The 57,671-nt window shown below is 44.0% G+C and carries 50 protein-coding genes (2 of these 50 running past the window's edge); 15 read left to right on the top strand and 35 right to left on the bottom strand.

Features of this window, described 5'->3' with window-relative positions; genetic code table 11:
• The 3 genes from AC5O63_RS07900 to cueR all read left to right on the top strand — a co-directional run.
• On the top strand, nucleotides 1–625 hold the 3' portion of the coding sequence (locus AC5O63_RS07900; protein WP_494504545.1) for a helix-turn-helix domain-containing protein. The gene continues 419 nt to the left of window position 1, outside the view; only the last 625 of its 1,044 coding nucleotides appear in the window; its start codon lies off the left edge, out of view; the stop codon is at nucleotides 623–625.
• A 195-nt stretch (nucleotides 626–820) separates the two neighbouring features.
• Complete coding sequence (locus AC5O63_RS07895) at nucleotides 821–1,891, top strand: porin (protein WP_494504544.1); 1,071 nt, start codon at nucleotides 821–823, stop codon at nucleotides 1,889–1,891.
• A 158-nt stretch (nucleotides 1,892–2,049) separates the two neighbouring features.
• Nucleotides 2,050–2,442 carry a Cu(I)-responsive transcriptional regulator gene (gene cueR, locus AC5O63_RS07890; RefSeq protein ID WP_171323299.1) on the top strand — a complete coding sequence of 131 codons (393 nt, stop codon included), beginning with the start codon at nucleotides 2,050–2,052 and terminating at the stop codon, nucleotides 2,440–2,442.
• A 64-nt stretch (nucleotides 2,443–2,506) separates the two neighbouring features.
• Here the strand turns inward: cueR and vctC are convergent, their stop codons facing one another.
• From vctC to AC5O63_RS07865, 5 genes are all read right to left on the bottom strand, one after another.
• Nucleotides 2,507–3,262 (bottom strand): iron chelate ABC transporter ATP-binding protein VctC, encoded by a 756-nt coding sequence (gene vctC / locus AC5O63_RS07885; RefSeq protein ID WP_494504543.1) that lies wholly within the window; start codon nucleotides 3,260–3,262, stop codon nucleotides 2,507–2,509.
• 7 nt (nucleotides 3,263–3,269) lie between these two features.
• Nucleotides 3,270–4,220 (bottom strand): iron chelate uptake ABC transporter permease subunit VctG, encoded by a 951-nt coding sequence (vctG, locus tag AC5O63_RS07880; protein WP_494504542.1) that lies wholly within the window; start codon nucleotides 4,218–4,220, stop codon nucleotides 3,270–3,272.
• The gene (gene vctD, locus AC5O63_RS07875; protein ID WP_004749134.1) at nucleotides 4,213–5,148 is read right to left on the bottom strand and encodes an iron chelate uptake ABC transporter permease subunit VctD; all 936 of its coding nucleotides are present in this window, start codon (nucleotides 5,146–5,148) and stop codon (nucleotides 4,213–4,215) included. Before vctD ends, vctG begins: the two co-directional genes overlap by 8 nt.
• Before the next feature lie 74 nt (nucleotides 5,149–5,222).
• Nucleotides 5,223–6,134, bottom strand: coding sequence for a siderophore ABC transporter substrate-binding protein (locus AC5O63_RS07870; protein ID WP_494504541.1), 912 nt, complete (start codon nucleotides 6,132–6,134; stop codon nucleotides 5,223–5,225).
• A 167-nt stretch (nucleotides 6,135–6,301) separates the two neighbouring features.
• Nucleotides 6,302–6,724, bottom strand: coding sequence for an RNA-binding S4 domain-containing protein (locus AC5O63_RS07865; RefSeq protein WP_494504540.1), 423 nt, complete (start codon nucleotides 6,722–6,724; stop codon nucleotides 6,302–6,304).
• Nucleotides 6,725–6,880: 156 nt separating this feature from the next.
• On the opposite strand from AC5O63_RS07865, the gene AC5O63_RS07860 reads away from it, so the two are divergent.
• The gene (locus AC5O63_RS07860; RefSeq protein ID WP_494504590.1) at nucleotides 6,881–7,633 is read left to right on the top strand and encodes a substrate-binding periplasmic protein; all 753 of its coding nucleotides are present in this window, start codon (nucleotides 6,881–6,883) and stop codon (nucleotides 7,631–7,633) included.
• Between the two features lie 147 nt (nucleotides 7,634–7,780).
• Complete coding sequence (locus AC5O63_RS07855) at nucleotides 7,781–8,416, top strand: response regulator (protein WP_494504589.1); 636 nt, start codon at nucleotides 7,781–7,783, stop codon at nucleotides 8,414–8,416.
• Here AC5O63_RS07855 and AC5O63_RS07850 read toward each other — a convergent pair.
• The gene (locus AC5O63_RS07850; RefSeq protein WP_494504539.1) at nucleotides 8,397–9,287 is read right to left on the bottom strand and encodes a LysR family transcriptional regulator; all 891 of its coding nucleotides are present in this window, start codon (nucleotides 9,285–9,287) and stop codon (nucleotides 8,397–8,399) included. The genes AC5O63_RS07855 and AC5O63_RS07850 overlap by 20 nt on opposite strands.
• Nucleotides 9,288–9,674: 387 nt before the next feature.
• Between AC5O63_RS07850 and AC5O63_RS07845 the strand changes: the two genes are divergently transcribed.
• Together AC5O63_RS07845 and AC5O63_RS07840 are read left to right on the top strand one after the other, a co-directional pair.
• Nucleotides 9,675–11,450 carry an EAL domain-containing protein gene (locus AC5O63_RS07845; RefSeq protein ID WP_494504538.1) on the top strand — a complete coding sequence of 592 codons (1,776 nt, stop codon included), beginning with the start codon at nucleotides 9,675–9,677 and terminating at the stop codon, nucleotides 11,448–11,450.
• Nucleotides 11,451–11,698: 248 nt separating this feature from the next.
• Nucleotides 11,699–12,853, top strand: coding sequence for an insulinase family protein (locus tag AC5O63_RS07840; protein ID WP_494504537.1), 1,155 nt, complete (start codon nucleotides 11,699–11,701; stop codon nucleotides 12,851–12,853).
• 73 nt (nucleotides 12,854–12,926) lie between these two features.
• On the opposite strand, the gene AC5O63_RS07835 is transcribed toward AC5O63_RS07840, so the two are convergent.
• From AC5O63_RS07835 to AC5O63_RS07815, 5 genes are all read right to left on the bottom strand, one after another.
• On the bottom strand, nucleotides 12,927–14,519 hold the full coding sequence (locus AC5O63_RS07835; RefSeq protein WP_494504536.1) for an ABC transporter ATP-binding protein: 1,593 nt from the start codon (nucleotides 14,517–14,519) through the stop codon (nucleotides 12,927–12,929).
• 2 nt (nucleotides 14,520–14,521) lie between these two features.
• The gene (locus AC5O63_RS07830) at nucleotides 14,522–15,562 is read right to left on the bottom strand and encodes an ABC transporter permease (protein WP_004743356.1); all 1,041 of its coding nucleotides are present in this window, start codon (nucleotides 15,560–15,562) and stop codon (nucleotides 14,522–14,524) included.
• A complete protein-coding gene (locus AC5O63_RS07825) occupies nucleotides 15,562–16,650 on the bottom strand; it encodes a microcin C ABC transporter permease YejB (RefSeq protein WP_004743357.1) in 1,089 nt (362 codons plus the stop codon). The genes AC5O63_RS07830 and AC5O63_RS07825 overlap by 1 nt, the downstream gene beginning before the upstream one ends.
• An 11-nt stretch (nucleotides 16,651–16,661) precedes the next feature.
• Nucleotides 16,662–18,482: an extracellular solute-binding protein gene (locus AC5O63_RS07820; RefSeq protein ID WP_494504535.1), complete on the bottom strand. Its 1,821-nt coding sequence runs from the start codon at nucleotides 18,480–18,482 to the stop codon at nucleotides 16,662–16,664.
• Nucleotides 18,483–18,643: 161 nt separating this feature from the next.
• Nucleotides 18,644–20,206 carry a methyl-accepting chemotaxis protein gene (locus tag AC5O63_RS07815; RefSeq protein ID WP_494504534.1) on the bottom strand — a complete coding sequence of 521 codons (1,563 nt, stop codon included), beginning with the start codon at nucleotides 20,204–20,206 and terminating at the stop codon, nucleotides 18,644–18,646.
• A gap of 488 nt (nucleotides 20,207–20,694) precedes the next feature.
• On the opposite strand from AC5O63_RS07815, the gene AC5O63_RS07810 reads away from it, so the two are divergent.
• The gene (locus tag AC5O63_RS07810) at nucleotides 20,695–22,215 is read left to right on the top strand and encodes a sensor domain-containing diguanylate cyclase (RefSeq protein WP_494504533.1); all 1,521 of its coding nucleotides are present in this window, start codon (nucleotides 20,695–20,697) and stop codon (nucleotides 22,213–22,215) included.
• 51 nt (nucleotides 22,216–22,266) lie between these two features.
• Here AC5O63_RS07810 and AC5O63_RS07805 read toward each other — a convergent pair whose 3' ends face one another.
• From AC5O63_RS07805 to AC5O63_RS07770, 8 genes are all read right to left on the bottom strand, one after another.
• Entirely contained in the window at nucleotides 22,267–22,872 is a 606-nt protein-coding gene (locus tag AC5O63_RS07805; protein ID WP_494504532.1) for a TetR/AcrR family transcriptional regulator, read from the bottom strand.
• 114 nt (nucleotides 22,873–22,986) lie between these two features.
• Nucleotides 22,987–23,571, bottom strand: a complete 585-nt coding sequence (locus AC5O63_RS07800) for a hypothetical protein (protein ID WP_494504531.1) — start codon at nucleotides 23,569–23,571, stop codon at nucleotides 22,987–22,989.
• Nucleotides 23,572–23,637: 66 nt separating this feature from the next.
• The gene (locus AC5O63_RS07795; RefSeq protein ID WP_239824607.1) at nucleotides 23,638–23,913 is read right to left on the bottom strand and encodes a BMC domain-containing protein; all 276 of its coding nucleotides are present in this window, start codon (nucleotides 23,911–23,913) and stop codon (nucleotides 23,638–23,640) included.
• Between the two features lie 22 nt (nucleotides 23,914–23,935).
• A complete protein-coding gene (locus AC5O63_RS07790; RefSeq protein ID WP_239855916.1) occupies nucleotides 23,936–24,178 on the bottom strand; it encodes a EutN/CcmL family microcompartment protein in 243 nt (80 codons plus the stop codon).
• Nucleotides 24,175–24,432: a hypothetical protein gene (locus AC5O63_RS07785; RefSeq protein ID WP_239824609.1), complete on the bottom strand. Its 258-nt coding sequence runs from the start codon at nucleotides 24,430–24,432 to the stop codon at nucleotides 24,175–24,177. Before AC5O63_RS07785 ends, AC5O63_RS07790 begins: the two co-directional genes overlap by 4 nt.
• Nucleotides 24,420–25,013 (bottom strand): hypothetical protein, encoded by a 594-nt coding sequence (locus AC5O63_RS07780; protein WP_494504530.1) that lies wholly within the window; start codon nucleotides 25,011–25,013, stop codon nucleotides 24,420–24,422. The genes AC5O63_RS07785 and AC5O63_RS07780 overlap by 13 nt, the downstream gene beginning before the upstream one ends.
• Complete coding sequence (locus AC5O63_RS07775; RefSeq protein WP_494504529.1) at nucleotides 25,010–26,584, bottom strand: aldehyde dehydrogenase family protein; 1,575 nt, start codon at nucleotides 26,582–26,584, stop codon at nucleotides 25,010–25,012. Before AC5O63_RS07775 ends, AC5O63_RS07780 begins: the two co-directional genes overlap by 4 nt.
• Nucleotides 26,584–27,873 carry a class-III pyridoxal-phosphate-dependent aminotransferase gene (locus tag AC5O63_RS07770; RefSeq protein WP_494504528.1) on the bottom strand — a complete coding sequence of 430 codons (1,290 nt, stop codon included), beginning with the start codon at nucleotides 27,871–27,873 and terminating at the stop codon, nucleotides 26,584–26,586. The genes AC5O63_RS07775 and AC5O63_RS07770 overlap by 1 nt, the downstream gene beginning before the upstream one ends.
• Before the next feature lie 218 nt (nucleotides 27,874–28,091).
• Between AC5O63_RS07770 and AC5O63_RS07765 the strand changes: the two genes are divergently transcribed.
• Nucleotides 28,092–29,120, top strand: a complete 1,029-nt coding sequence (locus AC5O63_RS07765) for a phosphotransferase enzyme family protein (RefSeq protein WP_494504527.1) — start codon at nucleotides 28,092–28,094, stop codon at nucleotides 29,118–29,120.
• A gap of 65 nt (nucleotides 29,121–29,185) precedes the next feature.
• Here the strand turns inward: AC5O63_RS07765 and AC5O63_RS07760 are convergent, their stop codons facing one another.
• Both AC5O63_RS07760 and AC5O63_RS07755 read right to left on the bottom strand, forming a co-directional pair.
• Nucleotides 29,186–30,181, bottom strand: coding sequence for a linear amide C-N hydrolase (locus tag AC5O63_RS07760; RefSeq protein WP_494504526.1), 996 nt, complete (start codon nucleotides 30,179–30,181; stop codon nucleotides 29,186–29,188).
• A gap of 140 nt (nucleotides 30,182–30,321) precedes the next feature.
• On the bottom strand, nucleotides 30,322–31,095 hold the full coding sequence (locus AC5O63_RS07755) for a hypothetical protein (protein WP_494504525.1): 774 nt from the start codon (nucleotides 31,093–31,095) through the stop codon (nucleotides 30,322–30,324).
• A 282-nt stretch (nucleotides 31,096–31,377) separates the two neighbouring features.
• On the opposite strand from AC5O63_RS07755, the gene AC5O63_RS07750 reads away from it, so the two are divergent.
• Nucleotides 31,378–32,388, top strand: coding sequence for an AraC family transcriptional regulator (locus tag AC5O63_RS07750; protein WP_494504524.1), 1,011 nt, complete (start codon nucleotides 31,378–31,380; stop codon nucleotides 32,386–32,388).
• A gap of 61 nt (nucleotides 32,389–32,449) precedes the next feature.
• On the opposite strand, the gene fadA is transcribed toward AC5O63_RS07750, so the two are convergent.
• Genes fadA through AC5O63_RS07735 form a run of 3 tightly spaced genes read right to left on the bottom strand, consistent with a single transcriptional unit; the run spans nucleotide 32,450 to nucleotide 37,098 of the window.
• Nucleotides 32,450–33,610 carry an acetyl-CoA C-acyltransferase FadA gene (gene fadA, locus AC5O63_RS07745; RefSeq protein ID WP_494504523.1) on the bottom strand — a complete coding sequence of 387 codons (1,161 nt, stop codon included), beginning with the start codon at nucleotides 33,608–33,610 and terminating at the stop codon, nucleotides 32,450–32,452.
• A 15-nt stretch (nucleotides 33,611–33,625) separates the two neighbouring features.
• Nucleotides 33,626–35,779, bottom strand: a complete 2,154-nt coding sequence (gene fadB / locus AC5O63_RS07740; RefSeq protein ID WP_494504522.1) for a fatty acid oxidation complex subunit alpha FadB — start codon at nucleotides 35,777–35,779, stop codon at nucleotides 33,626–33,628.
• Nucleotides 35,780–35,790: 11 nt separating this feature from the next.
• Nucleotides 35,791–37,098, bottom strand: coding sequence for an acetyl-CoA hydrolase/transferase family protein (locus AC5O63_RS07735; protein ID WP_494504521.1), 1,308 nt, complete (start codon nucleotides 37,096–37,098; stop codon nucleotides 35,791–35,793).
• A 229-nt stretch (nucleotides 37,099–37,327) separates the two neighbouring features.
• Between AC5O63_RS07735 and AC5O63_RS07730 the strand changes: the two genes are divergently transcribed.
• The 3 genes from AC5O63_RS07730 (at nucleotide 37,328) to AC5O63_RS07720 (ending at nucleotide 42,079) form a co-directional block, all read left to right on the top strand.
• Nucleotides 37,328–38,371 carry a helix-turn-helix domain-containing protein gene (locus tag AC5O63_RS07730; protein ID WP_494504520.1) on the top strand — a complete coding sequence of 348 codons (1,044 nt, stop codon included), beginning with the start codon at nucleotides 37,328–37,330 and terminating at the stop codon, nucleotides 38,369–38,371.
• A gap of 120 nt (nucleotides 38,372–38,491) precedes the next feature.
• Nucleotides 38,492–40,513, top strand: coding sequence for an oxidoreductase (locus AC5O63_RS07725; protein WP_494504519.1), 2,022 nt, complete (start codon nucleotides 38,492–38,494; stop codon nucleotides 40,511–40,513).
• Between the two features lie 351 nt (nucleotides 40,514–40,864).
• The gene (locus AC5O63_RS07720) at nucleotides 40,865–42,079 is read left to right on the top strand and encodes a tyrosine-type recombinase/integrase (RefSeq protein WP_494504518.1); all 1,215 of its coding nucleotides are present in this window, start codon (nucleotides 40,865–40,867) and stop codon (nucleotides 42,077–42,079) included.
• Between the two features lie 58 nt (nucleotides 42,080–42,137).
• Here the strand turns inward: AC5O63_RS07720 and AC5O63_RS07715 are convergent, their stop codons facing one another.
• From AC5O63_RS07715 to AC5O63_RS07665, 11 genes are all read right to left on the bottom strand, one after another.
• Entirely contained in the window at nucleotides 42,138–45,386 is a 3,249-nt protein-coding gene (locus tag AC5O63_RS07715) for a type I restriction endonuclease subunit R (protein ID WP_494504588.1), read from the bottom strand.
• Nucleotides 45,387–45,489: 103 nt separating this feature from the next.
• The gene (locus AC5O63_RS07710; RefSeq protein WP_494504517.1) at nucleotides 45,490–45,984 is read right to left on the bottom strand and encodes a hypothetical protein; all 495 of its coding nucleotides are present in this window, start codon (nucleotides 45,982–45,984) and stop codon (nucleotides 45,490–45,492) included.
• Entirely contained in the window at nucleotides 45,981–46,583 is a 603-nt protein-coding gene (locus AC5O63_RS07705; RefSeq protein WP_494504516.1) for a hypothetical protein, read from the bottom strand. Before AC5O63_RS07705 ends, AC5O63_RS07710 begins: the two co-directional genes overlap by 4 nt.
• Nucleotides 46,584–48,431: a DUF262 domain-containing protein gene (locus AC5O63_RS07700; RefSeq protein ID WP_494504515.1), complete on the bottom strand. Its 1,848-nt coding sequence runs from the start codon at nucleotides 48,429–48,431 to the stop codon at nucleotides 46,584–46,586.
• Entirely contained in the window at nucleotides 48,428–49,732 is a 1,305-nt protein-coding gene (locus AC5O63_RS07695) for a restriction endonuclease subunit S (protein WP_494504514.1), read from the bottom strand. Before AC5O63_RS07695 ends, AC5O63_RS07700 begins: the two co-directional genes overlap by 4 nt.
• Nucleotides 49,732–51,774, bottom strand: a complete 2,043-nt coding sequence (locus tag AC5O63_RS07690) for a type I restriction-modification system subunit M (RefSeq protein WP_494504513.1) — start codon at nucleotides 51,772–51,774, stop codon at nucleotides 49,732–49,734. The genes AC5O63_RS07695 and AC5O63_RS07690 overlap by 1 nt, the downstream gene beginning before the upstream one ends.
• A gap of 109 nt (nucleotides 51,775–51,883) precedes the next feature.
• Entirely contained in the window at nucleotides 51,884–52,456 is a 573-nt protein-coding gene (locus tag AC5O63_RS07685; RefSeq protein WP_494504512.1) for a recombinase family protein, read from the bottom strand.
• Between the two features lie 167 nt (nucleotides 52,457–52,623).
• Entirely contained in the window at nucleotides 52,624–53,724 is a 1,101-nt protein-coding gene (locus tag AC5O63_RS07680; protein ID WP_494504511.1) for a tyrosine-type recombinase/integrase, read from the bottom strand.
• Nucleotides 53,725–53,737: 13 nt separating this feature from the next.
• Entirely contained in the window at nucleotides 53,738–54,154 is a 417-nt protein-coding gene (locus AC5O63_RS07675; RefSeq protein WP_494504587.1) for a helix-turn-helix domain-containing protein, read from the bottom strand.
• 54 nt (nucleotides 54,155–54,208) lie between these two features.
• Nucleotides 54,209–54,406, bottom strand: coding sequence for a helix-turn-helix transcriptional regulator (locus AC5O63_RS07670; protein WP_494504510.1), 198 nt, complete (start codon nucleotides 54,404–54,406; stop codon nucleotides 54,209–54,211).
• A gap of 105 nt (nucleotides 54,407–54,511) precedes the next feature.
• On the bottom strand, nucleotides 54,512–55,525 hold the full coding sequence (locus AC5O63_RS07665; RefSeq protein ID WP_494504509.1) for a hypothetical protein: 1,014 nt from the start codon (nucleotides 55,523–55,525) through the stop codon (nucleotides 54,512–54,514).
• A gap of 348 nt (nucleotides 55,526–55,873) precedes the next feature.
• On the opposite strand from AC5O63_RS07665, the gene ylqF reads away from it, so the two are divergent.
• Together ylqF and AC5O63_RS07655 are read left to right on the top strand one after the other, a co-directional pair.
• Nucleotides 55,874–56,818 (top strand): ribosome biogenesis GTPase YlqF, encoded by a 945-nt coding sequence (gene ylqF, locus AC5O63_RS07660; RefSeq protein ID WP_494504508.1) that lies wholly within the window; start codon nucleotides 55,874–55,876, stop codon nucleotides 56,816–56,818.
• 82 nt (nucleotides 56,819–56,900) lie between these two features.
• Nucleotides 56,901–57,671, top strand: the 5' portion of a protein-coding gene (locus tag AC5O63_RS07655) for a CobW family GTP-binding protein (protein ID WP_494504507.1). 210 nt of this gene lie beyond the right edge of the window; the window shows 771 of its 981 coding nt (coding positions 1–771); it begins with the start codon at nucleotides 56,901–56,903; its stop codon lies beyond the right edge, outside the window.

The following is a 57,671-nucleotide window of genomic DNA, read 5'->3' as shown; positions in this document are numbered from 1 at the left end:
GCGCACTGATGGCAATTGTCAGGTAAGCCAGTTCATTGCAAGCCATAAGAACTTCCTCCAATTTGATGTTACCCCCGAGATAGAAAGCTTAGTCACAAGCGCGATCAGTCTATATCAAGCAAGCTCATTCGAGGAAAAGATCGCACTAGAATCCATAGCATTTCAACTTATGGAGTCAGTGTTTGGCAAGTTGGCAACTGAGAGTTTCAACTCTAAGGAGACCGACAAAAGTGCCGGAGTACCATCTTCAGTTGAAGATATTATCTGTTATATAGAATCACATCTGGGCGATCCATTATCTGTTGATCTCGTCGCTGAGCATTTCTCCATGAGTAGCTCTAATCTACAACGCAAATTTAAACAGCAACTTGGAGTGACAGTCAGTGGTTTTATTCGCAGGCGTCGACTTGATGTGGCAAAGCAGCATTTGGAGCGTGGTTTAGTGACGATTACCGAAGCAGCCTATGAAGCAGGCTATAATCATCCCGCGAATTTTACCAACGCGTTTAAGAAAGAGTACGGCATTCCACCCATCTCAATTGCGACTCAAAACGAGAATCCCACTCAGATTCAATCAACCCAACAAAGACATCAGATATCAAATATTTACACTAGTTATAAGTAATAAACCGCACTTATAAAAAAACCTAATGTAACAAATCATTACAACCATAAGTGATTGTATTTACGAAACATTATTTCTCTTTTAACATTTTATTTTGTTTTGTGACTGTTTTGTGAACTTTCGTTTTAAAGTCTGCTCATCGTATAAACACGAGCAATGAAAGCCGAATTAAGGCTTAATAATATGGACTTTATCATGAAAAAAACGATTCTAGCGGTTGCTATCGCATCTGTTTCTGCTTCTTCTTTTGCTGTTGAACTTTACAACAACGACGGCACTACTTTTTCTATCGGCGGCCACGTTTCTGTAAACGTAAACGACTCTGAAAAAGGTGATGCTGACGTAGGTACTAACTCGCCACGTATCAACTTTAACGCGACTCAAGAGCTAGGTAATGGCTTTACTGCTGACGCTAAAGGTGAATGGGCACTGAACTACCTAAACGGTGGTGAGAATTCATTTACTACTCGTCTAGGTTACGTTGGTCTTTCACACGACTCTTACGGCCGCGCTGTAGTGGGTACTCAGTGGGCACCTTACTACGATGTAGCAGGCGTTGCTGATATGCCTATCGCTTTCGCGAACGACTTTATCTACGACAACCACGGTGCGCTAGGTACAGGTCGTGCAGATAAAATGGTGAGCTACCGCAACGGTTTCGATTTTGACCAAGCAGGTGAGCTATCTTTCGGCCTTGGTTGGCAGGGTAACAACGACGCTACTGAAATCGTAGAAAAAGTTGAAAACGGTAACACAGTTAAAGTTACTACAGGTTACAACTACGGTGATCGTGCGCAAGTAGCTCTATCTTACGCTATTGCTAATTTTAAACTAGGTTACACATACAACACTGGTGATTTCACTCAAGCTAATTCTAACAACAAAGAAAAAGCAAAATCTCACCTAGTGTCAGCTAAGTACGGTACTTACGGTAAAGGTATTTACGTTGCTGGTGTTTACGCGAACAACGAAAACATGAACAACAGCGGTACGACTCTTCTTGAAGAGAGCACAGCATACGAAGGTCTAGTATCTTACGCGTTTGAAAACAGCCTAAACCTAATCATGAACTATGAGAAAGTTGAAGGTAAAGAAACTAAGTCTTTATCAGACAAAGACACAGCGCGCGAAGACCTAGCTCTTCAAGCTGAGTACAACTTCACACCTAAGTTTATCGGATACACAGCTTACCAGTTCGATCTAAACGACAAGAACAAGCGTGAAACAGATAACAAGTGGCTAATCGGTGCTCGTTACTACCTATAAGCTCTAACAAGCTGTCCAAACTGCTGACCGATTTCAGCGCAGCCCACCTCTTGTAGGTGGGCTTTTTTACGTCTAGCGCTTTCAACTTGTGAATAAAAGTAGTAAAAAGATCGCACCTATTTGAAGTATTGCATTCGATTTTGTTTTAAGGAATGGCTATGAATATTGGTGTTGTCTCTAAACTGACGGGATTATCAAGCAAATCAATCCGCCTCTATGAAGATAAAGGGTTGATCACTGCCCCACTGCGCAGTGAATCTGGTTATCGGGAGTACTCCCAACAACACGTCAATCAACTGAACCTGATCTCTCGCGCCAAGAATGCGGGGTTTTCTCTGGTCGAGTGTAAAGAGTTTGTCCATTTAGCCTCTAACCCAAATCGTAAGAGCAGCGAAGTCAAAGCGAAAGCGAAAGAGAAGCTCAAAGAGGTCGAACTAAAAATTCGAGAGTTAAAAGAGATAGAAAAGCAGCTCAAGAGTTGGGTATCTGCCTGCCCTGGTGATTCTGGCAGTGACTGTCCAATTATCGAAGACTTAACGAAAAAAGAGTAGTCTATCTAGACTTTTAATAGCAAAAGACCTCCGATTTGGAGGTCTTTCAGTTATGGATTAAGCCTTAATAATAAGTACACATACGTTTACCATCCACTTCAATAATATTGAATGGCGTCTCATAGATGCTCTCTAAAATGTCGGACTGAATCACCTCTTCTACACTGCCCTGCGCCACGACCTTACCCTTCTTCAGCGCGATGATTTTGTCTGAGTAACAGGCCGCAAAGTTAATGTCATGAATCACAACCACCACCGCTTTCTTCATCTCATGTGCAAGCCTTCCAACATTGCGCATGATCTGTAAAGAATGCTTAATATCGAGATTGTTCAATGGTTCATCCAAAAATACGTAGTCAGTGTCCTGCGCCATAACCATGGCAATAAAAGACAGCTGTCTTTGACCACCACTTAACTCGTCGAGATATTTGTGTTGAATCTCGACCAAATCAAGGTACTCAATCGCCTTATTGATAACCGTCTGGTCTTCATCGGTTAGCTTTCCTTGTGAATAGGGAAATCGACCGAAGGCGATCATCTCTCTAACGGTAAAGCGCATGGTGATGTTATTGGCTTGGCGCAGTACCGCGAGTCTTTTTGCAAGCTCTTTGGTATCCCACTGGCTCAGCTCTTTGCAATCAATCAGTACTTCACCTTCATCCTTACTGACGAGACGACTCGCCATAGAAAGTAATGTACTTTTTCCTGCCCCATTAGGGCCAATTATGGAGGTGACTTTACCTTTTTCGAACTCTGCGCTCGCGCTATCCACCACTTTGGTTTGACCAAACACTTTGGTCAGGCTTTTCATTGAAATCATAATAGACCTACACGATTTTGTTGCGCAGCAACATGGTTAAGAAGTAAATACCGCCAATGAAGTTGATCACCACACTGATTGTGGTTGAGAAACCAAATAGGCTTTCGACTATCCACTGACCACTCAGTAATGAGGCAACTGAAAGTAACGAGACGCCCACCAGCAGAACTTGGTGTCGGAAAGACTTAAACAGTTCACGCGCTAGGTTAGTGACCAGTAAGCCGAAAAACATGATTGGGCCAATTAAGGCAGTCGAAATGGCGATCAGTGCAGCACTTAATACAAGGACTTGCAGCGTCACTTTTTTCACATCGACACCCAGGCTTGTTGCGTTGTCTTTGTCTAGCCAAAACACATCTAGAACGCGGTGTAATCGGTATAAAGCAACACTGATCGCCAGTAACAATGGAGCGCAGTAGTAGACGAGCTCGACCTTGACGTTGTTAAAGCTGGCAAACATATTCGCTTGAACAGACGCGAAGTCATTTGGATCCATCAGCATTACAAAAAAGGACGAAATACTACCAAACAGCTGCCCTAGGATGACTCCAAGCAGGAGCAATACCATCAGGTTTTGCCGCTCACCTCTAAAATAGAAACTAAACAGCAAAAGAGAGAAGCCAAGCATCACCACAACAGACAAACTGAAGTTGAAGTATGCGTTCAAGGCAAAGCTACTCATGCCACCAAAGATCACTACCACCAACACTTGAGTAAACATGTATAGGGAGTCAAAGCCCATAATACTCGGAGTTAGAATACGGTTGTGAGTAATCGTCTGGAACACTAATGCTGATTGACCAATCGCGATACCCGCAATGACCATAGCCAGCACCTTAGGTACTCGACGCGATAGAAAATACTGATAGTTATCGGCATTCAGACCAATACCAATAAACAGAAAGCAGAATACGAGTGCAATGATCGCTAGCCCGATAAGTTTGGTTCTATCAAGCATGCTTTTGCCCCTTAAGAATAAAGAAGATAAACACTGCTCCACCAAGAATACTGATAATGGTAGAAATAGGGATCTCGTAAGGGAAAATAATCAGGCGTCCTGCCAAGTCGCAGCAAAGGACAATAAGCGCCCCAAGAATGGCAGTTAGGGGGATGTTTTTGCGTAGGTTGTCACCAAAGAATCGGCTCACAAGGTTAGGTACTATCAAGCCTAAAAATGGCAGCATACCGACAATCATCACTACAGTCGCAGACATCACTGACACCAGTAACACGCCAATCACTAACACCTGCTGATAGTTCAAACCGAGGTTGGTCGCAAAGTCTTTACCTAACCCTACCGCAGAGATCCTTGCAGCATATAAGTAACTGAAGATGGCGACTGGAATCGCGATGTAGAGCAACTCGTAGTCACCCTGTAACAGGTTAGCGAAGTTCGCTACTGTCCAGCTAGAGAGGTTTTGCAGCGCATCGTATTTGTAGGCGATGAATGTTGCTAAAGAATCAACGACATTACCGAAAATGATACCCACTAGAGGAACAAAAATGGCATTTTTAAATTGGATGCGATTAATAAACTGAACAAACAGCAACGTGCCTGCCATAGAGACACCGAAAATCAGCCACAGTTGAGTGCCATTACCGAATAGTACTAGGCTCAACACATAACCTAACATGGCGCATTCGATGGTGCCTGAGGTCGACGGTGACGCAAATCGGTTTTGGCTAATTTGCTGCATTATAAGACCAGCGATACTTAAACCTGCACCAGCCAGCAATACGGCAACAAGACGAGGGATTCGACTTGTCCAGAATAGATGCCAGCTATTAAGATCACCGGCAATTAAAGAAGCGAGATTTAGCTGCCCCACTCCAACAAACAGTGACGCAATACTCAATACTATCAACGCCAACAACAACTTTTTCACTTGCTTTTCTCTTTAGCACAAAAGCCTCAAGCACAAAAATGCTTGAGGCCAGTTTTTATAATTCTTATGTTCTGTTAGTTGACTGCTGATGCTGATTTAACATCTTCAATCATCTGCTCAGTCGCACGCATACCTGCGATAGATAGATACCAAGCGTTGATGTCTAAGTAAGCTAACTTCTTGTTTTGGTAAGCGTCAGTTGCTTTAACCAAATCGTTTTCGAAATCACGCTTAACTGTGCTGCCTTTACCTTTGTTGATCAGAATATCTTTATCGATAACTAACAAGGTTGATGGGTTCTTTTCACGAATGAACTCATAAGAAACAAGGTCACCGTGGCGGCTCTCTTTGATCCCTTTTACGGTCTCTTTGAAGCCAAAGTCTTTGTAGATAGCGGAAAAACGAGATTGCGCGCCAAACGCCGTAATGTTACCACCCGCACTCATTACCGTTAGAGCGTCAACATCGTTCTTGTCATTGGAAGCGCTGATTGATTTGAATTCTTTGTCTAGCTGCTCGATCTTAGACTCAACAAAATCTTGTTTCTCGAAGACTTCACCAAGATTACGCCATTGCTCTTGGGTGCTCTCCCAGTAACCTTTTTTTGAATCCGCAGCAAACACGATCGTTGGGGCGATCTCTGTAAGCTCTTTGTACTTCGCAGCGCCGCGAGAACCCACAATGATTAGATCAGGTTTCTGAGTATAGATGGTTTCAAAGTCTGGCTCGTGTAAGCTGCCAGCTGAGATGAATTTGTAATCGCGATATTCAGCCAAGTAATCAGGGAACATGCTGACCGTAGACACTGCGACAGGCTCAATACCAAATGCTTTAACGGTATCTAACGCGCCCAAGCCAATAACCACTACTCTTTCAGGGTTCGACTCTAATTTTGTGGTGCCTTGTGCGTGCTCAATTTCGACCATTTTAGCGCTAGCGCCAAATGCTAACAATCCTGTGGCTAATGCCAGTGCAGACAACTTCATTGTTTGACTCCATAATTACTAATGCAATCCATTATCATTTAGATTCATAATAAAGTCATCCGCAATTTACGTTATTTACACTTTTAAAATTGATGTGATAAATGAGTGAGTTAGAGCACAGATGTAAAAAAAGGAGCTCTAATAGCTCCCTTTGAAATGAATAGAATTTAGAAAAAATCGATTGTGGAACGACCGTTGCCCTTTTTCTTGGCAGGTTTCGATTCTTTGCTTTTCGGTTGAGATGGCTTATCTTTTGACTGCTTACGACTTTTAGAGTTCGCCTGCTTGCTCGGTTTCTCTACCTTCTCAGGTTTCACTTCAGGCTCGGTCACTGGCGCATCGCACACCACAACATAATATTCTTGGTTAAATTCAAAAAAATCGCCATCGTAGAGCTTACGACGTTTACGCGTTTCCAATTCGCCATTGACGGCAACATAACCTTCAGCAATAAGGTGCTTCGCCTCACCTCCACCACCGACTAAGTTGGCTATTTTGAATACCTTATACAACTCTATTGGCTGTGACGAGACTTCGATTCCAATCGCTTCGATCTCGATCTCTTCACCCTGTTCGTAATCTTGCTCCATACGATGCCTTATGGTCTTTCTTAAACAAAAAAGAGAGTCTAATCTCAATATCTTTATAAATAAACTAAAGTTAATAATAAGTATAAGATACAAGTAAGGTTCAACGTCGTGAAATGGTCTTTGCTACCGTTACTGTTTCCATTGAGTAGTGCCTGTATGGCTTATCATCCTCCTACTAACGTCGTTATCTACGGTGATGACGCTTATCCTCCATATAGCTACATAGAAAATGGTCAAGCAAAAGGCATTTACACTGAAATTCTTCAAGCGGTATTCGATGGTATGCCCAAATACCGAGTTAAAATCACCCTAGTACCATGGAAGCGAGGACTTAAGTTGCTTGAAGTAGGAGAAGGCTTTGCGCTTTACCCTCCCTATTACTACACAGATAAGCGCCCTTATATCTCCCCCTACTCTGTTCCCATCTTGAATGAGGAGGTTGTCGTTTACTGCCAACCAGATAGCGTTAAGAACCGACAGTTAAAACGTTGGCCTGCTGATTATCTTGGGCTAACAATTGGTATCAATGAGGCCTTCGCTCTTGGAGGAACAGAGTTCTGGGAGGCCGTTAAACAAGGGAAGATCTTTTTAAAAGAAGCCAAAGGCAATCGAGCCAACCTTCTTAACTTGTACAAAAACCGCATTGACTGCTACATCAATGATCGGCTCTCTATTTTATGGGAAATAAAACTGCTTACTCAGGAAGGAGCGGTAAAACCAAACTGGGAGCTAACATTAGGCACTTCAATTAGCGGCGAACAAGGTTACTTAGGGTTTACCAAAGTATCCCCAAGTAAATACCCTTACAAAGCACATTTCGTTGAAAAATTTAACCAGACATTAGAGCAACTTCAGAAAGATGGTACTGTTGACAACATCATGTCCAAATATCTGAATAACAACAACTAGCTGACTTTTCTTACACTCACCTGACACACTTTCCACGTTGGAAAATTTACTTTTCCGCCTTTTCCGTTCGGAATCCCTTACATTGCACTCCTCAACACAACGCATAGGACGCATTAGTCCCAAATATACCAATAAGAGAAAGTAGTGATGACCAGAGATACCAATGTTCTAGTACTAGATAGCCAGCCAATCATGCGCGAAGCCGTTTCTCAATTCGTCTATGACGGGCTAGCGCATTCGCAAGTCTACCAAGCTTCAACCGCTGTGTTCGGTATACAAGTATTGAAGACTTACGATATCGACTTGGTGCTGTTAGATGTAGAACTAGAGGGCTCAGATGGATTTGAATTTTTAAGGCGAGCTCGTGCTCATGGCTATAAAGGCCAAGTGCTATTTATTTCTAATACCGACCACCCTATGTATTCAGATACAGCAAGAAAGCTAGGTGCAAACGGGTACATCACAAAGCGTGAAGACACCCCAGTTATTCGTGAGGCAATTATTCGTGTCGCTGGCGGTTACTCGGTGTTTAAACGCAAAGGTCTTGGACAGAGCGAGCGCTGTACTACGCTTTCAAATAGAGAAACTGTCGTATTCAATTACCTAGTCAAAGGTTATAGCAACAAGAAAATTTCAGAGATCTTATCTTTAAGCTCAAAGACTATCAGTACCTACAAATCTCGAATACTGGATAAGTACAAAGTGGACTCAATTGTCGAATTGATGAATCTTCAACAACACGTCTATGTAGATGTCTCTGAAGTTAGAACAGATGCTGCTTGAGTTTTTTAACTAGCAACCTATGCAAAGGATTGTCATGGTTCACAAGTTTATAATTAGCAACAATGGACAGAGGCTGTTCAAGTTGTAAGTTCTCAGGTAAGACCGTGACATTGTAGTCAGTGCGAGCTTTTAAATGGCTCGTTGCTGGCAATAGTGTCGCACATTCCATTTCACACAGCATTTCGAATAAACAGGTCATATTATCAACGGTCGCAACCTTATTAATCTTTACGCCGTTGGACTCAAGCGTGCGCTTGATGACCGCTTTCTTATCTTGCCAGCCTTTCATTTCCATCAACACGTAAGGCATAGCCAGTTTTTCATCCAAAGTACGATGTTGATACTTTTCCGCACAAACAATCGCCCCTTTGAACTTACCCAAATGATGTTGGTATATGGTTTTAACCTGTTCATCGTTAAAATACTGCACACCAATATCAATACTCTCATCGTGAATCTTGTCCACTGAAGAATCAGACCAGGTCGTGATTTGAATTTCTGCTTTAGGGAACGCCTCAAGTAAATCTAATAACAATGATTTACCTATTAGGTATTGTGCCAAACTTGGTAGAGCGAGCACTATCGGCTGATCATAAGTCATTGGGTCAAGAACAACTGGCTGCACCGCATCGTCGATCAAATTGAGACCTTTAGTGATTTTAGGCAATAGGTTGAGCGTATATTCCGTCGGCTCAAATTCGAATGCTCCTCGGACAAAAAGCTGATCACCCAATTGCTCACGTAACTTAGCCAGATGCTTACTCACCGCACTCTCTGTCTTACCTAACTCTTTAGCTACAGGTTTAAGTTGGCGATGCTTTTCTAACAAAGGAAGCACCTTGAGTAAGTTGAGATCCAACTGTGACTTCATAACAATACCGCGCGATTACTTTTGTGTTGAAGATTGTTAGTATGCTTTAGCTAAGCGACTTATTTGTTAAACTAGGTGAATAAAACATTATAATCATATATTTACTATAAAAGCATCACATGCTCTTGTCAGAATACTCAGCAAGTTTCGCTCTTAGTTCATTCAGAAACCATGCTGAAACTGCTGGCTTATCAAGTGAAATATCAACAACTTTGGTTACTCTGTGAGCTACAGTTAATATTTTTTATGCAACTAATAAATAATGCGATTGATATGCTAGAGATCAAAACTCAAATCCTGTATTACTAACAGAATAAGTGATTAAAAGTATAATAAATATCACGTAACAAAGATAAACCACAGAGTTATCAGGTATATAGATTTTCAATGGATCATTCAATTGACAACGTCGTGTCTCCACCAAAACTGTCCCTAGTCTCTGGGACAGATGATGAGCTTGTAGATAAAATTGAATCCGCAGTACTGGGTCTCACCGGTGCTGAACTTGATGATCTGATGGATAATCATTTCCGCCATATGATTGATGTGCTTAACGATGGCATCTTCTATATGTCAGGGAATGAATATGTTTGCTTCTATAATCCTTCCTTTTACTCACGCTTTGGCATCGAATCTGGGCATACCGACTTAAAAAGCTGGATTGACCTTGTTCATCCTCAAGATCAAATCGCATTCGGTGAAAAAGTGGATGAGCACATTCAGCAAGATGGTGCTCGCGTTGTCACTCAATATCGCATTCGTTGTACCAATGGCCGTTACATCTGGCTTGAGGGCACTGCCGTGACAAAAACAGTCAATGGAAAAAGGTTTATGATTGGCTGCCATCGCGATATCTCCGATAGAAAGCTAATGGAGTCTTATGTTCAGCAAACATCGTTAACGGATGGTTCTTCTGGATTAGCTAACGAGCAGAAGTTGGCGATGGATCTCGATAACCTTAAGGTGTTGAACGAAGAAGCACACCACCTAATGTACATACAACCTGGTGTTACGCGTTCGTATCAGTCTCTGTATGCGGCTCAAATGATGCGTAACTTGCTATCACGACTAACTAAAGTTCTCGGCGACTTCCCTGAGCAGTTCGTTGACATGTACCGTATCCAGTCTCACGACTTCGCCATCATTGTTCGTGGTGAATTCGATGAGACCGCCCTCAACAAGTTGGCTCGGCGCATAACCAAAGTCTATAAAGAAGCAATTCGGACACTCGATTTCCTGTTTGCCAACGATATCAGTATTGGTATTTACCCAAACATCTCAGAGGAATGCGATACAGACGAAGTGGTGCGTGTTGCTGCTCAAACCTGTCAGTTCGCAGCAGCGCATTCTGAACACTCTGTGCGAATTTATGCTGGAAAAACCAAAACTCAAATAGATCGCCACTTCTATATTGATCAAGAACTTGGCAATGCGATACGTAACGGCGACCTATCGGTTAAGTTTCAGCCTATCGTCTGTTGCAAATCGGATAAGGTCGCAAGCTTTGAAAGCCTAGTGCGATGGCGTAGTGATACCTTAGGAGAAATTTACCCGGACGAATTCATCTCGGTGGCAGAAAAGAAAGGGTTGATTAGTGAACTAGGCTACTTCGTATTTAAGAAGGCCTGTTGCTTTATCAACAAGTACCAGCAAACGCACACTGAAGAAATCAAAGTTAATGTAAATGTTTCAGTGCTTCAGTTACTTAGCCAACAGTTTCCTAACAACGTTAAGCAGATAACCGAAGAGTTTGGTGTGAATGCTAACTCAATCATGCTCGAACTTACTGAGACCATTATATTAGATGACAACAAAGACGCGATTTCACAACTTATGCGACTGAAGCAATTTGGTTTTCAGTTGTCTTTGGATGACTTTGGCGCGGGCTATAGCTCCTTGAACAGTTTTTTTGATTTGCCTCTTTCTCAAATTAAGATCGACAAGTCGATTGCGTGGCGCTCGCTTGAAAATCCAGTCACCTTCGAATACCTCTCATTTATCACCAATTTGTGTAACGCCTACAATATCGATATTGTCATCGAAGGTATTGAAGATGCAGCAATGCAACGTGTCTTCACCGATATGGGCGCAGCCTACCTACAAGGTTATTGGTTCTCTAAGCCACTTTCCCTTGCCAGTGCTAGCCACTATACCAAGATATAGCCACCGTCTCATATCCGAGACTTATTCACCGAATTCATCATTCCATTTGACTAATTAACTTTAGTTGTAGAGAATTCACACAAATTTATAAACCAGTTCATATACCTCGCCAGAATTACGGCTACAGGTAACGGTGTTTGGTGAAGCCTAGCTTCTCAATCAAGGATAGATAAAACACTGATAACGTAAATAAAATCGTTATTACTGGACACGGAACTAACTGTTGTTTCTGCCTCTGGAGTAAAAAAGTGTCTTATTCAGTACGTAGCTTGATTGGTGCAGCTCTCTCTGCAACGCTAATTTTTTCGCCTGTCGTTTCCGCTTCAGCTAACTCTGCTTTATGGTTCGAGCATACTGATATTCAGATGCCAACCAATACCATGGTTGCTGAGTTAAACAATGGTTTACGCTTTGTTATCCTACCGACCACTCGTCGCTCTGATGAAGTCTCGCTACGTATCCTGATTGGCTCAGGCACCGCTCAGCAAACTAATGCTCAAGACTCAATGGCCAAGCTAGCCGCAAGTTCTACTATCGACAGCAGTGACTGGAAGGCCACAACCGAACTCGAACAAACCGTATTTAGCTTAGATCTTTTGCACGCGGATGCGAGTGCGATAGAGGCAAGCTTAGCCGCTATGCAGAAAAGCCTAGCGACCAATGCAAACGGCAACGAGTTCAAGCAAAAATTCTATGTCCCACAGAACGTGACAGTAATTGTTACTGGTGGGGTCAACACCAGACAGACAACCAAGCTAATCCAACGCCAGTTTTCTGGATGGGTAAAGGGCACATCGCAGCAAACCGATGAAGCAAGCAAGATTGCACTGAATGCTTATCTCAAGCCGAGCGTAACAAACGACACTGGCTTGTCAGTAAGCACGCTTAAAATACTCCAAGACGAGCAAGACAGTAAGCTGCAGCGCAAAGAGATCTTATTAACTACCTTGGCCAACAAGATGCTAGAGCATCGCATTCAAAACGCTCTAGAGCAGCAGCATTCTCAAGCAAAAGTCTCTGTCGAAAACGAGGTTCTTTTTGATCACCGCCTGCTATCGCAAATTCGTATTACGGAAATGTCAGCCGATGAAAAGTCGACAACAGAAAGCGTAGTGAAATCTGAAATAGAGCGTGCGATTGCCGCTGGCTTCACTCAAGTTGAGTACGAAATGGTCGTTAGTGAGCTGCGCGATAAACTTAAAAGCAAAACTCGCCTAGGTAACGACCACTATGCTGCAGACCAAGCCGACCGCCTAGTTGAAGCGATCAGCTTAGGCAACGTCTACACAGAGCCATCATACGATCTTGATTTGCTCAACTTCCACGTTGCTCACCTAAATGAGTACGATGTAAGTAAAGAATTTGAGAAGACTTGGTCAACTGACAGAAGCGTTGCTCTATAACCCAGTTGTATCAAGCCGAATAAATAACAGATTGAAACCAGTAGTGCGCCCCACTACTGGTTTTTTTATGTGATTACAAAGAGGAAAGATTAACTAGATGCCGCGTATAAGGCTGTTGCGGGCGACTAAACAACTCCTGAGTCTCACCTTGTTCTAAGATTTCCCCTTGCTTCATTACTATTGTGTAATGGCACAACGAGCGCACTACATTCAAATCATGGCTGATAAACAAATAGGTAAGTTGATACTTTTCCTGGAGTGATTTCAGCAGATCGAGCACCTGCGCTTGCACCGTCCTGTCTAAAGAAGACGTTGGCTCATCTAACAGAATAAACTCTGGTTTAAGGATTAACGCCCGCGCGATTGCAATACGCTGCCTTTGTCCACCAGAAAACTCATTTGGGTAACGATGTCTTGTCTCTGGATCTAGGTCGACCTCTGCCATAACATCGCAGATTCGTTGGTCTATTTCATCTTCATTCAGCGTTTGATGTACCCGCAACCCTTCACCAATCACTTGTGCCACCGACATACGGGGATTCAGCGCTGAGAAGGGGTCTTGAAACACCACCTGCATCTTACTTCGATAAGGCAACATGCCCTTTCTATCTAAGCCTTGAAGCTCGTTGTCTTGGTAAGCGATAGAGCCTTCCGATTTGACTAAACGCAGTATTGCCATCCCTGTGGTTGATTTACCCGAACCACTCTCACCTACGAGCCCTATCGAGTGTCCTTTCTTTAACTCAAAGTTCATGTTGGTAACGGCTTTAATATGCGATACCACCCGCTTAAAGATCCCGCCAGTAATCGGGAACCAGACACGTAAGTTGCTCACATCCAGCAAACAGGAAGCTTGCTCACTGATTTTGACAGGCAAGCCTTTCGGGTCTGAGTGAATCAGCTTTTGTGTGTACTCATGGACGGGGGAATTGAATATCTGTTCACAGCTGCCAGTTTCAACCAAACTACCGTTTTGCATGACAGATACACGATCAGCAATTCGTTTTACAATACTCAAGTCGTGAGTAATAAACAGCATTGCCATGCCCATTTCTTGTTGTAGTTGCTTCAATAGGTCGAGTATCTGAGCCTGTACAGAGACATCCAATGCTGTCGTCGGTTCGTCAGCGATTAACAACTCAGGTTCGTTAATCAGTGCCATAGCAATCATTACCCGTTGCCTCTCTCCCCCAGACAGCTCATGCGGATATGCCATAACCTTGTGCTCAGGGTTACGAATGCCCACCTTTCCCAACCACTCAACAGCAAGTGCTTCTGCAGCTCGTTGGCGCATCCCTCTATGGATAGCCAATGTTTCAACCAGTTGTTTGCCTATTTTGTGCAGCGGATTGAGTGAAACCATCGGCTCTTGAAAAATCATGCCGATTCTTCCACCTCGGATCCCTCTCAACTGGCGCTCTGAACACTCTAGAATATTGATGCCATCAAACTCAATATTGCCAGATAGGTAGTGAGAAGAGCCTTTGGGGAGCAGCTTAAGAATAGAGTTGGCTGTCACCGATTTACCCGAGCCACTTTCGCCCACTAAAGCAAGCGTCTCGCCTTTTTTAATACAAAGTGACACCTGGTTAGTCACCTGCTCGACTTGCTTCTTACGACCAAACCCAACAGATAAGCCATTAATTGTAAGTACAGTTTCAGACATCGCTACCTTCCTTGATGGTGAGGGTCAAAGGCATCACGGACTGCTTCGCCGATAAACACCAGCAAAGTTAGCATCACGGAGAGAACAAGGAATGCCGAAAAACCAAGCCACGGCGCTTGCAAGTTGGCTTTACCTTGCGCGAGTAGCTCACCCAAAGAAGGTGAGCCTGCGGGTAAACCAAAACCTAAGAAGTCTAGGGAGGTCAGTGTTGTTACCGAACCTGAAAGGATAAAAGGCATCATGGTCAGAGACGCAACCATAGCATTGGGCAACATGTGACGCAGCATAATGCGCTTATCTGCCACACCCATCGCCTGCGCGGCACGCACATAATCAAAGTTACGACAGCGTAAGAACTCGGCGCGCACTATCCCAACTAAGCTCATCCAGCTAAATGCCACCATAATCCCGAGCAACCACCAGAAATTGGGCTCGACAAAACTGGATAGTATGATGAGCAAGAACAGTGTCGGCATACCCGACCACACTTCGATAAAGCGCTGGCCAAACAAATCTAACCAGCCACCGTAATAACCTTGTGTTGCACCGACGGCTACGCCAATGACACTCGAAACTATGGTTAAAACAAAACCAAACAGGACCGAAATACGAAAGCCGTAGATGACCCGCGCCAATACGTCTCGGCCTTTGTCATCAGTCCCCAACCAATTGACATTATCCGGAGGTGAAGGCACAGCACCGCCAATATTAAAGTTAATGGTATCGTAGCTAAATCGAATTAACGGCCAGACGATGTAACCCTTTTCTTCGATTAACTCGATCACATAAGGATCGGTATAGTCAGCCTCGGTTTCAAACTCACCGCCAAACTCAGTTTCAGCGTACTGGGTCGCAATTGGGAAGTACCACTGGCTATCAAACTCCACCAGCAACGGTTTGTCATTAGCAATCAGCTCAGCAAACAAGCTAACGATGAACAACAGCCCGAAAATCCACATAGACCAAAAGCCACGCTTGTTGGCTTTAAATCTGAGCCAGCGCGCTTCATTAAGAGGATTAGTTCGCTTCTTTTTCAACATCATTAACGCGCCTCAAAATCAATTCGTGGATCTACCCAGGTATAGGTAAGGTCTGAAATTATGCTCAAGATCAGGCCAAGAAGCGTCATGATATAGAGTGAGCTGAACACGACTGGATAGTCGCGCTGTATGGTTGACTCAAAGCCGAGAAGACCGATCCCTTCTAGAGAGAACATCACCTCAATCAACATTGAGCCAGTGAAGAAGATGCTGATAAACGCAGCTGGAAAGCCTGCGATAATAATCAACATCGCATTGCGGAAAACGTGCTTGTAGAGAATGTCTCGCTCATCAAGTCCTTTTGCTCGCGCGGTAACCACGTATTGCTTGTTGATCTCATCAAGGAAGGAGTTTTTCGTCAGCATACTTAATGTCGCAAAACCGCCTATAACCATGGCGAGGATCGGCAAGGCTAAATGCCAAAAGTAATCGATGATTTGCTGATACCAGTTGAGCTGTTCGAAATTACTTGAGACCAAACCACGCAGCGGGAACCAACTAAAATAGTTACCGCTGGCAAACACAATAATCAGGATGATGGCAAACAAAAAGCCTGGAATCGCATATCCGACGATGACGACTGCGCTAGACCAAATATCAAATCGACTACCATGATGAATCGCTTTCAAAATCCCCAGTGGAATTGAAATCAGATAGATGATCAACGTACTCCATAAACCAAGGGAGATAGAGACTGGCAATCGCTCTACAATTAGATCAATCACGCTACCACCCTTGAACAGGCTATCGCCGAAATTGAAAGTCACATAGTTTTTCAACATGTCGAAATAGCGTTCATGGATAGGTTTATCAAAGCCGAACTGCTTTTTTATTTCTTCAACAACTTCTGGGTCTAAGCCTCGCGAGCCTTTATAGCCCGTAGAAGAGGCCTCCTCCACGACAGCCGTGTCAGCTGAGTTGCCGCCCCCTGTGAAGCGGCTCATCAAGCCAGACTCTAACCCCTCCATTTGCGCAATGGCTTGTTCAACTGGCCCACCTGGAGCCACCTGAATAATGAAGAAGTTAATGGTGATAATCGCCCACAAAGTGGGTATGACTAACAGCAGTCGTCGAAAAATATATGCAGCCATCAATGCCTCATTTAACGTCGTTTTTCTGGAAGCTTGGCAGCTTTCTCTTTAGATACCCACCAAGTATCGACACCTAGGTCATACTCTGGTCGAATATCTGGTCGTTCAAACTTATCCCATGTCGCGACGCGGTAGTTGCTGTAATGCCACTGAGGAACCATGTAGAAGTTCCACTGAAGCACCCTATCGAACGCACGCCCTAACGCGAGTAACTTCTCAGGGTTCTGCTGATTATCGGCAATCTCTTGAGTCAGGTAATCGACTGCTGGGTCAATGACGCCCGCAGTGTTGTAGGTCGAGTCAATGAACTTTGAGTTCCAAACAATCATTAAGCTAGAGCTTGGATAAGCGTTGGCAAAGAAGCGCGAAGAGACCATATCAAAATCGCGATCACGCAGGCGCTTAATGTACTGAGTGCGATCCACGGTGCGAAGCTTCATATCAATTCCCATTAACTTAAGATTCTTCTGAAACGGGATCGCGTAAGTTTCTACATTCGGATTGAAGATAAGTAGCTCAAAGCTCATTGCTTCACCGGTTTTGGTGTTGGTCATCACTTTGTTTTTCAGCTCCCACCCAGCCTCTTTAAACAGCTTAAACGCAGTGCGCATTTGGCTACGAATGCGACCCGAGCCGTCTGTTCTCGGTGGTTGATACTCTTCGGTAAATACACGTGGCGGGATCTTATCCTTTATCGGCTCCAATACCGCTTTTTCAGCGTCTGAAGGCAATCCTACTGACGCATAGTTTGTATTCTGGAAGTAACTGCGTGTGCGGCTGTTTTCGTTGTAGAAAAGGTTCTTATTCATCCATTCAAAATCGAGTGCGTAGGTAATGGCTTCTCGTACCTTAGGATCTTTAAATACTTCGGTTTGAATATTGAACACAAAACCATTAGCTTGCTGAGGCTGTGAATGAGGGATCACTTCTTTTTTGATGTACCCCTTATCAAAGTTCGAACCTGTGTATGAGTTCTCCCAGAATTTCGGTTCGCTCTCAATACGGATATCAAACTCACCCGCTTTAAAAGCCTCAAGCATAACAGTGTCATCGCGGTAGTAGTCGTATTGAACCTGTTCAAAGTTATTACGACCCACGTTCACGGGAAGGTCTTTGGCCCAATAGTCTTTGTCTAATGTATAAGTCACGCTCTGTCCTGACTTGTAGTCGGTGACCTTATAAGCGCTGCTGCCTACTGGTGGCTCATTGAGGGGTTCAGAAAAATTCTTGTCTTGCCAGAAGTGCTTAGGTAGTACGCGAGTAGACTGAGCGAAGCTAAACAGTTTCTCTCTGTCTGGTTCAGACATCTCTATACGAACGACAAGATCAGACTTGGCGGTGACAGATTTAATGGCTTTGTAGTAAGAGCGATATTGAGGTACACCCTCGGTCATGAATTTTTCAAAGGTAAAGGCGACATCATGAGCCGTAATAGGCTCACCATCTTGAAATCGTGCCTTAGGATTAATGTCGAGCTCTAACCACATGTAATCGTCTGAGTAACGCGCCTTACTGGCAATCAGCGGATAATAGGCGTTAATCTCATCGCTTGGGGAATACATAAGCGTATCGTAAAGCTGACCACTTCCCGCCGCTGGAACTCCGCGCGACGCGTATCGATTGAAATTGTCGTAAGTCCCCATTTGACCATATGTCACTTTGCCGTATTTGGGCGCATCTGGGTTGACGTAATCGAAGTGAGCGAAATTTTCTGGGTATTTCGCTTTGCCAAATCCAACCAGAGTCGTCGTTTCTATAACGTCGGCGTAAGCCCCAAAGCTTGTACTCGCGGCAATCAATCCACTAAGCACTAAGCGAGACAGCATCTTCATATGCTCTTCCTTCCTTGGTCATCCTAATTTATCTAATAACTATAGTATTAATTAGTATTAATAATTCAACTACTTGGATAAGTATAGGTAGGGAAAGTTCTTTCTGTGAAGCAAAAAAATTCGCCCTCACTAAGTTAGAGGGCGATTTCAATCAGAGCGAATTATGATTTCTCTTCAAAACGTTTAGCCAGCTGATGGAACTCATCTACCTGCTCTTTAAGCTCATTAGAGTGTTCTTTTACAGCGCGAGTTGCCGCTAGATTTTGCTCTGAGGTTGAGGCTATAGATTGAATATGCAAATTCACTTCACTCGACAGTTCACGCTGCTTATTTGCTGAGCTTTCGACCGACTGCATTAAATGATTCATCGACGTCATAAGCTCTTCTACTTCAGACAACTTCTCAGCACTGACACTCGCCACATCGCTACACGCGTTGGTTTGTTCTTGGTTAGCTAAGATATCTTTTTGCCAACTTTCAATAGTGCCCAACATGGCATCAATGCTGTCTTTAATTTGAACGGTCGCATTGGATGTGCGCCCAGAAAGTGCGCGAACCTCATCCGCAACCACTGCAAAGCCTCGGCCTTGTTCACCCGCTCGCGCCGCTTCAATCGCGGCATTGAGGGCTAACAGATTGGTTTGCTCGGCGATGCCACCGATTTCTTCCATCATCTTACTGACGTTTTGAGCTTGCTCACTCAACTGGTACGTTGTCTGAGTTGCCTTTTCTGCTTGTACACTTAAGTTGGTCAGGTTGTGATGCGTTTGATTGATACTCTCTTTTGCGCCCGCACAGGTTTTCAGCGTCACATCGACAATTTGATGGGCGTCTTGCGTGCTTGATGAAACTTCATTCGCCGTGAGCTCAACTTCCTCTGTCGCTTCACGTACTTGCAGAATATCCTTGGTCTGTTGGTCGAGAGCTTCTGTCACTTGATAGGAGGTCGCGCTCAAATTGTCGGCGAGATCTTGCAAAGGTTTTGCCGAATCACTCATTCGCCCAAGTACGGTTCGGATTCGCGCAGACGACAGTTTGAGGTGGAAGTCGGCGACAGAAAACTTCTTACTTCCGGAAAAGACTAAACGGCTAACACTGTCATATTCAGATTGGAGCTTACTGAGTTGTTTCGGCGTATCGATCAGCTCTTGTCTAAACAGCGCTAAAATCACCGCGACTGGAGCTAAACTCAGTAGAAAACTCGGTACTCCTTGCAAGCCCATTACGCTTGAGGCCAAAGGCGCGCCTAGAGCACCAAGAAGCACCGCATAACGAACCGAATCACTGATCTTAAGTGACCATGCTCTACCCGACTTTTCAGCTTTCAAAAGCCCCTTGTAAGCTTTATCTGCAATATTGACCCACTCGCGCTTTGGCTTTACACGTACCGACTGATAACCCACCATTTCGTTATCTTGATAGATGGGAGTGACATACGCATCAACCCAATAGTAGCCGTTTGACTTGGTACGATTTTTAACTATCCCACGCCATGCCTTGCCCTGTTTTAGATTTCGCCACATATCAGCGAAAGCAGCCTTCGGCATATCACCATGCCTGACTATATTATGGTGTTGACCGAGCAATTCTTGTTGAGAGTATTCTGCGACTCTAGAGAAGGCTTCATTGCTATACGTAATGACACCTTTTAGATCAGTCGTAGAGACTAGCTGATCATGATTTTCTAGTAGCGTTTCACGTGCGGTAGAGAGTTGGGCTGACATCAATCTAGTACTTTTGTATTAATTATGTTGCTCGCGAATATAAACAAATAATCAAATTATGACAAAATATTAATTTAACTCAATTTTAAAATTTTGAAGTAATTCACTAGATCAATTGGACATTTTAGCGCAAGTAAAAGTACAGAAACCTAGATCTAGTTTCGTATCAATATATAAGACCTAACCAGTCAGAGAACACTTATCCAACTCTTACCTAACATTACGACAATTGCTGTTGCTTAGCTTTCATATAGGACCAAACCCACTATTGATAAGTAACTCACTTTAAAAGAGAATAGCGCTAATTTGTAGATTTCGTCACCACCCTATTCCACACACACTCGGTGGTTAGTGGTATTTTGCTACGAAGCGCCGATAAATAGATCTTTCTAATCGATTTATTTTTTGCTTTCCAGTAACCCCTCTACACTTAACTTACGCATTAGAGCAAATAAGAAAACATCATCAGCAACACAGGTGAGCCATCATTGTTATATAACTTTAAACATTTAAGCATTCGCCAGATCACCATCTTTGTGTCAATGATCGCGGCTGTTCTGTTTCTGTTTTTCTACCTGTCGTTCAAATTGTTTTGGAGTTACGGCCAAGCACTAGAGCAATCTAAAGGCAGACAACAGTTTGAACTAGAACGCGTAAATACCGTGCTTAGAATGGAAGAGTTAGAGATTCGTGCTTCCGTTGAGGACTACGCGGCGTGGACGTCAATGGCCCGATATGTAGACAATCCAGACCCGCTATTTATAGCCGATAGTATAGGCTCTCACGCCTTCTCCTCGAAACATATCGATGCCATCGTAATATTCGATACACAAGGAAACACGGTTTGGAGTGGTGCATACAATGGTGAAAGTGTTGTGGATATGGAGTTTCTTGCGCTCGAAGATCACGCGGTAGTGAATAAGGTTTTATCACGTGCATTTAACGCTTCGCAAAATGCCATTGAGTCATTCCTTGATTATGCGACATTTGATGGTTCAGTATTTATGGCTGCCTCCTCTCGAATTTGTCTAAGCGACGGTCAACAATGCCAACATGGCTATTTGCTATTTATTCGAAAAATTAGAGAACAGTTCATTAAAGATATTGAGGCATCTACAGGGGTAGGTATTCGCATATACCCTACTCAAGGCTCCGTAGCAGATGTTGGTCTAAACAATACGGTTCTATACCGGAATGCTCTGATTGACGATGAGGTTAAAATTGCAATTAATGTCTCTCACAATGAAACTTTGCCTGAATTCCTTCCTACAGCCGAAATTGCCGCCTTATCTTTATTCGCTCTAATCACCTTTATAGTGAACCTGCATGTCGTTACTAATCTAATCAAGCCGTTAAAGGCCGCGCAGCAATATCTAAAGCAGTTCCAAAAATCAGGAGATCGTCTGCCAAGTGAAGATACTTTTATTTCGAAAGAGATGCGTAGCTTCGCCCGCCAAATCAATGATTTAATTACAGAGCTCGAAGATAAGCGCGCTATCTTAAAAGAGCAGTCAACAATTGACGCACTCACTCAAATAGCCAATAGAAGGTCCTTGTTTGAAACCGCTCATAACTTGATTGAAAACCTTAAGTATAAATACATCGCTGTTGTGTTAATTGACGTTGACCATTTTAAGCTATTCAATGACAACTATGGGCACCTTGAAGGTGATGCTGCTTTGCGCAAGGTAGCCAAGGCCCTCCAAGCTGTTGAAACATCTTATGAGAAGCTCGTTTCAAGATACGGTGGCGAAGAGTTTTGTATCCTGCTTGCAGGGGATCACCCACTTGAGATCAACGACTATTTAGAACAACTTGTCGTTCAGGTTAGAGAGATAAAGTTAAAACACGAGTATTCTTCTACAAGTAACGTACTTACGATTAGCGTGGGGGCAACATCAGGTCAGTTAACCTCGTATAACCAGCTAACACGCTGGCTCCAGCAAGCGGATCAAGCGCTATACGAGGCGAAAAACAATGGCCGCAATGGTTTTCAGCTCTGGGTGTAAAACTATTTCACTGGACTAGACACTCGACAGGACGAGTGTGAGTCCTATTTACTACGCTTTCTTCAAAGGAAGTGATACATCAAGATAAGTGCCTAAATACGCCTTAGCAACGCGCCTCGCTTCGTCCGCGTATTCGGCGGTAATGTCACCGTGTTTCATCTGCGAAACAATAAACACCGTATCGACAAGCTCAACCCAAATAAAGAACACTTCATCGCGCATTGCGAAGTCGGGTACATCAAAGTAGTGATTGAACATTTCCAATAGTGCTTTAGCAATCAAGCTATCATTGGAGCGGTCTTTTTGTTTGATAATTGGCGATGTTTTACCTGAAATAAACAGTTGCCGAGCTGCAGCTTCACTACGATAAAACTGCATGGCGCGGTCAATTAATATATCGACAAGATCGTGCCATTGAGTGACAAGGTCACGTTCAGGTTTAACACTGAGCAGACCTAATAGCTCGACGCCGTAGTAGCTTGCTAGTTCAGCATAGAGATCGTCGGAGTTTGCATAAAAATGATATGACGAACTTTTGGGTACACCTGCCGTAGCGGCAATATCAGCGAAAGTCACTTCACTAATGTCGCGCTCGTTAAGAAGTTGCCTTGCGGCTGCGCGCAATTTTTCTCTGCGGATTATGCCTCGATTTTGCATGTAGTTCCTTTTCCGTAAATGTCCTCTAACTTGCTATTCTAATTCACTTTTTATTACGTTTAATTTAGAAAGCAGCAAGTCAAATGAAGACACTTACGTTAAGGCAAATTCACTCTATTTGCAAAAAGGGCTCAGCCAATTGAGAAGGTTGCCGCGCAATGCACTATCTCCTCTGAGTACTATCTCACCTTTAGGATCAAAATGAACAACTTGGTCAGCCTTTAAATGTTCACTCAGCTCCTGCAGTACTAACCACGATGATTGTGCTGACTGAATCTGGAGCCAATGTAATTGATCACCTGCTTGTACCAATGCTCCGTTAAACGCCTGATTATTCAGCAATGCGTGAGCGTAATTGACCACTTCCACCGCATCACTCACCGCGACGGATACTTGGAGCGCCTCAGGTGTAACGAGTGCTATCACTCGCTCTATACAATCACGCTGTTGAGTATGTATTTCTACCTGACAGCCCTTGGCTTCTAAGTCACCTTGAAAGCCGCTGCTGTACAGCTGAGAAACAAACTGGTTTAGCTCAAGTGTTGAAGAAAATTTTGCCATCCACCACGCACTGCCCACTTGAGGAGAGTAACCGCGCTCTTGGCTACGAGCTGACATAAAATTGGCGGTTAGAGGAGACAAGCTATTGATATGGTTTACCGTTAACAATTGCTTTTTATTGGTCGATTTGGTTGCCATTCTCATTCCTTAGTGTCTGGTGAAGGCTAAGATCGAACGACTTAGCTCTCCACCAGCTATCAACGCCTACTTTTCGTTACTGAAAAATACAGAAACATCGTTATGAGGACGCGGAATAACATGTGTCGCTACAACCGTGCCAATCGAACCTGCGACTTCAGCTGCCGCTTCTATCGCCGCGTTAATCGCACCCACATCACCTTTGACGACAATCGCCACTAAACCGTCACCCACTTGCTCGCGGCTAACCAAAGAAACGTTTGCCGCTTTGACCATCGCATCTGCCGCAGCCAACGCTGTTACGTAGCCTTTTGTTTCGATCATTCCAATTGCTTCAGACATATGTCTATCTCCATTACATAATTTAGTGATCAATTGAGGCGACAACGATCGCGTCAACTAATACGTCAGGTTGAGAAAAATAATCAGCAGCGATACTGCCGGTCACTATTAAAACTTGTTCGCCTTCACCACAGCCAAGGGGATCGAGCGCGACTATTTGGTTTTGCTTTTCATCATTTGGGCTGACAATCACCAACGCGCCTGCTGGCAATTGATTGACTTTCCGGCTTACCCATAACTTGCCGGTTACTTTGCCTGTAATCATTCGTCCTGCCTTACTATTTCGATACCTAGTTTGCGTGCTTTTGCCTTCGCGAGCGGTGTGACCACAGAGTGATCCGTAATCACAACTTTGCTAACGTGCTGCCCGCAGTAGTTCATCAGCCGTTTTTCGGTCAAAGGCGCTGCGCTGTGAGTCAGGCTATTATTGGTTCCAATCCCCTCCTCTTGCAGTACCTGCTTAATTACCTGCCTAATCAGCGCTCTTAACTGGTCGACATTAAGATTTACCTGCTGCATGACACCTCCATATTAGGTGCGGTCCAATACTGCAAAGCGTCTGCTGTGCCTGTTAAAACCACTCTGCCGGATGAACCTAGATATTTAAGTTGTAAAATCTGGCACGACATCGACTTTTCCGCTTCATTAGCGATAGTTAGAGCATGGATCGCAGGGCGGCAATCAATGGTCAAAAGTCCTTTCCCTTGCGATACTAACGCACGCTTAAGCTGTCGATTAATTTGCTGAGCGTGCTCTTGGCTTAGCGAACTGACCACCGAAGAACTGCTTACCTGACTAGATTGCTCACTCGCTGTCGTTTCACTCTTCACCAGTTCAGAAGCAGCGCGTAGCTGGCTATTTTCAGCTGCGCTTAACACCACCCAACCACTGCGGCCATCCATCTGTTTTTGAATTAACTCGACCTGACAGTACTTGAAGATTTTGTCGAGCAATATATCGGTTTCGTGAGCAGGTCGAACTTCAAAGCAAAGCACTCCCGCTGCGTTTGCCGCCAATTGACTTGCTCCACTCGCCTTTAAGCTGAGCAATAAGCCAGATGAAAGACGTTCGATCAGCGTTAATGCGATTAACTCTTTCATTGGCGTTTCTCCAGTAAGCTTTGTAGCTCTTGTTGCACCAACTGCTTGATAAGCGACTGTAAATCTCCCTCAGCCCCCAATGAGCTAGGTTGGCTAGATTCGCTTCCTCCTACGTTAGCCACATTCGAATTGCCGCTACCAGCCGGACCTATACCCGATGACTGTCTTGTCAAAATGGTACGGGCAGCTTCACTGTTCACTCGCGCTAGTGCATTTTGCTCAACCTTTTGCATGTCGGCGTTAAGTTCTTTATTCCAAGCAACTCGCGTCCACTGTACTAAGTGTTTAGCAGCAACGTTGTCGGATATTGAACTCCGACCGTAGAATCCTGTGCCAATCACTGGGCTAGGCGTTAAGTTCGTTGCGAAACCACTTGAACCAAACACGGCTGGCGCATTGACAGTAATGCGACAAACAGGAAGTGAAATCCCCCACTGAGCAATCATGTCTTCATCACTAGAGTGAATGACCGCTGAGTGACCTTTACCTTGAATTCTTAACATCGAGTGGGCACTGGCAAGACCTTGTTCGAAGTCAGACACCTTCATCATCGCCAGTACCGGAAAGAGCTTCTCTTTACTAAATGGTTCTTCTGGAGAAATTCGAGTTATCTCAACACCTAATACCTTAGTGGTTGGTGGTACTCTAAAACCCGCTTGCGATGCGATAGATTGCGCATCTTTACCAATAGCGGCAGGGTTAATCTTTCCTTCTGGATAGAGATAGTTGCGTAGCTTTTCAAGCTCGTGGCCGGCCACATGATAGCCGCCAACATTTTGCATTTTCATGCCCAAAGCATCGGCATTTTTTTCGTGAGCAATCACCACAGACTCGCATGTACACAGTAAGCTGTTGTCGAATGATTTACTCTGAATTATGGCTTGAGCAGTATGATCAAGGTCTGCGCTGACATCGACATAACACGCGACGTTACCCGGCCCGACACCCAAAGCTGGATTTCCCGAACTGTAAGCCGCTCTAACCATCGCCGGGCCACCTGTCGCGAGAATCAAATCCACCTCTTTTGAAGCCATTAACTCGCCGACCAATGCAACACTTGGTGAGCGCAATGTCTGAATAGCTCCTTTTGGAGCGCCTGCGCTTTCTGCAACTTTCGCCAAGTAGTCTGCCGCATCGATTGAGCACTTCTTGGCTCCCGGATGAGGACACAGAATCACCGTATTACGAGTCATTAATGCGGATAGCACCTTATAATAGATAGTGGCTACCGGGCTCGTTGAAGGGATAAGCGCTGCAATCACACCAGCTGGCTTTGGGATCTCTAACACTTGCTTAGCGTGATCGATACTTGCGCCACAATATTTATTGAAATCAAAGCCTTCTAATTGCGCCGTTGCATTGACTTGGTTTTTTAGTGTCTTATCCGCGACATTACCAAAACCCGTCTCCTTTACCGCCCAATCTGCGTAAAACTCAGATTTTTCAAGCGCCGCTTGTGATACCTGTTGGACGATATGTTGTACTTGCTGAGGCGTAAAACTTTGGAACTCTGCCGCCGCCCAATTAGCCAGCGTGAGCATCGTGTTGACGTTGTCCGGTCGAACGTTCATTAGTCCGCTCCTTGGTTACTAAGGTTAAATTGATTGGCATTTTGTGGAGAACTTTTAAGCTCTTGGCTGACCTTCTTCAGCGCAAGATCAAAGCGATATAACATGTCATCACAGGTATCTCGATCGATTAGCAAACCCGGTTTAAGTTGCAGGACTGAAGGATTGAAAGAGGATAAAATTGCCCAAACGCCCTGCTTGTACAGTTCACCCATTATATGGAGCGCGCCTTCTGGGTGATTGAACTCCAAGCCAAACACTAGGCCGCATTGACGGATACCAATAAAGAAATCTGAGTAACGAACGCGTAGACGATCTAACCCCTCTCGGATATAGAGAGAGCTATGTTCAACAGAGAGCTGAGTTTCTGGGCGGGTAGTAATCTCTAAAACTTTGTTCGCAACAACGCAACCTAGCTCTGATCCACCATAAGTGGACACATGACCAAACCCATTATCATTGAGCCATTGGCCTGCTTTTTCTGACAACAGAGCAGCTGCTATCGGGTAGATCCCGCCACCAATGCCTTTACCAGTAATGATAATGTCAGGCGTGACTCCATAGGTTTGCACTGCCCACAACTGACCTGTACGCATTAGGCCTGTCTGAACTTCATCGGCGATATAGAAAACACTATATTTATCGCACAGCGCCCGAACACCTTGCAAATAGCCTTCATCTGGCATCACAAAGCCCGCTGTCGCAGGGATGGTTTCTAGTATCACTGCCGCCACATCTTGTTGAGACAAGACTTTTTCTAGCGACGCTAAGTCATTAAATGGCACACGCTGGGAGTCTTGTGCTGAAGGTTCACAATTGAAGTATTTTGCATTCACTTCATCGCCAACTTGAAGCGAATACCCGGTGTGACCGTGATAGGCTTGGTTTACTGAAACAATCTTTTTCTTCTTGGTCGCATGGCGCACCGTTTTTATTGCTATATCAATCGCTTCACTGCCGCTGGTCGCAAACACACAATAACTCATACCCGGAGATAGCTCGACTAAGGTTTTGGCTAAACTTGCTCGTTGACTCGAAGGGAAATGGTGGTTACCCGCATCAAATTGTGTGGTTGCTTGATTAAGTGCCTCGATGACTTCTGGGTGTCGATGACCAAGGTTAAACGTTCCACCATTCAGGTGCATATCGATAAACTTGCGCCCATCCATATCATAAATGAAGTATCCTTCACGCTTGCCTATAACTAGGTCAATTCCCCACTTCTGCCAGTCTCGGGTTTTTGCTGGATTCCAATACTGCTCCGAGTCCTTTACAACCTGCTGCTTATCCATTCCACATCCCTGCTTATTTAACTCATTATAAGTCATTGATTTTAAGTAACATTAAAATTTACACCCATGCAAACCTCACACTTTGTTGCATTTTTGTTATTTTAATGTTGCCTACAAACTCGAATATAGTCTAGTTTGTATGTCCAAGGCAACGACTTTTCGCAAGTACGTAGCAACCACGTGATTTATATCAAGACGATGTTAATGGAGTGTTTATAATGGACTTTTACGATTTAGAGTTAGATCAGCAACTAGAGCTGCTGTGTGAGATAGCGTTAAACGCCTTACCTTATTGGGGCCTAGACAGCGAATCGACAGTCACTGCGATTAAACATCGTGAGAACGCAGTTTTTAAGGTCGTGACCCCTGACAAAGTGAGTTATGCACTGCGTGTACATCGCTTGGATTATCACACTAATGCCGAACTGCAATCTGAGATGCAGTGGATGAACGCGATGCGCGAGCGTGGCGTCATGACCCCGAAACCCATCGTCAGTTCAGATGGTCAATATGTCGAAGTAGTGACAAGCTCTTCCCTACCAGAAGGTCGTCAAGTCGACATGCTGGAATGGGTAGATTGCACACCACTCGGTTCAATCGAAGAAGGGGTAGAAGATATCAACCACTACCGATTGGTTGGGCAATTAATGGCAAAACTGCATGTAGAAACAGAGAACTGGCCATTACCAGATGGGTTTACACGCGCTCATTGGGATGTAGATGGTTTGTTGGGCAAGAAACCGCTTTGGGGGCGCGCTTGGGATCATAAAGATCTCACACCAGAGCAGCGAGTCTTGATTATTGAAGCTCGTGATCTTGGACGAAAAGTCCTCTCAGACATTCCAAAAGATGCATCAAACTACGGATTAATCCACTGTGATTTTCTGCCAGAAAACCTGTTGGTTGATACAAAAGGTGACATTCACTTGATTGATTTCGACGACGCTGGCTTTGGTTACCATCTTTTTGACATCGCAACGTCGGTATTCTGGTTTATGGGCGATGAGTCATTTGATGATATCGTCGCAGAGTTTCTTAGCGGATACGAGTCGGTACGGGAACTTTCTGAGCAACAAAAAGAGTTACTGCCGTGGTTCCTCTTAATTCGCGGTATCGTCTACCTTGGTTGGGCTCAAACGCGCAGCGAAACTGATGTCGCTAAAGAGCTTTTCCCACCAGTAGTTGAAGCCGTTACTGAACTTGCAACTATGCTACTACCAACAAATGAGGAAGTTGCTCAAGCGTAAGCCGGATCGTTCAAACACAAAAAGCGAGCAAATTAGTGCTCGCTTTGGTTGTGTGTTAAATCAGGTTAGCTTTTCTTACCGTACAAAGGAATTTCTACTGTTTGGTCAGACTCTAACAACTCTTTGTAGTTCCACTCTCGCTGATTCCAATCGTCTCCCATGTACTTAAACACAACATCGCCGGAATCTAAGTTATATGTGATGGTATATTCCGTGGCATAAGTATCCATACCATCTTGTGGTCGGTAAGCCGCTTGCTGAGGCACTTTGAATGCCGTACCTTCGACTGACATCATGGCATGTTTAGGTGAGCTCGCGTGTTGAAGCTGTGAAACGAAATACTTAGCAAACACGTAGCGCTGCTCTGAGTCTGTATTACCCGCTTCTAGTTGGAACTGGCTGCCGTATCCACCAAACTCTTTTAGCTGTTTAGCTTTCTCGCTCCATGCTTCATTCAACCCTTTTTGACTGGTATTAGTTACAACTTGAGCATCATCACCACGGTAGATATTTACGCCGTTTTCATCATATTGAATAACCGCGCGATCACCCGATACATCAGAAACAATATAGTGCCAACGTGGTGGCTCCTGCATACCTGGTATCGCCGTTAAGCCCACTTCAATGTCTTTCACGTTATCAACAACTTGTTGAACATTGTCAAAGTTCGCTAGGAAGTAGCCCGCTAATTCATTTTGGCTTAAAGTATTGTCATTGCCTTTCTCAAGTTGCATACCACGGTAATATTGAATACTCGCGTGCAAACCGTGTTCATTAACGCCTTCGCCGACTAGTTTTCCGTATCCACCGATGGCTAAAAAGCTGTTTTTGACTGTGTACTCTTGGTCACTGGTATCAGTGCCGTGAAAGTTGCGTTTTTCACCCGCAGCCACTTTTAGCAACAGTGGTTTTGTTGATTCCATCCAGTCCATGGTACGTGTTACTACCGCCCCTTGTGGGCTATCCCAGAATACATTAGAACATGCCTGTGCAATGGTTGGGATTGAGATAGCGGAAATAACACAAGTCGTTAAAAATGTTTTATTTAGTCGTTTTTTCATAATAGTTTCCCGATATAAATTGGATGTTAAGTCTTTGCTTGAATTCAATATAGTTTTTTATTGCGACAAATAATTTGAACAGAGTTAGGTATCGAATGCATTGACCCATCAAGTTAAATCTTTGGCGCATTAAGCCAAGCCTATAGATAGTATTTGAAACCAAGTTCGACTCGCGAGCTGTTTGACCACCCGTAGTCTTGATTAGCAATCATTTGAGTCGACTCTTGATGCTCATAGGTGGCGGTCAACCACAACCTTTGGCTATCCGTTATTGGTGTCCCGACTTGGAATTTAAGCTTAATGCTTTCGCGACTTACCGAGTCACCTGATACATTCATGTACTCGGGGAAAAAGCCGATGTAGGAGCGATTCTCCGCAATACGTCGAGTTAGGAAAACGTTAGCCAGTACACCGTCAACGCTCTCACCATACATCTCACCTTTTGCATAAGCTAAGTTTGGAAACAACATAAACTTACCGGTATAACTTGGGTTAATCATGCCAACAACACCCGCCGACACAATACTCATATCATCACCAACGTGTTTTATTTCTGGTAAACGACTATGAATCGCATCGATTGAAAAACCGACTTTTGGCAGGGAAGCTAAAGAGGTATTCATTACGTGAAAGTACTGTAATCTCGCGTTGTTATAGGCCGTACCATAATCTTCATCGTGGAAGTTGGTGTCGCCAAAAACCACGTCGCCATAAAATAAAAAGTTATCCCCGTTGGAATGACTGCCAGACAAGGATCCAAGTAAACGAATGTTGCTATCGCTATCAATGGAAGTTCCGACTTGGGTATAGACTTTGGTCATATCCCCAGGGTCAACAACCTCTTCAGCAACGGCCAGTGAAGAACTCAAAGCCATAGTGACTACAATGCCCAAACCAGTCTTTGTAAAACGCATTTTTTGCTCCTGTTTAAAGTTTACTGGAGCATTTTATTGATAAATTTGTCGTCGTTTAGCGTGAGCCATCCCATCCCAATCCTGTTGGCTAACCGTGCCAAACCATTGGCGCATTAAGCAAACTTACAAATCAAAGTTCGTGCAATTTTTTTACACTGATTTAATAACTAAAATACCTAAATGATATATTTATAAGAATAGTGCCGTTATTTAACTGAGCTCAATTTTTAATAGAGAGATTCAAGCGATAATTATTTGGTGAATATAAAAAGCAGGCTAGTCATGGTAAGAAAACATAAACAAGATCAACGCTATTATTTTCATTACGGGTGGATCGAACTACTGACCCAAGCTGCGCAGCACTATGGTGTAGATTTGGAGTCAATTGGCAGCTATCGCGAGCTGTTAGCTTTAGGAAAAGATAACCCCGACATTCGACTTGCAAGAGAACTGCAACGAGAACTCATTGAGCAATCTCGATACGATCTCTCCATTGATGCGGCTAAATACGTCACACCTTTGACCTTTGGTAGTGTATCAATCGCCCTATGGTCTGCTCCTACACTGCAACAATGCTTAGAGATTCTTTGTAAACATTTCATTGTACTTGCCCCCCAGACTGACCTGTCTCTCCATCAAGATGGTGACGTGACGGAACTTTGGATCATCAACAGTCGTACTCCTGAGTCCTACTCGATCACTCAGGCCGGAATTTCATTAATGGTGTGCGTGATTCTTGAGATGTTGCGCCAACTAAATAAGGGAGAGCTGTTACCTTGCCGCATATTTGCCCCTTACCATGACTATTCGAAGCAACTGGTAGATAAGTTCTGTCAGACCTATCAAGTAACTAGCATCGAAAAAGGTCCAATCAGAAAAATTACTTTTCAGACTGAGCAGTTACAGCAAGCCTCCCCTTTTGCCAACCCACAACTTTTGGAACATAACCTAGCATGGGTACAAGAGCGCGCCGCTAAGTTGAGCCAAAATGATATCCGCTTACAAGTTTCACACGTACTAGATGAGCTTCCGACACTGCGTAATGTCTCTTCAACACTGGTAGCACAAAAGTTATTGACCAGCCCTAGGACTCTGAATCGCCGACTTGCTGATGCTCAGACCAACTTTAAAACCATCCTCAATAATTACCGTTTGCAGAAAGCACTGACACTGTTGCAAGACCCCGATAACAACATGACAGAAATTGCATTCCAGTTAGGTTTCTCTGAATTGAGCTGCTTCACACGAGCGTTTAAGCGTTGGACTGGAGAGGCACCAACTTCAATCAATTGAAGTGAAAGTAAATGAAGTACAGACGTAAAAAATCCCGCAACTGCGGGACTTTTTATTCAAACTAGCTAATCAATTCTATGGTAGTCGCTATACCTTGCCCCATACCAATACACATGGTCGCAAGCCCGTACTTTCCGTGACGCTGCTCCATCACGTTAATTAACGTCCCGATGATACGCGAACCTGAACATCCAAGCGGATGTCCGAGTGAAATGGCACCACCATGAAGGTTAACTTTGTCTTCTCGCGCGTCCCACAATCCAAGATCTTTTAGACAAGGAATGGCTTGAGCGGCAAACGCTTCGTTAACTTCAGCGAAATCAATGTCATCAATCGTCAAGTTAGACTTTTCGAGGGCTTTTTGCGACGCTGGAACCGGGCCATAACCCATGATCGCAGCCGGAACACCTGCGGTAGTACACGCAAGCACCTTAGCGCGGGGCTGAACACCGAGCTGTTTCGCTTTTTCCTCGCTCATTACCAATAAGCAAGATGCGCCGTCTGACAAGGCCGAAGATGTGCCTGCCGTTACACTGCCTCTTGGGTCGAACACAGGTCGCAGTTGACCGAGTGATTCTGCTGTTGTTTCAGGACGAATCACCTCATCATCTTTGACTAAAATCGGTAAGCCGTCTTGGTCATGACCTAAAGTCGGTACGATTTCATTGTCGAATCGACCTTCAAGAGTGGCTTGATACGCTAATCGGTGTGAACGGGCACCCAATTCATCTTGCTCTTCACGAGAGATATTGTGGATCTTGGCTAGCGCTTCAGCTGTCAACCCCATCATTGCTGACGCTTGAGCCATATTACGGTTGTAGCTATTTAGGTTCATACCCTTAGTCATAGGCACATGCCCCATATGCTCAACGCCCCCGACCATGACAACATCTGCATCTCCGGCTTTGATGGCCCTTGTCGCCATGTGAAGCGCATCCATCGATGAACCACAAAGTCGGTTTACCGTCGTAGCCGCGACCGTTTCAGGTAGCCCTGCTTGCAATGCCGCATTACGGGCTAAGTTGAAGCCTTGCTCTTCAGTTTGCTGAACACAGCCCCAAATAATGTCATCTATTTCGTTGGCCGGGACGTTTGATTGTCGCGTTAACATACTGGCCATTAAGTGTGCTGATAAGTCATCTGCACGAACATGACGGAACACGCCATTTTTAGAACGCCCCATAGGAGTTCGAATCGCATCAACAATTACTACGTTTTTCATGGTTATCTTCTCCTATTATGCGTAAAAGCGTTGGTTGTTCTCAGCTCGTTCAATCAAGCCTTGTGGGATCTTGTACAGCGAGCCTAAGTGTTCATAGTGTTTTGCTACTTCGACAAGTTTCTGCAGACCAAAGTTGTCCATGTAGTAGAACAGTCCACCGCGGAATGGAGGGAAACCCGTACCGTAAATAAATGCAATATCACCTTCCTCAGCGGAATTAATGATCCCTTCATCTAAACAACGAATCGCTTCAAACATCATAGGTAACATCATGCGCAACTGAATTTCGTCAGAGGAGAAGTCTGCAGGTTGCTGACAAACTTGGTTCAATATTGCTTGGCTCTCTGCACTTGCCAACGCTTTTAAGCGACCGCGTCTATCAAGCTCATAGTGGTAAAAGCCATGTTTAGATTTTTGACCCAGCAAGCCATTTGCATTGTGCATTTCAATCAAATTCACTGTCGGCTTAGCTATACGTTGAGGAAAGGCTTCATCCATAACATCAATACAGTGCGAAGCCGTATCAAGACCAACCACGTCAAGTAAGGTTGCAGGACCCATCGGCCAACCAAAACCCTTGCTCATGACTTTATCGATAGTCGCGATATTGCCGCCATCCACCACTAGTTGGTTAAATGCGAGGAAATAAGGCGTTAAACAACGGTTGACTAAAAAGCCTGCACAATCATTGACTACAATCGGAGTTTTACCGAGTTGCAGCACGTAGTTCACAGCCTTGGCGATGGTGCTCTCTGAGGTTTTCTCCCCACGAATCACTTCCACCAATGGCATTTTATGTACTGGGTTAAAGAAGTGAATTCCACAGAAGTTTTCAGGTTTTTCAAGTGAATGGGCTAGCCCACTGATCATCAAAGTCGAAGTGTTTGACGCAATCACCGCATTCGGCGCTGATTTTTCCAGTTGAGCCAAGACCTTTTCTTTCACGATTGGATTCTCAACCACCGCTTCGACAATAAGATCGCTGCCTTCCAACGTGCTATCGTGTAACGTAGGAGTAATTCGATTAAGCACTTCACCCATTTGCTGTGGCGATTTCTTACCGCGTTTAACTTGCTTAGCAAGCAGTTGGTTGGCTTCATTTAGTCCGAGATTTAGACCCGCTTTGTTGATGTCTTTCATCACAACATCTAGGCCTTTATCTGCGGTCACGTAAGCAATGCCGCCCCCCATGATACCAGCGCCAATCACTGCAAGCTCTTCGGTTTTTTCCGCTTGTTTAGCATGGTGTTTTGCGGTCGACTTTACTGCCATGTCGCTTAAGAACACATTAACTAATGCATCGGCAACGCCACTGTTCACACAAGCTAAAATACCTTGTCTTTCCACAGCAAGTGCGTCATCTCGGCTCAATGCTGCGCTTTTCTCTATCGTATCGAGAATAAGATTTGGTGCCGGATAGTGAGGCCCTGCCGCCTTGGCAACCATGCCACGTGCCACATTAACCGACATTGCTAGCTCGTAACCATTCATCGGTAATGGGTTGCGCTTCTCTGCTTGCTTACTATGCCAGTCCAAATCGCCCTTGTTTGCGCTGCGCAGCAGTTCTATAGCTTGGCTAACATAATCACTCTCTTTACCAGTCAGAACGCCATCAACAACGTGATTAACAAGCGCTTGCTGAGCTTTAAAGTTTTTGCCCGTTGTCAGCCAGGTCATTGCGGTATCTGTACCGACAATTCGCGGCAGTCTAGTCACGCCGCCCCATCCTGGCATAATGCCTAGCTTCACTTCAGGCAGGCTGATTTTTGCGTCTTGAGTTGCTAGTCGATACTCACACAGTAACGCTAACTCAACACCACCACCTGCTGCGACACCGTTAATAAGTGCAACCTTCGGCAAGGGTAAATCTTCAATTCGGTTGTAAATTGAGTGAACCCATTTTAGATAATCTTCTACCGCTTCATCGCCATCACTAAACAGTTGGCGGAAAGCTTTGACATCAGCGCCTGCACTAAACAGACTTTTACCTGAGCGAATCACCAGACCCGAATAACCATTTTGTTCAAGTAATGTCGCACACTGCTCTAACTCAATCAGTGCTTCTTTGCGTAGTGTATTGACTGGATCGCTCTTTGCGTCAAACACTAGCTCCGCTATGTTGTCACCAGAAGAAAGTAGACTTAGTTGGAAATATTGACCGTGATACATCTTCTTTCTCCTTATTTAATCATGCCAAGTTCAAGCGCTTGGTCACGCAATGAATCTCTAAATTTCGGATGGGCAATTGCAATCAGTGCCTTTGCTCGCTCCGAGGTGGAGAGACCGCGTAAGTCAGCCGAGCCATACTCTGTGGCAATCACCTGAGTATCATTACGTGGTGTGGTGATCGGCGTACCCGTAGGTAGAGAGAGTCGAATGTTTGATTCAAGACCGTGTTTTCCATCTCGCGTCGAAGAGAGAGCTAAGATACTCACACCGCCTTTAGACATGCCCGCTGCACGTACAAAGTCGAGCTGCCCGCCAGAGCCGGAGATTTGCGAAAACCCAACCCCTTCTGACGCAACTTGACCGACTAGATCAACCATCAAGCAGGTGTTTATCGATACAAAGTTGTCATTCTTTGCTACTTCATAAGGGTTAACAATCTCTTCCATTGGACCCATTTCCAATTCAGGGTTGTTATCAATGAAATCAATAAGCTCCTGTGGACCAGCGGCAAATGCAGCGACTAGCTTGTTTGGTTTGTAGTTTTTCTTGTTACCCGTGACCGCGCCTGATTGACACATCATCATCAGTGATTCGGTAAACATTTCGGTATGGATACCTAGGTCTTGGTGATCACGAAGTGCCATACCCATCGCATTAGAAATCGTCCCGATACCAATCTGAATCGTCATACCATTGTTAATGTATGGGACGACATGTTGGGCAATTTGACTCTCAAGCTCAGAAGGCTCACCTGCTTTTGGCATCGCAATTGGGTGGTGGCCTTCAACGAGGTAGTCCGCTTGGTCTACATGGACGGTGTTCTTCTCACCATCAACATAGGGTTGCTGTTCATTGATAACAAAGATGGTTTTTTTCGCGTATTTCAGCGCTTGGGTTGTGCCTACGCCGCCACATGCGCCCAAACTCACAAAGCCGTCTTCATTAGGAGGCGTCACTTCCACAACCACCGTGTTTGGTTGTAACTTCGCGAATATCTTGTCGAGATTTGAGAACTGGAAGTTAATGATTTCAACGTTGCCACCATTTTGGCACTGACGTTCTACCGGCCCCATGAAAACGCTCAAATGGCGGAAGTTTTCTCGGTACTGAGGTTTAAAAAACTCGTAAGGAAAAGTAACTAGGCCAGTGTATAGCTCGCACCCTTTAAACAGAGTTAGGTGCTTGTCTAACTCTTGTAAAAAGCGAACAGGGGTAGATAGAAACCCACCAGCCCAAATTTTATCGCCTGACGAAAGTTTGCCGACAGCAGACTCTAGGGACAGTAACTTATCTTGATATAGCGTTTTCCATTGATTCATAGTAAAACTCTCTTTGCAGAACAGGCTCAAACTCTAGATAACGCTTTCCTTATTAAGCTAGGGTCAACTGCACTGCTTTTATGTAGGATAAAGAGGTCCTTCCTTACCTCGCTATTTAGAATAACGAGCAACTTGCCAGTAACTTTGCTTTTTAGGACATAAGTAAGACATTATCAGACAGGTTTAAAACTTGAGTTTTCGATCACAAATTTACAATGGTGCGTAATCAATGAGCCAAATTGACCGACAGTTTCACGACTCCCTCTCCGTTCACAAAGGGTGGCAAGGGCTAATCGCTAAACATCAAAATGTTAAGGTAGAGATCGATGAGGTAAGAAAAAATGATACTGGCCGACTGCACTTGCATGATTTGCGCAATCAGCTCTATTCATTAACGCAAGTCAATCAAGACCCACTATTTCCGGTTCACTGTGCGCAATATGTATCGCCACTCACCTTTGGTAGCTATACGTTAACGCTATGGACAGCACCCAACCTGGACGTCGCGTTGCAGCATGCTGAGGATTTTTCGATTGTCGTCAGTTCACCGATCAGACTTAAATATCACAAGGATAAACAAGGTCATGCAGAGCTATGGGTGCTAGACAGTGAACCCTTCAATAACGAAAGTCATGTTACTTATCTTGGAGTAATGTTGTTTGTCGCCACCACGGTGAAGATCATTCAGTCGATCGTCGAAGATGATGAACTACAAATCAAAATTAAGCTGGTAGATAACAAGCTGAGTAACGATATCTATCGACAAATCGAACAGCTAACCCATGTCAAAATATCGGTCGGCGAACCTGTACGCAAACTCTGCATTGACAAGAAGTACCTTTATCGCAACAACGCGAATCACGATCACGATATCTATTTCTCAGCCCTTAATATGTTGCGTAAAGATGCAGAATCGCTCAAGCAAGGCGACCTCATTCTTCGTTTGTACAATGTGCTTAACTCACTGGAGCACTTGTCTCTAGCAAATGCCGAATCTGTTGCACATTCATTGCAACTGAATGTGCGAACTCTGAACCGAAAACTCGCTGAACTCAATACGAGTTACCGAGGCGTGGTTGAAAAGTACAAGTTAGAAAAGGCGCTTCACCTACTAGAAACGCCAAGTATAAATATGACTGAAATAGCCTACCAATTGGGGTTTGCCGACCTAAGTACTTTTTCTCGGGCATTTAAGCGTTGGACGGGCTACAGCCCAGTTTCATTAAAAGGAAAGCAAGATTCAGACAGCTCGATTTCTGATCTAAATCAATAAGCGCACCATTAACAAATTCGGCAAAACTATTGTCCTAAAATGCAAAGCCCAGTCTCAACCTTATTGCTGTAATACTCCCAGATTTTACACCGAAACGTGTACAAATTAGTGGAGACAATCATGTTAAAACAGCAACATAAGAGACTCTTTGAGCCAATGTCTATTGGCTCTGTGAAGCTCAAAAACCGCTACTCAATGGCGCCTATGGGGACGTTGGGTTGTGTCGATGGCGATGGTGCTTACAACCATCGTGGCATCGAATATTATACCGCTCGCGCCAAAGGCGGCGTTGGCTTGATCATCACTGGTGTTCAAATGGTCGAAAACGAGTTAGAGCAATTCCCTATGCCTTCTCTGCCTTGTCCAACCAATCATCCAACGGCCTATATCCGTAGCGCCAAGGAGATGACTGAACGAGTTCATGCATACGGAACAAAGATTTTCGCTCAGCTCACCGCCGGATGGGGACGTTCTTGTATTCCAGGCTTTACCCCAGAAGACAAATCCATTGCCCCTTCAGACGCACCCAATCGTTTTGACCCAAGCATTCAACATCGCGAGTTAACCACAGACGAAGTTAAATATTTCATCGGTAAGTTTATCGAGTCAGCGGTTATCGCACAAAAAGCAGGCTTTGATGGCGTTGAAATTCACGCCGTACACGAAGGTTACTTGCTTGATCAATTTACGATGGCGTTTTTCAACCGACGTACCGACCAATATGGTGGTAGTTTCGAAAACCGCTATCGCTTCGCTGTCGAAATCGTTCAAGGCATTAAAGCGATGTGCGGCAAAGATTTCCCTGTCTCACTGCGCTATTCCGTCAAAAGTAATATGAAGGGATTTGGTCAAGGCATTCTTCCCGGGGAACAAGCCGATGAAGTTGGCCGAGATATGGAAGAAGGCTTACGTGCAGCGAAATACCTTCAGGATGCTGGATTTGATGCACTAAACGTCGATGCCGGCACCTACGATTCATGGTATTGGAACCATCCGCCTAACTACTTCGAACCGGGCATGTACAAGCCATACTGTAAAGCCGTTTCCGAGGTTGTCGATATCCCTGTCCTCATAGCTGGCCGGATGGAAAATCCAGACCTCGCTGCCCATGCGGTTGAACATGGTATTGCTGATGGTATTTCAATGGGACGCCCCCTTCTTGCAGACCCTGAAGTCGTCAATAAGATTCGCCGTGGGCGATTTGAAGAGGTTCGCCCTTGCCTATCTTGTCATCTTGGCTGCTTGGGCAGAATGGCGGAAATTGGCAACATTTCTTGCGCCGTAAACCCAACATGTGGGCGAGAAGATGAGTACCGCTTGCTGCCGACACACAAAGCCAAAAAAGTGGTTGTCATTGGCGGCGGTGTTGCGGGAATGGAAGCAGCGCGAATTGCAGCTGAACGCGGTCACAAAGTAGTTCTGTTAGAGAAGTCAGATGCACTTGGTGGCAATGTTATCCCCGGTTGCCAACCCCCATTCAAGCACGACGATAAACTTCTGATTAATTGGTTCGCAGGCGAGATGGTTCGCAAACGTGTTGATGTACGTTTCGGCGTTGAAGCGACCAAAGCGAGCATCGAAGCAGAAGCGCCTGACAGCGTGATCTTTGCTACAGGCTCTCGTCCAGTCAGCCCTGAGTGGTTAAAAGGCAGAGATAAACCGCACGTAATGGTTGCTGAAAAAATGTTGATGAATCCAGACTTGATCGTTGGCGATAAAGTCACCATCGTCGGCGGTGGTTTAGTGGGTGCAGAGGCTGCCCTGTGGATGGCTCAAAAAGGCAAAGCGGTCACCTTGATTGAAGCCGATGAAGATATTATCGGCGGCCCTCATGGCACTTGTTTTGCCAACTACCAAATGCTCAAAGAGTTGCTCGTAAAAGAACAAGTCAATGTACTCACTTCTACCCGATTGGAGTGTGTGACAGATACGGGCGTACTGATTTCGAAAGACAATCGCTCACTCGAACTACTCGCCGATCACGTCGTGCTCGCTGTTGGTTATCGTTCTGAAGATAAGCTGCATGAATCGCTTGCTAATCAGCTCGATGTCGATGAAGTATTTAACATCGGTGATAGCCAAAAAGCACGCACCATCATGGCAGCTATTTGGGACGGTTACGAAGTCGCGCGTAGCTTGTAACAAACACCAGCGACAAGCCAAACAAGGAAGTTTGGTTTGTTATTCTCGCTCTTACACACCCTAAACCTTGATTTACCCTTTACTCTCCCTCAATTCCCCTTACAATTGTGCCAAGTTTGAATTTCAAGGTTAGTTCTATGTCTATCCAATGGTTTCCGGGACCTGATCATTAACTTCCACTAACATCCAATGAATTACAACAAATAATTTAAAATCATAAACTTATAATTAAAATATGATTTTACCACGTCCTAAGAAAACTCCTTACTTCCGGAGTTTTTTGTACCCCATGATGTACCCCATATAACCAAACTCCTGTATACTCCTCGCAAATTTTACTGAGGGGTTCGCATGCCAAAATTAACCGTCAGACTATCCGACAAAGAGATCAAAAAAGCAGAAGTTAGAGATAAGGAATACATCCTCGCTGATGGGAACGGACTCAACATTCGTATTCGACCGAATGGCACCAAGTCATGGCAATTCAGATATAGCGCCCCCATAACTAAGAAAGTAAAAAAACTATCTCTTGGCTCATACCCTGCACTAAAATTGGCTGACGCTAGAAAAGTTTCTCAGGAACACCGTAACCTCATCGCCAATGGAGTTGACCCCAAAGACCACCTAGAACAACTTAAGCAGAAAGCCATTCACCAAGAAGCCAATACCTTTTTTGCAGTAGCTGAGCAATGGTTCAGCAGAAAGAAGAAAACTGTGAGTGCTAATCATGCCGAACGTATATGGAGAACATTAGAACTATACGCCTTTCCCCACATTGGTCGAACGCCAATTGCTTCCATCACTCGCTTAAGCGCAGTGCAGGCTTTACGCCCACTTGAGAACGACCAAAAGCTATCGACTATTAAGCGAATTTGCCAATCTCTTAACCAAATTATGGAGTATGGTGTTGATAGCGGCATTATCATCGCGAACCCACTGACTCGCATGATTAACGCGTTTGAAAAGCATGAAGTAGAGCACATGCCTACGATAAGACCAGAGTTACTGAATAGGTTGTTAAAACAACTACAAGATAACGCCAACATTCGCCACAAGACTAAACTGTTGATTCTTTGGCAGCTTCACACAATGACTCGACCGAAAGAAGCCGCTCGGGCACGTTGGAGTGACATCGACCTGAACCAAAAGTGCTGGACCATTCCACCAGCAGAAATGAAGCGTCGGAAAGAACATAGAGTGCCACTAACAGAAGCAGCGATTGAGATTTTATCGCAGATGCGATTGCAGAGTGAAGGACATGAATACGTGTTCCCAAGTGAGCGCGCCCCTACGAGCCACGTAAGCGTTTATACAGCTAATGCTGCCCTTAAACGAAGCTTAGGTTTCAAAGGTGAACTTGTTGCTCATGGGCTGCGGTCTATCGCCTCGACTGCGTTACATGAACAAGGCTTTGATACCCTGCATATAGAAGCCTGTCTTGCTCACACCGATCAAAACGAAACTAGAGCAAGCTACAACCGCACTGATTTCTTTGAGCAAAGAAAAGAGATTATGGAATGGTGGAGTGATTACATTCTAGAGGCTAAGTCTCAATGTAGTGAATAACCCTAACTAGTTCACTAAAAAGAAAAATGGCACCTACTACAGGTGCCATTCCTAGTTATTAAGTGTTTACCGACTTACCTAAACCACGCATCATCATATCGAACACAATACTGGCAAGCCCGTTTCTAACTGTATCGTCAGACAGTGCTTTCATTGCCATTGTATTATGAGTATCCATACTCTCTATTATGGCGGTTTGCACGATTTCAGGGAAACGCCCTAGCATCGCTTGTTCTTTAGAGTTGTTCTTTGCTTGGTCAACTGCAATTTCATCATCTTGGACTTTACCAAACAACGTGTTTGCATAACTCAGCATATCATTCTCAGTTAACCCATCTTCAATGAACAAATCGTTCATTCGTTGAATGATCTCATTGAGAAACTCCGTTTTGGGGTCTTTCGGTGTTGCACCTGAACCCTCTTTAGTTGGAGCAAGATAATGCTTCGGCTCTTCACCAACTTTGTATCCTAGCTGTAAGTCTGCTTCACGCTGTTCGTGTAGGCGATAGTGCGTCATTACCACGTCTGATAGGTCAACATCATCCTCAACAACATCTAAGCGAAGTAATGGATATAGATGCTTAGCAAATACGCTTAGCTTCTCTAGCTCAAAATCATCGAAGTCTACAATCTGCGAGGTGAATTCGTAGTAGCGGTAGAACGACATTAGGTCTTTCTTAAATACTTCAAGAATGTCTCGTGCTTCCTTGGCATTCTTAACACTATTCTCGCAATACTTAATTGCCTTATCGTTCTTTTCAATCTTGGCTTTTGACAACTCAGCTTGAGCCGATTGAAGAACTTGTGTGGCTTCTTTATAGCGAATCGTAAAGCGGTCTACGGCTGGCTTACAAAGGTTAGCAAGTTTTGCTTGGTTTGTTTGCTTGCTGTTGTAAGCTTCAACGAAAGACTCTACCTCATACCATTGGTAGATACCTGTTTCCGCAAGCTTGTTCATTAGGTCATAAACAATGTTCGGGTCTGATACTCCAGCCAGCTCAGCAGTTTGGAAGTAAACCTTAAACTCATTCAAGATCTCTTCTGGGTCATTCACAAAATCAAGAACGAACGTTTTATCTTTGCCCTTACAGGTTCGGTTGAGTCGTGAAAGCGTCTGAATACACTCAACACCTTTTAACGGTTTATCGACATACATTGCCACCAGCTTTGGTTGGTCAAAACCTGTCTGGAACTTATTCGCCACCAGCATCACTTGATAGTCAGCAGTATCAAACGCTTTACGCATATCTCGACCATTGAGCTTAGGGTTCATGGTCTTTTCAGTGAACTGCTCTTCAGGTAAGTCTGGGTCATTCACCTCACCAGAGAATGCCACCATCGCATTCACGTTATCGTACCCTTTGCTCTCGACATATTTTTCAAAAGCAAGCTTGTAGCGCACCGCTTCTAAACGGCTACTGGTAACAACCATAGCTTTTGCTTCACCGCCTAACAAGTGCTTGATCTTGCTGTTGTAGTGCTCGATGATGGTTTCGACTTTCTGGGCAATATTGTGTGGATGTAAACGAACCCACTTTGCCATCTTAGTTGCGGCTTTCTTACTATCGACCTCTTGGTCTGACGCTGGGTTGTCGTGTGCTAATTGGTAGGCAACTCGATAACTGGTGTAGTTTTGCAGTACATCGAGGATGAAACCCTCTTCAATCGCTTGGCGCATAGAATAAACATGGAAAGGTAACGGCTTATTGTCATCGCTTAATGGTGCCTCTGGATCTTCAGGGCGACCAAATAGCTCTAGCGTTTTACCTTTTGGTGTTGCTGTGAATGCAAAGTAGCTGATCTTGTTTGAGCCTTTACGAGCTTCAAGAGACAAACGCAACATATCTTCACTATCAAGCTCTTCATCGCCCTCTAGTTGTTCAGCCATTAACACTTCACGCAACTTACGAGCGGTTGTACCTGTTTGGCTTGAGTGCGCTTCATCGGCAATCACCGCATAGCTACGACCTGCAAGTGTTGAGTCTTTACGGATGGCTTCAAGCACATGAGGGAACGTTTGAATGGTTACGATGATGATCGAGGTGCTTGCCTTTAGCTCTCCTGCTAGTTGGCTAGACTTACTGCCTTGTGCTTCCTCTCGGTTCACACGAGCAATCATGCCCTCGTTATGATCGAACTGATAGATAGTGTCTTGCAGCTGGCTATCCAGTACCGTTCGGTCAGTGATAACAATAACTGAGTCAAATACCTTGTCGCCAGTTTGCTTACTTAGTTCAGGGTGATCAGTGTAATAATGCTTTGATGCCAGTTGGTGGGATAACCAAGCAATCGAGTTAGATTTACCTGAGCCTGCGCTGTGTTGAATTAGATACTTGTGACCTGTTCCCTCCATATCTACCGTGTTCAGTAGCTTTGATACTACCGCCCACTGGTGATAACGAGGGAAGATCATGGTTTCTTTGGTTTTGATTGAGCCGTCTAGTTGCTCTTCTTCTTTCGCTTCTAGGTGAATGTAGCGACCAAGAATCAGTAATAGATTGTCTTTCTGGAAGATCTCATTCCAAAGGTAAGCGGTAGCGTATTCACTTTCGTTCTCTGGCTGTTCATTACCCGCACCACCATCAACCGTACCTTGGTCAAACGGCAGGAAGAATGTACTTTTACCATTTAGGCGAGTGGTCATTGCTACGTTATATTGGCTCACCGCAAAGTGAACCAATGCACCACGCTTAAAGGTTAATAGTGGCTCTGGCTTATTGGTTGCTGGGTCTTTTGGCTGCCTGTCTTTCATGTACTGAACTTTGGCATTATCAATCGACTGCTTAAATTCAGATTTCAGCTCACAGGTAGCGACAGGGATTCCGTTCACAAACAGCGTTAGGTCTAGGCGACCATCATAACCATTAGGTGAGTAAACCAGTTCAGGAACAACACGCAGAATGTTTTGCTCATAACGAGCGGTTGCGTCTGGGTTTAGGTCATGGTCTGGCTTAAAGCTACAAAGGCTAAACTTCGCACCACGATCTTTCACTTGATTACGCAAAACCCAAAGCGTGCCTTTGCTTTTTAGCTCTCGCTCTAATGACTTTAGTAGCGCATCAGCTGTAGCGGTTGGATTACGCTCTGTCTCTGGGTAGTGCTTGGCTAGTTTATCCCATTGCTCAGGTTGCGACTGCTTAGCAAAGGCAATGACGTCTTCAGGGTATAAGGCTAGCTCTTTGTTGTACTTGTTTGACTCACCCACCAGCCAACCGTGAGACTGCATTTGAGCGAGGATGTCATTTTGAAAAACTATTTCGTTGACAGGTGCTTTAGAGGAAACGAATTTATGTTCCGCTAGTGCCATCTTACTCAATTCGGCATTATCAATCTGCTTACTGAACTCAATCACTTTTCTCGGCTTGGGCTTTTTAAACGGTTCTAGAGCACTTTTAGGATCTTTTTTATCTTCAGTGGTCATTTTTGTCCTTCCCCTTTGCTATTGCTTTATCTTCTTCTAAAGCGCATAACACTCGTTGTTTTAGCTCTGAAAAAACAGACTCAGCAAACTGTTTAGTAGCCCTTGATTCGAGCAGTAGTTTCATTGCTATTTCATGATGCTCTTCAAGGTTACTAATAATTGCTTCTTCCAATAACTCAGAATAGATTCCCTGTTGCACTCTATCATCAGAATTATTATTGATTTGCTCGACTAAAATCTCATTGTTCATTAAACAGTTAACGATGGTTGTTTTGAATAATGTGGGCACCAGATCGTCATTTTGGTCTACCTCTTCTGCTGAAGAAGCTGAATAGCTCGCAGATGGCTCAGCTATCGATAGTTGTTCCATGTTTCTAGATTCAGAGTGACTAGAGTATTGGGTAAGTTCGACCACCTTCCTACGTTTAGGCTTTTTAAAAGGCTCTAGTGCGACAGCAGGGTCTTTTTTATCTTCGTGTGTCATTGTTGCTCACTGTCCGTTTGAGTCGTTGTGATACTGCAAACTGCTGGGTTTGTGATAGAAACAGATACATCTTTTCGTGACGAAGCCGCGTCAAGATCTCCAAGAGTGAATATTAACCCTACTATTACCAATAGGATTGATGACTGCTTAAAAGGTCGGTTCATTCGTCCTATTCTTTGTTGCCTAATGTCATTGGTCTCGGCGATTTGGCCTGCGCAGGAACTGAATCGTTCGATTATGAAGTCAGTAAAAACCTCGGGATTATGTTTGAAGTGCCCCTTAGCTGCCATATCTTGCCTAGTCTCTTCTACTTCATTGGCATATGGGAAATATTCATACTCATTCTCCCAATACGCTCCAAGCAATAAGTAACCTGCTTTGCATAACAATACGATGCCAACGGTAGTAACAACTCCAAGACCGATCAAAAGCTCTAAAGGAAGAGAAAGGTCAATGTTTCTAATGACATAAACGAGGATGGTTATTATTGTAGCGAGTATTGCACCTCTAACTTGAATGCTGGAATTAATTGAGTCCCTTTTATCTAGCTCATGCGCATATTGCTCTTTGTACAAACTTAATACGTCTTGTTTATCCATTTAACTCGCCTCTTCCAAGCGCCAGATCTGCTCAGCGATTTGGCGATACAAATCTCGTCTAATTTGAACGTCTGCCATCTTCATTTCAGCGTGTGCTTGGAAAGCCAAGCCATTGCGTGAGATTAACTTATTGAAGTTTGGGTTGTTCTCATAAGCCAGAGGATGCAAAGACTTCACAAGAAGATTTTCTTTAATATAGTGCTCTACTTTTTCTGTATAAGGCTTATCACTGTAAGACTGGTTTGTGCCTCGTGGAAGCAACACTAATGCGCCAATGCTATTACGCGCATCATTGAATTCGTTTAGTTGCTCAAACTCATCACGATGGTTATCAAAGTTGTTCGCCCACAAGTGTTCAATCTCATAAGGCTTACCATTGGTAGCGTGATAGTAAGTTGCAAAATCGGTGTTTTCACCAGCTAGACCATCAATATAACCGGATAAACGTGATAGTAGGTACTTAACAAATCGACCATTTTGACCGTGTAGACGGAACCATTCAAAGCCGTTCCACTGCTCATCCATTTCACTTAACTTCTTGTCAAAGATCTCAACTAGCTCGCTGTAGTCTTTGTTTCGGATCTCTTTCACGAGATTGTACATCGTGTAACGAATCGAACTTGCAGAGAAGTTGCGGAAGTTGACTGACCTACGAACACAGAAAATATCAATGTACTTAGCAACAAGGTTCATCTTTTGATTAGCGAGATCAACAGAGTCTGTTGTTTTAAGTGGAGCTAGCATCAGCGGATAACTTAATGAACTAGCGATACCCCACTGGTAAATATAATGAATCGATTCTAGTTCAGGGGTGAGCGTTTCTTCAGCATTGCGAAGCCTTTTATACGCATTTACATAATATCTAAACTCAGTATTAATAAAGGCATCAAACTCACTCTCACCAGCTTTAGCTAGGTTCATTCGAGATAGATTATCTCTTACCCAGTTATGGAAACGCGTACCGATTTTCTCAAAGTCTTCGTTTAGGGAACCTGCTTTACTCTGCCTGATTGACTCAGCGTATTTTGCTCTTAGCCACGCTTGAATGAAACGTTGGTCTTCCTCTTTATCGAATACTTTTAGGTCAATAATCGTCTGTTTCCAGAAGTCGTTGGACTGCTTTCTCTTATTGTCATCACGGTATTTAGATAGTAAGAAACCTTTTAACATCTCTGTAGGGGTGAGATTCAAGCCTCTGTCGTTCATTGTCTCAAAAATGGTGTAAGCATTTTCATCGCTGTAGGCAACAATTTCGACCAATACAACCAACTCTCGAAGCCAATCAAGAAACAGAGGTAGAACATTCTCATCAATACGATCTACTGGGAACGCATCACAAATATTTTGGTAACGAGCGACCATATTGATGGTTGATGCATCTGCATTTTCAGGGAGTGTGTATTCCCCCTTATTAAACAAAGCATCAAGGCAAGCAGTTCGCTCAGCAACATCAATATTGAATGATTTTTGTCCAAACTTTTCGGAGAATATCATTCCCGAAATGGCTTCATTTAGGCCTAGCTCTTTTTGTTTATTGTTTAGGTAAATTAGAAACAAAGTGAGCGAGGTTAAACGCTGCTGACCATCAATAATACTGCGCTTACCTGACTTTTCACTTAGCACGAATGGGCCTAAGTAGTAGCTGTTGTAATCAGCAACATCTTGACGCTGATGCTCTGGGTCATAGTTATCTAAAAACGCATTGCACAGGTCAGTGACCAGTTGCTCGATGTGGGTTTGCTCCCAACTATACTCACGTTGGTAGTAATCAACGGTGTATTTTTTGTTATCGAGCACTTCTAAGATCGAACGATTATTGGCTTCAATTTTGTTTTCTATACGGCTCATCCTTGAACTCCTTGTGGTTGCCAATCACGAACGTCAATCTTGCCTGTTACTGCAGCGGAGATAAGGGCTGTTTTGCGTTCTTTTAACGCTTCTATCATTGTTTGAGATTTTGCAGATAAAGCTTCAAACTTTTGAACATTTTCTTGGATGAACTCACCAATACGTTCTTGTTCCTCTTGTGGAGGGAACGCTATTTTTAGTCCATTTATTCTTTCTACAGATATACCCGGTTGTGCTGCCGATACTGAATACTGTCCTAAGTTCATAAAACGCAAAAACTCAGAAAGGTACGTCAGGTCAAAGTTGATATACGGGTAAACAACGACTGCATGTTCAGAGGCAAAGAACTTACCTTTTGCCACATTAATGTTTCCACATAGTGCGCCTTGTCTACCAATTAGGGCATATTCACCATCACAATTATAAGTAGATGTATAACCTCGGAAGCCATTTCCCCCCATAACAGGGTATTTACCCTCTGGCTCTATTTGATTAGATGTTATTCCATCACCAGATAGTAATTTTAAAAAGTAGCTTAGTTTAACCACTCGCCAATGGTCAGGCACTTCACCCAACCATTCCACACCAGAATCTTTCATTGGTGTTTGCGGATTAAGTCCTTTGGTCACAGCGTGAGAAATCACCGCTTGGCGTTTTTCTTTTAACAGCTCAATCAGCTTTTCTTGCTTGGTGATTAAGGTGTCGATTTTGGCTGTTTCGTGATCGAGGAAGTTGGCGATTTTTTGTTGTTCTTCGATAGAGGGGAGTAATAGGTTTATAGCTAAAAAATCCTCTTTAGCTATATTCTGCATACTGCTACTAGCTCCCTCTGCACTATTCGATATTTGTTCTCGAAACCCTTTCAAATACATAAAATAGTGAATAAACTTCGAATCTTGCACGCTCTCATTAGCAAAAACGGTTTGCCACAAACGGTCCGGGAGATAGAGGTCTTTGTCCGCAACATTTACATAAGCGGCAGCACCGACTAAATCAGGAGTATTCATTCGACTGATTATGATAGCCCCCTTTCTAATAGGGCACTTCAGTCGAACTACTTCTTCTTGGAAAACTGTCTTGTTTTCTTGAGGACGGAACTCTCTTGTATAGACACAACTTGTTTTTAATACACCATATTCGTTACCAGACTTTGGATAGTCTGTTGCATTTACACTAACTCCCGATTCAAGACTTGAAATTATATATTTGAGTTTTGTAACTTCCCAATGGCTTGGCATCTCAGGTAACCAATTGATGCCGGTATTAGAATAATCAGGATATGCCTTATAACGACCAGTCATTACGAATGCACCTCTTGAAGCAACTGCATAATATCAGCCGATACCGCATCCAAATCCGCATCAATCGCTTCTAACGCTCTTGGTGGTTCGTACACATAGAAGTGGCGGTTAAATGGAATTTCATAGCCCACAATACCCACTTCACCATCTTTCTCATCGGTTTTGCTTTCATCAATCCAAGCGTCTGGAACGTGTGGGAATACTTCTCGAGCAAAGTAGTCTTCAACGGTTTCGGTTAGTGGCACGTTCTCGTTATCACGTAGGTCTGGATTGGCTTCTACCTTGCCTTTGGTCTTGCATACTTCGGCTACATCATCATGTTCGCCAAGGTGCTTCACGATAAGTTTTAGATGTGCTGCGCTTAGCTTGGCTGGTGCTAGTTTTGTTTTTAGGGTGTTGTTGAAGATGTCACGAGATAGCAGTTTTTCTTCATCAAAGGACGCTAGTGCATCAAGAACCGCTTGTTGTAGTGCCTCATCGAGCTTCACCCATGCTTTATCTGCTTGTAGAGCTTCTAGGCGAGTTTTATCTTTTGGATAGATAGCCAGCTGCAGTGGACGTTCAACCGTAATTCTTCGGTAGCCAAACTCTTTGTAATCAAATAGCTTACTATAGCCGTTCTCAGCAAACTGACCGTAGGTTTTTACAATGGTCTCAATACTCTCTTCGGTTAGCTCTTTACGTTTACTGCCAAGAGACTTGCGCATTGCTGAATAGAATACGTGTTCGTCATCTCCCTCAACTTCAGTGCCACCGCTGCGACCTCTACCACCAGCTTTTACACGCTCTTTCGATGCGTTGATTAGCTGAACCTTGCCTTTGCGGTGCTCTGGCTTATGGCTTGATAGAATCCATACATAGGTAGCAATGCCCGTGTTGTAGAACATATCGGTAGGTAGAGCGACAATCGCTTCAAGTAGATCGTTCTCTAGGATGTAGCGACGAATCTCACTCTCACCACTACCTGCACCACCTGTAAACAGTGGCGAGCCGTTAAGGATGATACCAATACGAGAGCCGCCCTCATGCTGTGGACGCATTTTGCTAACAAGGTGCATCAAGAACAGCAGTGAGCCATCAGAAACACGAGGTAGACCCGCACCAAAGCGTCCCTCAAAGCCTTTCTCTTTGTGTTCATCGTTGATGTGCTTTTGAATCTTCTTCCAATCCACACCGAATGGCGGGTTAGATAGCATGTAGTCAAACTTCTCGGTGCGCAGTTGGTCGTTTGATAGGGTGTTACCTAGCTTGATGTTATCGACTTTTTGCCCTTTGATAAGCATGTCTGCTTTGCAGATAGCGTAAGACTCTGGGTTAAGCTCTTGACCAAATGCCGACAGTGAAGCCTTTTCGTTTAGCTCGTGCACATACTCCATACCAGAAGATAAGAAGCCACCTGTACCCGCTGTTGGATCATAGATAGAGCGCACTAAGCCTGATTGGGTTAGCACTTCATCATCATCGCTAAACACCAGTGATGTAGTCAGGCGAACGATATCTCTTGGGGTAAAGTGTTCACCAGCGGTTTCGTTTGAGCTTTCAGCAAAACGTCTGATTAGTTCTTCAAATACTAAGCCCATGCCATAGTTGTTGATGGTGTTTGGGTGTAAGTCTGTTTTAGCGAACTGCTTAGCGACTTTGTAGAGTAGGTCTGCTTCTTCAAGCTTGTCGATGGTGTTGAAGAAATCGAAGTGCTCAAAAATCTCGCGAGCGTTCGGGCTGAACGATTGAATGTAACTTTCTAGGTTGCTTGCCACACCTGTTTCACCAAGGCGGTTTAAATCCATTTTTGAGGTGTTATAGAAGCTTAACTTTGCGGTGTGCGTAAGGAGCTTCTCTTGCGCTTCTACTGGCATTGCTTTTACTGCTTCAAACTTAGTAATAACTTCTGGTTTGGTTTCTTCTAGTACACACTCTAGGCGTCTAAGCAGGGTGAACGGTAGGATAATGCGACCGTATTGAGATTGTTTGAAGTCACCACGTAGGAGGTCTGCCACCGACCAAAGGAATGCGGCTGTTGAAGAGAAATTATTGTTAGTCATTATAATCAGCACATTGAATACGAAAAATTGCGCAGATTATACAAAAGATTAGTGATTTGGTCTCTAATGATGTTCCAGTAAGACTCAGCTTATCTACTAAGGTTCATGGTCATAAATACTTATTCCAATGCCTCTTAACAGTTGCTATTCCAAGATTCAGCGCTTGAGCGGTTTTAGTTTGAGATAGTCCTTCAGCTTTTTTATCTTGCACCAATCGTGTTGTTTTATGAGCGGCAGGACGACCTAGCTTTTTGCCTTGCGCTTTAGCTCTTTCAATTCCCTCTTTGGTTCGTTCTCTGATGCGGTTACGCTCAAACTCTGCAAAAGCAGAGAACATTTGTAGCATCAGTTTTCCTTCAGCGCTTGAAAGATCTGCCACTGGCAAATCTAAGCAAACCACTTTAATACCTTTTTCCGTCAGTAGACTAATAGTGTTTTGTACGTCAATGTTGTCTCTTCCCAAACGATCAAGCTTTAACACCACCAGCATGTCCCCTTCTTCCATTTGGTGACTAACTAGCATCTTAAATTTTTCACGCTTCATAGCTTCAACTGAACCAGAGACAGTTTCGCTGATAACTCGTGAATCAGCGACTTCATACCCTTTCTGACGAATAGCTAAGATTTGGTTCTCTGTGGTTTGTTCTGTTGTCGATACACGACAGTAAGAAAATATACGCATTAGTCACTCTGAACTTTAGATTGGTATCAAATATAGGGGTATCATACAGATTTGGCATCATAAAGAAAACACCCTACTTTTATGACACCAGAATAAGATTTGCAAAGCTGGTATCAACATACGAATATTTGTTGATACCAGCCTATTCGGTTAGTAAAAGGAACGCGTTATAGGTTAGACATCATTTTTTGAAACGCCTTAAATTGCTCAAACTGCTCCTTCATATCAGAAGGAGTATCTGTACTTGATTTGGCTAGTTTCTTTAACAATTCCGCTTGTCGATAGTCAGTAACATCACCATAGCTATAAAATGTCGTTAAAACTCCTTCATGCCCTAGGTTTTGACTCCACGCTTTAAACTCTTCAGCGTTACTACATAGTTTTTCTCCCAATCTCACGAGTGTGTTGCGAAAGCTATGCGGGTTGTAATACGGCAGCCCAGCCAACTTAAAAGCTTGCTTGAAGATTCGACGAATAGGTCCTGCTGTTGTCCAATGATCTTTGGTCAATCCCATCGTCTCAAACTTATGGCTTCGACTGTTCTTCACCTTAGTTTTAGGAAACAACGGGTCATCTGCCCCAAATGATAATTCATGCTCCAGATAGCTAACCCATTCCGTAAAAATTTTCAGCGGCAGTTCTCCTACTGGGAAAAAGTAAGTCGTAAATGTTTTGCTGAACTTGGTTTTCACCTCTCTGGCATCCTGATACAAGCTTTGCTCGGCAAGACAAATATGCTTGAGCTTTAATGAAGCCACTGCACTATCCCGCGCTCCGGTCAACAATGTAAAAGCGACCAACGCTCTATCTCTCATTTCAATGTGAGTCATACACGGCATTGCCTCTAGTACTTGAGTAACTTGTTCAACCGTTGGTACAGGCTTTTTCCGACGCGCATTAGCAATGCGGGCGTCTTTTTCAGACAGATTAAAGTACTCTGTGTCACTGTAGGTTATTCGGGAACGATATCCGTTTTGTAATGCTAACCACTGAAAAAACGTCTTCAGGTGGCGCAAGGCTGTATGCACCGTAGCCTTACTCAATGGTTTGTCTGTAACCACGTTCTTTTGCTCCATCAGGTACTTTTTAAAGCCAACTGCTTGCTGACGATGAAACTGCTTAAAATCTTTATATTTGGTGTACTCCTCAAAGCGGTTGATTGCCTTAGTCACGCCATCAACTGACACCTCACTTTGGCGCTTCGCTTCTTTCAGAAATTCGCAATAGCTACGGATTGCACGAACATTATGTGCGTTGTTTTTCTTCATTGTCTTGAGTTCTCTAAGTTAGGTTCAATTCAGGAGAGGACACCCCCTCATACTTATGTGTTTTTGTGCTAACGGTACTTTCCACCAGCAACTCACTACGAACGGCCTCCAAACGCCTCCAACTAAAGAACTTATTAACCTTTGAGCCGCACTCACTGCATATAGCAAATACCCGTCCTGTACCACTCGGCAATTGCATGAAATTCAACGAATCGGGAGTTGGTGTTCGTGGTACTCTGCACTTCAAACAAAAGAGCTCAGAACTCTTACATTGGCGCTTGTTTCCAACGCGATGCTTACGAATAAACAATCTTAAATCAGTCCCCAAAATTAGGAGCGGACGAACTTCGTTGTAGACAGGTAAACCACTCTTGATCCAGTTTCGGACTGTTCGCTTGTGAACTCCACATAACTCTGCTACCTCCTCCACCGTATAACTACGGTGGATTTTGGGTAAATTAGGATTCAATCTTTTATTCACTCGTTAGCACTCCTGATTCTTGCTGTCTGAAATGCGCTGCTGCACCCACTTTTCTATTTCTTCTTCCACCCATCCAATAGCGCGCTCACCTAGCGATACAGACTGCGGAAACGTTCCTTTAGACATACGTAAATAAATGGTGCTACGTGATAAGCCTGTCTTTTGGATAACTACTGGTAAACGAATGATCTTACTAGACATAAAAAAACCTCTTGGTTGTTTAGGGGACAGCCAAGAGGTTAATGTTCTATGCGATACTGATTTCCAATCTGGGAAAAGCTAATTCCAATATTGGAATTTTTAAGATCATTGATCCTTTATTTTGAGCAAAATCTGTCTAATCGTTTCATTGGATAGTTCCTCACCAGCCAACTCAGTTATCTTTTGTATCGGGGTCGCAGCTCCTCTAGCTAAAGGGTCTATATCTAAATGGAAGAGAAGAGAACGAATCAGCCTAAGGTACGAATTACGTTCCTTAGTCGCTAACGGTGTATTTGCTTTCGTGGAGGTGAGCGGGCTTTCCTGTAAAGAATCTATTAAGCGATTAAGCTCATTTGTTCTAACCACTAACTGATAACTAATTTCCTCAAGAATAAGGTGTTCATCAGACTCAATTAGGTCTTCAGAAGCTTCTATGCTAGCTGACTCGCCAAGTTCATCATCACCTAGAGCCAAAGTAAGCTGTGAATACTCTTCCAACTCATCATCACTTAAATTATCCAATGCATACGGATTATCAAGAATGCTACTATGGGTAAGTCCTTTAGATTCGAGCAGATTGGTCAGCCTTGTTTGCAACGCAGAACTATTGGCTTCATTTAATTGCAACGGTAAACTAGTTTTTAGCTTGTAAACAACTTCGTCACGCTTCAGAAAGAAGCTACTAGGTCCTGATAGTTTGGGCGGTGCCCCATCAATTTCATGTTGATATAATTCATGGATTAAATGCCTCTCTAATCCAATCATGGCTAGATCCCATATCCCATCAATGGCAAGAATCTTGTCGTCAAAAACTAATCCCTTACCTTCTTTGACCAACAAGGCTTCGCTGGAACAAATAGAATACGCTACGTCTAATGATTCACCCGTCAGCAAATTAACATCAATCTTAAACTTGCCTGTTTCATGCCCTTCCAGATTGATGTACCGGCCACCAACAGCGAATGCTTTGTTTACGAGTCGAATCGAAATAGTTAACTTATTCTCTAGTGCCAAACCATAGATATCTGAGACCGCTACCGGTTCTCCCATCGAAATTGACAGAGTTCTGGCTGCCTCTTCAATTGTTAAGTATTTCTTTACCTTTAGTAATTTACTCATTTAGTACTTTCGCCCTTTTCAGCCACCTGTAAGTAGAACGCAAAAGTAACGTAACAAACACTATAGGACTATGATTTTTAAGATTTTGGCGATTGTACGACTGTTCAGTAGCCAATATTGCTCAAATCAATATCAATCAAGCATCATAACTATGATTTTCATTGACGATTAATCTCCTATTAATTACACCGCATCCAATAAAGTGTTAAGATCATCTCAATTATGAATTTTGTGTTTGGTGGTCCCCACAACTGTGCTGACTCATAGTCTGTGTATAAAATAAATATTTTTGTACCCCATGTTGTACCCCAAAAACCAATTTAAAAAATTTAAAACCAAGGTATTCAAATGGTTAACAATACAATTCAATGGTTTCCGGGCCATATGCACAAGGCTCAAAAAGAGATTGCTGAAGCGATCCCTCAAATTGATGTGATTATTGAGGTGCTTGACGCTCGTATCCCTTTTAGTAGCGAAAACCCAATGATTGCTGAGTTAAAGGGTGATAAGCCAGTTGTAAAAGTGCTTAATAAACGCGATCTTGCCGATCCTGAATTGACTCAACTTTGGATTGACCATTTTGAGAAAGAACACAACGTAAAAGCAATTGCTATTACCACCTCTCAGCCACAAGAAGTGCAGAAGATCATGGAGTTGGTTCGCAAACTTGCACCGCACCGTGAAGAAATTGGTAAAAACATTCGCACCATGATCATGGGTATCCCAAATGTGGGCAAGTCGACCATTATCAACTCTTTGGCTGGTCGTACTATCGCTGTCACTGGTAACCAACCAGCGGTAACGCGTCGTCAGCAACGCATTAACTTGCAAAATGGTATCGTGCTTTCTGACACACCGGGAATACTGTGGCCGAAAGTTGAAAACCCGCACAGTGGGTTCCGCCTTGCTGCCACTGGCGCAGTAAAAGATACCGCGATGGAATACGATGAAGTTGCTTTCTATACGGTTGAGTACTTAGCGAAAGCTTACCCACAGCGATTGCAAGAACGTTATGAGATTGAAAAGCTTCCTGAAAGCGATATCGAGCTAATGGAAGAGATTGGTCGCAGACGAGGAGCATTGCGTTCCGGTGGTCGAGTAGACTTACATAAATGTTCCGAGATTCTGCTCCATGAGTTACGTAACGGAACACTAGGACAAATCACGCTTGAGCTACCTGAGATGATTACTCAAGAGCTTATCGAAGTTGAACTAGAAGCAGCTCGAAAAGCAGAAGAGAAAGCGAAGAAGAAAGAAGAACGTCGCAAGCGGTATCTTAAAAACAAACGCTAATTTGACTAAGGGCAGTGATTACACTGCCCTTTTTTGTGACCTATTGTTATAGTGTAACAAAAAGAACAAGAGAGTATTTTTGATGAGCATTCCAACTAATATCATCACTGGTTTCCTAGGCACGGGTAAAACCACCGCCATCCTTAATCTTCTTAAAGAAAAACCTGAAGGCGAACGCTGGGCGGTGCTCGTTAATGAGTTTGGCGAAATTGGCATCGATGGTGCTATGTTGACCGACCAAGGTGCCCTCATTAAAGAAGTACCTGGCGGCTGCATGTGCTGCGCGGCGGGTGTTCCTATGTCGGTCGCGATTACTGCGCTTTTAAGAACAAAACCAGACAGATTGATTGTTGAGCCAACGGGCTTAGGGCATGCACATAAGGTATTAGCGACACTAACCTCTAGTCAGTTCTCAGAGTACATAGATTTAAGAGCGACGATCGGTCTAGTCGACCCTAGAAATCTAAGCAACGAGAAGTACCTGCAAAATCAAAACTTCACTGATCAATTGGCGATCTCAGATATTGTCATCGGTAACAAAGTCGATCAGTGTCATGTCAGCGATATTGATGCGTTTAATGACTGGGTAACCGATCAAACGCCGCCAAAAGTGTTCAGCCAGTTAGTCAAACAGGGCAATTTTCCTATCGAGCTGTTAGATTCCCCACGTCGCGAGCATTCTGTCTCAACCGAAGTCGCCGCGCATCACCATGAGCACGCAGAGTTAGAACCTCAGTTCGCTCTAGCGCCCGATCAAACTTATGTGCGCAAAGAGAACAAAGGCCAAGGTTACTTTAGCTGTGGATGGATTTTTGGTGCGGAAGTGGTTTTCAACTTTGACGAACTGTTTTCT

It is taken from the genome of Vibrio sp. SCP2, assembly GCF_059295395.1.
The sequence above is the reverse complement of the archived record's forward strand: the minus strand, read 5'-3'. Positions and strand labels throughout refer to the sequence as shown.

Bases quoted from the DNA above. Each gene is read 5' to 3' on its own strand.
- AC5O63_RS07895 (WP_494504544.1), top strand. From the start codon at position 821: ATGAAAAAAACGATTCTAGCGGTTGCTATCGCATCTGTTTCTGCTTCT.
- cueR (WP_171323299.1), top strand. From the start codon at position 2,050: ATGAATATTGGTGTTGTCTCTAAACTGACGGGATTATCAAGCAAATCA.
- vctC (WP_494504543.1), bottom strand. From the start codon at position 3,262: ATGATTTCAATGAAAAGCCTGACCAAAGTGTTTGGTCAAACCAAAGTG.
- vctG (WP_494504542.1), bottom strand. From the start codon at position 4,220: ATGCTTGATAGAACCAAACTTATCGGGCTAGCGATCATTGCACTCGTA.
- AC5O63_RS07870 (WP_494504541.1), bottom strand. From the start codon at position 6,134: ATGAAGTTGTCTGCACTGGCATTAGCCACAGGATTGTTAGCATTTGGC.
- AC5O63_RS07865 (WP_494504540.1), bottom strand. From the start codon at position 6,724: ATGGAGCAAGATTACGAACAGGGTGAAGAGATCGAGATCGAAGCGATT.
- AC5O63_RS07860 (WP_494504590.1), top strand. From the start codon at position 6,881: ATGGCTTATCATCCTCCTACTAACGTCGTTATCTACGGTGATGACGCT.
- AC5O63_RS07855 (WP_494504589.1), top strand. From the start codon at position 7,781: ATGACCAGAGATACCAATGTTCTAGTACTAGATAGCCAGCCAATCATG.
- AC5O63_RS07850 (WP_494504539.1), bottom strand. From the start codon at position 9,287: ATGAAGTCACAGTTGGATCTCAACTTACTCAAGGTGCTTCCTTTGTTA.
- AC5O63_RS07845 (WP_494504538.1), top strand. From the start codon at position 9,675: ATGGATCATTCAATTGACAACGTCGTGTCTCCACCAAAACTGTCCCTA.
- AC5O63_RS07835 (WP_494504536.1), bottom strand. From the start codon at position 14,519: ATGTCTGAAACTGTACTTACAATTAATGGCTTATCTGTTGGGTTTGGT.
- AC5O63_RS07830 (WP_004743356.1), bottom strand. From the start codon at position 15,562: ATGATGTTGAAAAAGAAGCGAACTAATCCTCTTAATGAAGCGCGCTGG.
- AC5O63_RS07825 (WP_004743357.1), bottom strand. From the start codon at position 16,650: ATGGCTGCATATATTTTTCGACGACTGCTGTTAGTCATACCCACTTTG.
- AC5O63_RS07820 (WP_494504535.1), bottom strand. From the start codon at position 18,482: ATGAAGATGCTGTCTCGCTTAGTGCTTAGTGGATTGATTGCCGCGAGT.
- AC5O63_RS07815 (WP_494504534.1), bottom strand. From the start codon at position 20,206: ATGTCAGCCCAACTCTCTACCGCACGTGAAACGCTACTAGAAAATCAT.
- AC5O63_RS07805 (WP_494504532.1), bottom strand. From the start codon at position 22,872: ATGCAAAATCGAGGCATAATCCGCAGAGAAAAATTGCGCGCAGCCGCA.
- AC5O63_RS07800 (WP_494504531.1), bottom strand. From the start codon at position 23,571: ATGGCAACCAAATCGACCAATAAAAAGCAATTGTTAACGGTAAACCAT.
- AC5O63_RS07795 (WP_239824607.1), bottom strand. From the start codon at position 23,913: ATGTCTGAAGCAATTGGAATGATCGAAACAAAAGGCTACGTAACAGCG.
- AC5O63_RS07790 (WP_239855916.1), bottom strand. From the start codon at position 24,178: ATGATTACAGGCAAAGTAACCGGCAAGTTATGGGTAAGCCGGAAAGTC.
- AC5O63_RS07785 (WP_239824609.1), bottom strand. From the start codon at position 24,432: ATGCAGCAGGTAAATCTTAATGTCGACCAGTTAAGAGCGCTGATTAGG.
- AC5O63_RS07780 (WP_494504530.1), bottom strand. From the start codon at position 25,013: ATGAAAGAGTTAATCGCATTAACGCTGATCGAACGTCTTTCATCTGGC.
- AC5O63_RS07775 (WP_494504529.1), bottom strand. From the start codon at position 26,584: ATGAACGTTCGACCGGACAACGTCAACACGATGCTCACGCTGGCTAAT.
- AC5O63_RS07770 (WP_494504528.1), bottom strand. From the start codon at position 27,873: ATGGATAAGCAGCAGGTTGTAAAGGACTCGGAGCAGTATTGGAATCCA.
- AC5O63_RS07765 (WP_494504527.1), top strand. From the start codon at position 28,092: ATGGACTTTTACGATTTAGAGTTAGATCAGCAACTAGAGCTGCTGTGT.
- AC5O63_RS07760 (WP_494504526.1), bottom strand. From the start codon at position 30,181: ATGAAAAAACGACTAAATAAAACATTTTTAACGACTTGTGTTATTTCC.
- AC5O63_RS07755 (WP_494504525.1), bottom strand. From the start codon at position 31,095: ATGCGTTTTACAAAGACTGGTTTGGGCATTGTAGTCACTATGGCTTTG.
- AC5O63_RS07750 (WP_494504524.1), top strand. From the start codon at position 31,378: ATGGTAAGAAAACATAAACAAGATCAACGCTATTATTTTCATTACGGG.
- fadA (WP_494504523.1), bottom strand. From the start codon at position 33,610: ATGAAAAACGTAGTAATTGTTGATGCGATTCGAACTCCTATGGGGCGT.
- fadB (WP_494504522.1), bottom strand. From the start codon at position 35,779: ATGTATCACGGTCAATATTTCCAACTAAGTCTACTTTCTTCTGGTGAC.
- AC5O63_RS07735 (WP_494504521.1), bottom strand. From the start codon at position 37,098: ATGAATCAATGGAAAACGCTATATCAAGATAAGTTACTGTCCCTAGAG.
- AC5O63_RS07730 (WP_494504520.1), top strand. From the start codon at position 37,328: ATGAGCCAAATTGACCGACAGTTTCACGACTCCCTCTCCGTTCACAAA.
- AC5O63_RS07725 (WP_494504519.1), top strand. From the start codon at position 38,492: ATGTTAAAACAGCAACATAAGAGACTCTTTGAGCCAATGTCTATTGGC.
- AC5O63_RS07720 (WP_494504518.1), top strand. From the start codon at position 40,865: ATGCCAAAATTAACCGTCAGACTATCCGACAAAGAGATCAAAAAAGCA.
- AC5O63_RS07715 (WP_494504588.1), bottom strand. From the start codon at position 45,386: ATGGCACTAGCGGAACATAAATTCGTTTCCTCTAAAGCACCTGTCAAC.
- AC5O63_RS07710 (WP_494504517.1), bottom strand. From the start codon at position 45,984: ATGACACACGAAGATAAAAAAGACCCTGCTGTCGCACTAGAGCCTTTT.
- AC5O63_RS07705 (WP_494504516.1), bottom strand. From the start codon at position 46,583: ATGGATAAACAAGACGTATTAAGTTTGTACAAAGAGCAATATGCGCAT.
- AC5O63_RS07700 (WP_494504515.1), bottom strand. From the start codon at position 48,431: ATGAGCCGTATAGAAAACAAAATTGAAGCCAATAATCGTTCGATCTTA.
- AC5O63_RS07695 (WP_494504514.1), bottom strand. From the start codon at position 49,732: ATGACTGGTCGTTATAAGGCATATCCTGATTATTCTAATACCGGCATC.
- AC5O63_RS07690 (WP_494504513.1), bottom strand. From the start codon at position 51,774: ATGACTAACAATAATTTCTCTTCAACAGCCGCATTCCTTTGGTCGGTG.
- AC5O63_RS07685 (WP_494504512.1), bottom strand. From the start codon at position 52,456: ATGCGTATATTTTCTTACTGTCGTGTATCGACAACAGAACAAACCACA.
- AC5O63_RS07680 (WP_494504511.1), bottom strand. From the start codon at position 53,724: ATGAAGAAAAACAACGCACATAATGTTCGTGCAATCCGTAGCTATTGC.
- AC5O63_RS07670 (WP_494504510.1), bottom strand. From the start codon at position 54,406: ATGTCTAGTAAGATCATTCGTTTACCAGTAGTTATCCAAAAGACAGGC.
- AC5O63_RS07665 (WP_494504509.1), bottom strand. From the start codon at position 55,525: ATGAGTAAATTACTAAAGGTAAAGAAATACTTAACAATTGAAGAGGCA.
- ylqF (WP_494504508.1), top strand. From the start codon at position 55,874: ATGGTTAACAATACAATTCAATGGTTTCCGGGCCATATGCACAAGGCT.